A 56,315-nucleotide genomic window follows, 5' to 3' on the forward strand; every position below is an offset into this window, starting at 1 on the left:
AATGGAATAAAAAAGCCCCGCCAGGTTTTCACCGAGGCGGGGCTTTTTATTGGCTTTCGGAATCAGACGAGCGGTTTAGGCTCGTGTTCTTTTTCCTGGGCCTCTTGGTGATGCTCGACCGCGTCCTGAACGGAGCGTGGTGCTTCGGCGATCACCGACTCAACCACTGCTTCTTCAGTCACCGAAGCAGCAACCTCTACGGCTTCAGCAGCTGGAGCAGCAGCGGCAGCCAGTTCGGCTTCCTTCTGCAGACGCTCGGCTTCACGCTTGCGGCGACGCACTTCACGTGGGTCGTTTGGCGCACGGCCGTTTGGTGTCAGGGCGCTGACCGGAGCGGCTTCAACCACTGGAGCAGGGGCTTCAGCAACCACAGGCGCTTCGACGACCGGTGCTTCAACCACTGGCGCTGGAGCAGGTTCGGCCACGTCAACCACTGGCGCGGCGGCCTTGGCTTCTTCAACCACCGGGGCTTCTGCTACTGGCGCTGGCGTTTCAGCGACGGCAGGCTCGGCAACCCAGTTGAAGGCGGTCTGTTCTTCGCGAACTTCACGCACGGTTTCGGTCACGGTTTCAGCGACGGTTTCAGCAACCGGCTCTGCGGCCACGACTGGCGTTTCGACAACCGGAGCAGGCTCGGCAGCGATTTCAGCCTGAGGCTGAGCTTCGCGAACCGGTGCCACTTCGACTTCCGGAGCAGCAACCACTTCCACTGGGGTAGTGGCTTCAACGACCGGCGCTTCCACTGGAGCAGTTTCCAGAGTGGCGGCGGTGGCGCGTTCAGCTTGCTCGTGTGCCTGTGCTTCGGCTGGAGCGCTGATCACGCTGCTGGCAACAGCGGCGGTCACGGCCAGGCCGGCAGCCAGATCGGCAGCGCTTGGTGCTGTTTCAGCGTTTTCGCCGGACTCGGACTCTTCCGAACCTTCGATCACGTTGCCGTTGGCATCACGCTGACGCTCGCGACGGTTGCTGCGACGACGCTGACCACGGGAACGACGACGTGGACGATCGCCTTCGGCGTTGTCCTGACCGTCTTCCGACAGTTGCTCTTCGCCGGTGATGACTTCTTCTTCGGCTACCGCAGCAGCCTGTTCGGCACGCGGTTGACGCTCCTCACGCGGCGGACGCGGTACGCGTTCTTCGCGTGGCTGACGGGCCGGACGCTCTTCTGCGACAACAGCGGCAGCGGCAGCAGCTACGGGTGCGGCCGGAGCGGCGTCCAATGGCTCGCGCAGTTCACGGACACGCTCTTCACGCTCGCCACGTGGCTTGCGGTCTTCACGTGGCGCACGTGGTGCACGTTCTTCACGCGGAGCGCGTGGTGCGCGTTCTTCGCGAGCGGCTGGCGCTTCGGTGCGGGCTTCACGCGGCTCACGGGTTTCACGAGGCTGACGCTCTTCGCGCGGCTCACGTGGTGCGCGTTCTTCACGCGGTGCGCGTTCTTCACGCGGTGCACGTTCTTCGCGCGGCTTGCGCTCTTCATCGCGGCGACCGTTACGGTTGCGGCTCTGCTGACGACCGTTGCGACGCTCTTCGTTGCGGGCTGGACGCTCGGTGGCCGGTTTTTCAACGACGACCGGAGCGGCTGGCTCTTCTTTGGTCGCGAACAGGCTGACCAGCGATTTCACCAGGCCTTTGAACAGGCTTGGCTCTGGCGCGGCAACCGGAGCGGGTGCAGCGGCGGCAGGCGCGGCGACTTCGGTCGGCACCGGAGCGTTGGCGCGGGCCGGAGCAGTCTTGACCGCGGCTTCCTGGCGAACCAGGGTGCGGGTCGCAGCGGCTGGCTGGACTTCTTCGACTTCAGCAGCGGCAGCAGCGATTTCGTAGCTGGACTGGTTGGTCGCAGCTTCCGGGCTGTCGTCACGCAGACGCTGAACTTCGAAGTGCGGGGTTTCGAGGTGATCGTTCGGCAGAATGACGATACGGGCACGGGTGCGCAGTTCGATCTTGGTGATCGAGTTGCGTTTTTCGTTGAGCAGGAACGCGGCGACCGGGATCGGCACCTGCGCGCGCACTTCGGCAGTGCGGTCTTTCAGGGCTTCTTCTTCGATCAGGCGCAGGATTGCCAGCGACAGCGATTCGACGTCACGGATGATGCCGGTGCCGTTGCAGCGCGGGCAGACGATGCCGCTGCTTTCGCCCAGCGATGGACGCAGGCGCTGACGGGACATTTCCAGCAGGCCGAAGCGCGAGATGCGGCCGATCTGCACGCGAGCGCGGTCGGCTTCCAGGCATTCGCGGACTTTCTCTTCCACGGCGCGCTGGTTCTTGGCAGGGGTCATGTCGATGAAGTCGATGACGATCAGGCCGCCGATGTCGCGCAGGCGCAACTGACGGGCGATTTCTTCGGCGGCTTCAAGGTTGGTCTGCAGCGCGGTTTCTTCGATGTCGCTGCCTTTGGTGGCGCGCGCCGAGTTGATGTCGATGGACACCAGGGCTTCGGTCGGATCGATGACGATGGAGCCGCCGGAAGGCAGTTCGACGACGCGCTGGAAAGCGGTCTCGATCTGGCTTTCGATCTGGAAACGGTTGAACAGCGGCACGCTGTCTTCGTACAGCTTGATCTTGCTGGCGTACTGCGGCATCACCTGGCGGATGAAGGTCAGGGCTTCGTCCTGGGCTTCAACGCTGTCGATCAGCACTTCGCCGATGTCCTGGCGCAGGTAATCGCGGATGGCGCGGATGATCACGTTGCTTTCCTGGTAGATCAGGAACGGCGCGGAGCGATCCAGCGAGGCTTCTTTGATGGCGGTCCACAGTTGCAGCAGGTAGTCGAGGTCCCACTGCATTTCTTCGCTGCTGCGGCCCAGGCCGGCAGTGCGCACGATCAGACCCATGTCGGCTGGAGCAACCAGACCGTTCAGCGCTTCACGCAGTTCGTTGCGCTCTTCGCCTTCGATGCGACGGGAGATACCGCCGGCACGCGGGTTGTTCGGCATCAGCACGAGGTAACGACCGGCCAGGCTGATGAAAGTGGTCAGGGCGGCGCCCTTGTTGCCACGTTCTTCTTTTTCGACCTGAACGATGACTTCCTGGCCTTCGCTCAGGACGTCCTTGATGTTGACGCGGCCTTCAGGGGCTTTCTTGAAGTATTCGCGGGAGATTTCTTTGAGGGGCAGGAAGCCGTGGCGCTCGGAGCCGAAATCGACAAAGGCAGCCTCAAGGCTTGGTTCGATGCGAGTGATACGGCCTTTGTAGATGTTGGCCTTTTTCTGCTCGCGTGCACCGGATTCGATGTCCAGGTCGTAGAGGCGTTGGCCATCTACCAGTGCAACACGCAACTCTTCGGGTTGAGTTGCGTTAATCAGCATTCTTTTCATGTAGTACCGTCGGTTTCCGGGCTGCCGGAAACGGCGTTCGGCACACACGACTTCTCACGGTCGGTGTCAGGTGCGTCGGGAGTGGTTGGCCATTCCCGTGTCCAGCGATGTCAGGCCAATTGGGCCGATATCGCGACGTACGCGTCCTGCTTGCTGTGGCTACTTAAGCACTCAGTCAGGAGGAGGAATCAACCAGCGGCTGTGGACGAGATGAAGCGTCTTGATAAAGCCTATTGCTACACAGTCCGGCGGTTGTGCATCTCCACCCTACACGTATCCCTGATAATTCGGGTGCTGCCGCGCGCAGAATCCGCAGCGGGTTGGCATTTACCGTGAGCTCCGAAAGGGGAGGTCACGCATCATGGCTAATTCAGGCGATGTTTCCGAAGCCTTCGCTCGGGGTCATCTGCAGCTGACTGCACTTTGTGAACTGGCCTCGAATATTTGCCTGTCAGGCGAGTGAAAACTCTGCTCGACGGTGTAATTCAGGCCTCATGTCACCTGCGCTTGTTACAACTGCAAACTCCACCGTTACGTAGCGAAAGCCCCGTAGGACGGCCTCGCGTCCTGGTGAATTGCGTTGGTCAGGGCCGGTTTTTGACCGTGGTTCCGCTGTCCAGGCCGCTTTTGGCGGCGTTCGCGACTATAGCAGCAATGATTAAGTGCTTCAATTCCATAAAAATTGTTATCATCCGCGGCATGACAACTACTGCCCCTTCGACTCCAGGCGTTCAACTGCTTGAAGTCTCGCCGGAGTATGCCGGCCAACGAATCGATAATTTCCTCCTTGCCCGGCTCAAAGGCGTGCCCAAGACCTTGATTTACCGCATTTTGCGTAAAGGCGAAGTGCGTGTGAACAAGGGGCGGATCAAGCCCGAATACAAGCTGCAGGCCGGCGATATCGTGCGCGTGCCACCGGTTCGCGTGCCTGAGCGCGACGAGCCGGTGCCATTGGCCCAAGGTCTGTTGCAGCGCCTGGAAGCCTCGATTGTCTACGAAGACAAAGCCCTGATCGTGATCAACAAGCCCGCCGGCATTGCGGTTCACGGCGGCAGCGGCTTGAATTACGGTGTCATCGAAGCCTTTCGTCAGTTGCGCCCCGATGCCAAGGAGCTGGAACTGGTTCACCGTCTCGACCGTGATACCTCCGGTCTGTTGATGATCGCCAAGAAGCGCAGCATGTTGCGCCACTTGCACGCCGCATTGCGCGGTGACGGCGTCGACAAGCGCTACATGGCACTGGTTCGCGGCAACTGGGCGACTTCGATCAAGCAAGTCCGTGCGGCGCTCGGCAAGAGCAATCTGCGCTCCGGCGAGCGCATGGTCGAGGTCGACGAGGAGGAGGGCAAGGAGTCGGTGACCGTGTTCAAGGTCCTGCGCCGCTTTGGCGACTTTGCCACCCTGATCGAAGCCAAGCCGATCACCGGCCGTACGCACCAGATCCGCGTCCACACGTTGCACGCCGGGCACTGCATTGCCGGTGACACCAAGTACGGCGATGACGGTTTCAGCAAGGAAATCCGTGATCTGGGCGGCAAGCGCCTGTTCCTGCACGCTTATATGCTGACCGTGCCGCTGCCTGATGGCGGTGAGCTCAAGTTGCAGGCACCGGTCGATGAAATGTGGGCCAAGACCGTGGAGCGATTGAGTGCGCCCATCTGATTACAAGCTGCTGATTTTCGATTGGGACGGCACCCTCGCCGATTCCATTGGTCGGATTGTCGAGGCGATGCATTCTGCGTCCGGGCGTTCCGGTTTCGAGTTGCGCGATGATTTTGCCGTCAAGGGCATCATCGGTCTGGGCTTGCCCGAGGCGATCCGCACCTTGTACCCGGACATCAGCGATGCCGAGATGACCTTGTTTCGCGAGTACTACGCCGATCACTACATTGCGGCAGAAGCCGTGCCTTCGCCGCTGTTCGAGGGTGTAGTCGAGTCGATGGTGTCCTTTCGTGAGCAGGGTTTTCACCTGGCGGTAGCGACCGGCAAGAATCGTCGCGGACTGGATCGGGTGCTGAAAGCCAATGGCTGGGAAGATTTTTTCGATATCACCCGCGCCGCCGACGAGACTGCGAGCAAGCCGCATCCGTTGATGCTGGAACAGATTCTCGATCACTGCGGCGTGCATCCCGAGCAGGCGCTGATGGTCGGGGACTCGTCCTTCGATCTGCTGATGGCGCGCAATGCAGGCATGGCCTCTGTGGCGGTCAGCTACGGCGCGCAGTCAATTGACTCGCTGCAGCAGTTCGAGCCGCGCCTGTCGATCGACCATTTTAGTGAGTTGCATGCCTGGCTGGGGCAGCAGGCCAAATAAGTTTTTTCTGGGGTGGACTGGATGACCGACGAATGGAAAGCACCGGCCAAGGCAAGTGCCGACGACGGTGACGCGAAAAGCTGGAAGTTGTTGGAAAAGACCTTGCTCGCCGGTGTGCAGGAGCAGCGGCGCTCGCGGCGCTGGGGGATTTTCTTCAAACTGCTGACTTTTGTTTATCTGTTTATCGCCCTGATTGCGTTCACGCCGCTGATGGACATGGAGAAGAGCGCCACTCGCGGCCCGAACTACACCGCACTGATCGACGTCACTGGTGTGATCGCTGACAAAGAGCCGGCCAGCGCCGACAACATTGTCGGCAGTCTGCGTGCAGCCTTTGAGGACAAGAAGGTCAAGGGTGTAATTCTGCGGATCAACAGTCCTGGCGGCAGCCCGGTGCAGTCGGGTTACGTGTACGACGAAATCAAGCGTCTGCGCGGTCTGCATCCGGACATCAAGGTTTATGCGGTGATTTCCGATCTCGGCGCGTCCGGTGCCTATTACATCGCCAGTGCGGCAGATCAGATCTATGCCGACAAGGCGAGTCTGGTCGGTTCGATTGGTGTGACGGCGGCCGGTTACGGTTTCGTCGGTACCATGGACAAGCTCGGCGTTGAACGTCGCACTTACACGTCTGGCGAGCACAAGTCGTTCCTCGACCCGTTCCAGCCGCAGAAGCCGGATGAAACGGCGTTCTGGCAGACGGTGCTGGATACCACGCACAACCAGTTCATCAATAGCGTCAAGCAGGGGCGTGGCGAGCGTCTGAAGGACAAGGAGCATCCGGAATTGTTTTCCGGTCTTGTCTGGTCAGGTGAGCAGGCACTGCCGCTGGGTTTGATCGATGGTCTGGGCAATACCAGTTCGGTGGCGCGGGATGTGATTGGCGAGAAGGAGTTGGTGGATTTCACCGTGCAGGAATCGCCGTTCGATCGCTTCTCGAAGAAGCTCGGTGCCAGCGTGGCTGAGCAGTTGGCGATGTGGGTGGGTTTCCACGGGCCTTCGTTGCGCTGACAGTTCGTCTGATAAACAAACCGGCCTTGATGGCCGGTTTTTTGTGCGTCACGGAATTTGCACGCCCTCGGCCAGTAGCATGTCAATCAGGCGGATGAGTGGCAGGCCGATCAGGCTGGTGGCGTCAGGCCCTTCGGTGGACTGAAACAGGCTCACACCCAGGCCTTCGGCCTTGAAGCTGCCGGCGCAGTCGTAGGGCTGCTCGAGGCGCAGGTAGCGTTCGATGCGTGCTTCGTCGAGTTGGCGCATGTGTACGGTAAATGGCACGCAGTCGACCTGGCAGAGGCCGGTCTGGCTGTTGAGCAGGGCCAGGCCGGTGAGGAAGGTCACACTGGCGCCGCTGGCCGCCAGCAGTTGCTCGCGAGCCTTGTCGAAGGTGTGTGGCTTGCCGATGATCCGCTCGCCGAGCACGGCAACCTGGTCCGAGCCGATAATGAGGTGGGCAGGGTGGCTGGCAGCCAGTGCCCGGGCTTTCTGTTCGGCGAGGCGCTTGACCAGATCGATGGCGGATTCGCCGTTCTGGTGGCTTTCGTCGATATCTGGCGAGCTGCAGACGAACGGCAGGTGCAGGCGGGCGAGCAATTCCCGGCGATAAGTCGAGCTTGAGGCGAGTAATAAAGGCAGCATTGGCGTCTCCTGAGGCAGGTGTGAATTCTAGCGGAGGCACGCAAGTGACGGACAGGGCACAATTTCCTTTGACATGGGTGGGTGCATCCCTATAATGCTGCGCCTATGTTGAATGACCCGATTCCACCTCACGTTGACCCGCGCAAATTGGCTGACCGTGGCACCACCCTTCAAGGTGAACTGCTGCTGGCCGATTTGAAGAGACTCTGCGACCCGCTTTCCGACGATGTCGGTAAGGTGCAGGCCAAATTCGTTTTTGAACGAGATGAACGTAAATCTGTGGTGATCCACAGCTTTATCGACACCGAAGTCAAAATGGTCTGCCAGCGTTGTCTTGAGCTGGTCACCCTGCCGATCCACAGCGAATGCAGTTACGCTGTAGTGAAGGAGGGTGCGAATACCCAGTCGTTACCGAAAGGTTATGACGTGCTGGAACTGGGCGAAGATCCATTGGATCTGCAGTCACTGATCGAGGAGGAGCTTCTGCTCGCCTTGCCCATTGTGCCTGCTCATCATCCGGAAGAATGCCAGCAGCCGGCGGGAGCAGATGAACCCGAACCGAGCGAGGACGAGGTAACGCGGTCCAACCCGTTCAGTGTATTGGCGCAGTTAAAGCGTGACCCAAACGTTTAGGAGTTAATCAATTATGGCTGTTCAGCAGAACAAAAAATCCCGCTCCGCCCGTGACATGCGCCGTTCGCACGACGCTCTCGAGGCTAGCACCCTGTCTGTAGAAAAAACCACTGGTGAGGTTCACCTGCGTCACCACGTATCGCCAGAAGGCGTATACCGTGGCCGTAAAGTGATCGACAAGGGCGCTGACGAGTAATCACTTGTCCGCTCAAGTCATCGCGATTGACGCAATGGGCGGGGACTTCGGTCCCCGCAGCATTGTTCAGGCCAGCCTTGCTTGCCTTTCTGCTACGCCCTCGCTGCACCTGACCCTCGTCGGTCAATCCTCCCTTCTTGAAGAACTGATCCACGGCCAATCGGCTGCCGATCGCGCACGCCTGACGATTGTCCCGGCGTCTGAAGTCATCACCATGGACGAAAAGCCGACTCAGGCCTTGCGTGGCAAGCCGGATTCGTCGATGCGTGTCGCCCTGGAACTGGTGCGTGACGGCAAGGCTCAGGCCTGTGTCAGCGCCGGTAATACCGGTGCGTTGATGGCGCTGTCGCGTTTCGTGCTCAAGACCTTGCCGGGGATTGATCGGCCGGCGATGGTGGCGGCGATTCCGACGCAGAAGGGCTATTGCCAGTTGCTCGATCTGGGCGCCAACGTCGATTGCAGCGCCGAGCATCTGTTGCAGTTCGCGGTGATGGGCTCGGTGGCGGCGCAGACGCTGGGCATCGCCCGGCCGCGTGTCGCATTACTGAATATCGGCACCGAAGACATCAAGGGCAATCAGCAGGTCAAGCTGGCCGCGACTTTGCTGCAGGCTGCGCGCGGCATCAACTACATCGGTTTTGTCGAGGGCGATGGTCTTTATCGCGGCGAAGCAGATGTGGTGGTCTGTGACGGGTTTGTCGGCAATATCCTGCTCAAGTCCAGCGAGGGCCTGGCGACGATGATCGCTGCGCGCATCGAAGCCTTGTTCAAGAAAAACTTCGCTTCCCGCGTGGTAGGTGCTTTGGCCCTGCCATTGATGAAGCGCTTGCAGGCGGATCTGGCGCCGGCGCGACATAACGGCGCAAGCTTTCTCGGCTTGCAGGGCATTGTGGTGAAAAGTCATGGTTCGGCCGGGGTTCAGGGGTTTCAGAGTGCGATTCAGCGTGCACTGATCGAGATTCAGGAGAATCTGCCCGAACGTCTCCATGGCCGTCTGGAGGATTTGTTGTCTTAGGCGATTTCGTCGGACAATGCTTAAATGTGACCGCCCGGTTCAAAGGGCCATCCAACTGTCAGTTTCTTGCGTCCCTCGGTGGGGCGTCATTTTCCGACGACAAGATCATTAGGGGCTTGTTACATGTCTGCTTCCCTCGCATTCGTCTTTCCAGGACAGGGTTCGCAGTCCCTCGGCATGCTGGCCGAGCTGGGCGCGGAACATCCGCTGATCCTCGAAACCTTCAAAGAAGCATCCGATGCTCTGGGCTATGACCTGTGGGCGCTGACCCAGCAGGGTCCGGAAGAGCTGCTCAATCAAACCGACAAAACCCAACCGGCCATTCTGACTGCTTCGATCGCCCTGTGGCGCCTGTGGCTGGCTCAAGGCGGTGCGCGTCCGGCATTTGTTGCCGGTCACAGCCTGGGTGAATACAGCGCGCTGGTTGCCGCCGGCAGCCTGAGCCTGGCTGACGCGGTGAAGCTCGTTGAGCGTCGCGGTCAGTTGATGCAGGAAGCCGTTCCGGCCGGGCAGGGCGGCATGGCTGCCATCCTCGGTCTGGAAGATGCCGACGTGCTGGCAGCCTGTGCCGAAGCGGCGCAAGGCGAAGTGGTCAGCGCGGTCAACTTCAACTCGCCGGGCCAGGTAGTGATTGCCGGTGCCAAGGCGGCCGTTGAGCGCGCCATCGAGGGCTGCAAGGCCCGTGGCGCCAAGCGCGCCATGCCGTTGCCGGTGAGCGTGCCTTCGCACTGCGAGCTGATGCGTCCGGCGGCCGAGCGTTTTGCCGAATCCATTGCTGCCATTGACTGGCAGGCGCCGCAGATCCCGGTGGTCCAGAACGTCAGCGCGCAAGTGCCGGCCGATCTGGAAACCCTCAAGCGTGATCTGCTCGAACAACTGTACAAACCAGTACGCTGGGTTGAATCGGTCCAGACCCTGGCTGCCAAAGGCGCCACCAGTCTGGTCGAGTGCGGCCCGGGCAAGGTGCTCGCCGGTCTGAACAAACGTTGCGCTGAAGGCGTTTCGACTTCCAACCTCAATACCCCAGACGCTTTCGCTGCCGCCCGTGCAGCGCTGGCCTGAATCAGGAGAAACTTGCATGAGTCTGCAAGGTAAAGTTGCACTGGTCACCGGTGCAAGCCGCGGTATCGGCCAGGCTATCGCACTGGAACTGGGTCGTCAGGGCGCCGTCGTCATCGGCACTGCGACTTCCGCCAAAGGCGCCGAGGCGATTGCTGCCACCCTGAAAGAACACGGCATCCAGGGCACTGGCCTGGAACTCAACGTCACCAGCGATGAATCTGTCAGCAAGGTTCTGGCGAGCATCCAGGAACAGTTCGGTGCGCCGGCGATTCTGGTCAATAATGCCGGCATCACCCGCGATAACCTGATGATGCGCATGAAAGACGATGAGTGGTACGACGTGATCGATACCAACCTGAACAGTCTGTATCGCTTGTCCAAGGGCGTTTTGCGCGGTATGACCAAGGCGCGCTGGGGCCGAATTATCAGTATTGGCTCGGTGGTGGGTGCCATGGGCAACGCAGGCCAAGTAAACTATGCAGCCGCCAAGGCCGGTCTGGAAGGTTTCAGTCGTGCGATGGCGCGTGAAGTCGGTTCGCGTTCGATTACGGTCAACTCGGTAACCCCAGGGTTCATCGACACCGATATGACTCGCGAACTGCCGGAAGCACAGCGTGAAGCCTTGCAGACGCAGATTCCGCTGGGTCGTCTGGGGCAAGCTCAAGAGATCGCCTCGGTGGTCGCTTTTCTTGCATCCGACGGTGCGGCATACGTCACTGGGGCTACAATCCCGGTGAACGGTGGGATGTACATGTAAGTAAAATGTGACGGATTGCTTCAAAAAAATGTCATACGAGCTGTCTAAAATCCGTTATAAAGCTGCAATCTATTTATAGGCAGAGGGCCGCAGGGTTTGAGGAGTGAAGCTTTCAGTTGAAAAGCTGAAAAGCCTTTCTATACACTTACCCACTGGCCAGCTGCCTGAATTTGTCCATTAGGAGTGAAAACAAGGTATGAGCACCATCGAAGAGCGCGTCAAGAAAATCGTTGCCGAGCAACTGGGTGTTAAACAGGAAGAAGTGGTCAACACTGCTTCCTTCGTTGAAGACCTGGGTGCCGACTCCCTTGACACCGTTGAGCTGGTGATGGCTCTGGAAGAGGAATTCGAGACCGAAATCCCTGATGAAGAAGCTGAGAAGATCACTACTGTACAAGCTGCAATCGACTACGTTACTAGCCACCAGGCGTAATAGTTTGTAATCGTTGTCTGCTGTCATGGAAAAACCGCACTGCCATCATGGCGTGCGGTTTTTTCTTTAGGCCTGATGCAAAGTCGTCATTTGAAAAAGGAGAGTGCTGTGTCGCGTAGACGCGTCGTAGTCACCGGTATGGGTATGTTGTCGCCACTGGGCACGGATGTGCCGAGCAGTTGGCAGGGCATTCTGGCTGGCCGCAGTGGCATTGGTCTGATCGAACACACCGACCTTTCTGCCTATTCCACCCGTTTTGGCGGCTCGGTAAAGGGCTTCAATGTCGAGGAATACCTGTCGGTCAAGGAAGCACGCAAGCTCGACCTGTTCATTCAGTACGGTCTGGCCGCGGGTTTTCAGGCTGTTCGCAACGCTGGTCTGGAAGTCACCGACGCCAACCGTGAGCGCATTGGCGTAGCCATGGGTTCGGGCATCGGCGGTCTGACCAACATCGAAGAAACCAGCCGTACCCTGCATGAGACGGGCCCGCGTCGAATCTCGCCATTCTTCGTGCCAGGCTCGATCATCAATATGATTTCCGGTTTTCTGTCCATCCACCTGGGTGCACAGGGGCCGAACTACGCCATTTCCACTGCCTGTACCACCGGTACGCACTGCATTGGCATGGCGGCGCGTAACATCATGTACGACGAGGCCGACGTGATGATCGCTGGCGGTGCCGAGATGGCCGCATGCGGTCTGGGCATGGGCGGCTTCGGCGCGTCCCGTGCGCTGTCGACCCGCAACGACGAGCCGACCCGCGCCAGTCGTCCCTGGGACAAGGGCCGTGATGGCTTCGTGCTGTCTGACGGTGCCGGTGCTCTGGTGCTCGAAGAACTCGAGCACGCCAAGGCTCGTGGCGCCACGATCTACGCCGAGCTGATCGGCTTCGGTACCAGCGGTGATGCGTTCCACATGACCTCGCCACCTGCAGACGGTGCCGGTGCGGCTCGCTGCATCACCAATGCCCTGCGCGATGCGAAGATCAACATCGACCAGGTGCAGTACATCAACGCCCACGGTACCTCGACCCCGGCCGGCGACCTTGCCGAAGCCAACGCGATCAAGACCGTGTTCGGTGATCACGCCTACAACCTGGCGGTCAGCTCCACCAAGTCCATGACCGGTCACCTGTTGGGTGCGGCGGGCGCGGTCGAGGCGATCTTCAGCGTGCTGGCGATCAACAGCCAGGTGGCACCGCCGACCATCAACCTCGACGAGCCGGATGAAGGCTGCGATCTCGATTTCGTGCCGCACACTGCGCGCAACATGGACATCGACGTCGTACTCTCCAACTCCTTCGGGTTTGGCGGCACCAACGGCACGTTGGCGTTCCGCCGGTTCGCAGGCTGATGGACAGCTGGGTCGACGGTCAGCCGGCTGACGCTCTGTCGCTGAAAGATCGCGGCCTGGCTTACGGCGATGGTCTGTTCGAGACCATCGCTGTGCACGGCGGCCAGCCAGTATTGCTGGATCGTCACCTGACGCGTTTGGCCGAGGGTTGCTCGCGTCTGGCCATCGCGGCGGATATCGAGCTGGTTCGCACCGAGCTGCTGGCCTATGCCGTCGCGATGGGCGAGGGCGTCCTCAAGCTGATCCTCACCCGAGGTGACGGCTTGCGTGGCTACGCGCCCGATCCTGCGGCGCAGGGCCGACGCATTCTGCAAGGCAACCCGCCCGCTGCTTATCCTGCCGTGCATGGCGAGCAAGGCGTGCGCCTGTTTCCCTGCGTCACGCGGTTGTCTAACCAGCCCTTGCTGGCTGGTCTCAAGCATCTGAATCGTCTGGAGCAAGTGCTCGCCCGTGCCGAATGGCGCGACAGCGAACACGCCGAAGGCTTGATGCTCGATCAGACCGGGCGCGTCATCGAAGGCGTGTACAGCAACCTGTTTCTGGTGCGCGACGGCGTACTGATCACCCCGGATCTGAAGCGCTGTGGCGTGGCCGGCGTAATGCGTGCGGAAATTTTGTTTCAGGCCGAGTCCCTGGGGATTCACACGCAAATCACCGACATCAGCCTCGAACAGCTGCAATGGGCTGATGAAGTCTTTGTCTGCAACAGTGTGTATGGCGTCTGGCCGGTACGCGCCTACGCTGCACTGAGCTGGCCGGTTGGCAAACTCACCCGTAAACTGCAAACCATTTCCCGCGCCCTACTGGATGCCTGATTCGTGAGACGTAAACTCTTGCTGCTGCTGGAAACCGGACTGGTTCTCGCAGGGCTTTTGCTGGGCGCCAGCGCCTGGAAAATTCATTCCGCGCTGGAACAGCCGCTGAACATCACGCAGGAAGAACTGCTGGATGTGCCAAAAGGCTCGACGCCGACCCGTACCTTTCTTGAACTCGAAACCGATGGCGTCATCAAGGACGCCTTCTGGTTACGCATCTATTGGCGCTTCAACCTGACCGGTACGCCGATCCATAGCGGCGAATACCGTATGCAGCCGGGCATGACCGTCAACGGTCTGATCGACTTGTGGAAGCGTGGTGAAGTGGTGCAATACAGCCTGACGCTGGTCGAGGGCTGGAACTTCCATCAGGTACGCGCCGCGCTGGCAAAAGATGAAAAGATCGAGCAGACCCTCAAGGGCTTGAGCGACAGCGAAGTGATGGAGAAAATCGGCCATCGCGGTCTGTTCCCCGAAGGTCGTTTCTTCCCGGACACCTACCGCTTCGTGCGCGGTGTCTCCGACGTCGAACTGCTGAAGAAGGCCTTTGATCGACTCGACGAGGTATTGGCCAAGGAGTGGGAAAATCGCTCGGCCGACGCTCCGTACAGCGAGCCTTACCAGGCGCTGATCATGGCCTCGCTGGTCGAGAAGGAGACCGGTGTGCCGCAGGAGCGTGGGCAGATTGCCGGCGTGTTCGTGCGCCGCATGGCGCTTGGCATGCAGTTGCAGACCGATCCGACCGTGATCTATGGTCTGGGCGACCGCTACACCGGCAAGCTGACGCGCGCGCATCTCAAAGAGCCGACGCCCTACAACACCTATGTGATTCCGGGGCTGCCGCCGACGCCGATCGCGATGGTCGGACGCGAAGCGATTCATGCTGCGCTGAACCCGGTGCAAGGCAACAGCCTGTACTTTGTCGCCCGTGGCGATGGCAGCCATGTGTTCTCCGATGACCTGGACGCGCACAACAGCGCGGTGCGTGAATTCCAGCTCAAGCGCCGCGCCGATTACCGCTCCAGCCCGGCACCGGCGGGGACACCCGCTGCCGCGCCAGCCGCCGAAGCGACTCCTGCGGCTTCGCCCGATACTGCACCGCAGGCGCTGCCGGAGGTTCCCCCTCAGGAACCCGCACCGACACCGGATGCCGCCGTTCCGCAAAACGCGCAATGACTTTGATTAAGGACTGCCTGTGACTGGCTTGTTTATTACCCTGGAAGGCCCGGAAGGCGCCGGCAAGAGCACCAACCGCGAGTACCTCGCCGAGCGCCTGCGCGCCGAAGGTATCGAAGTGCTGCTGACCCGCGAACCCGGCGGTACGCCACTCGCCGAGCGGATCCGCGATGTGCTGCTGGCCCCGGCCGACGAGGTCATGAACCCCGACACCGAGCTGTTGCTGGTGTTCGCCGCGCGTGCCCAGCATCTGGCTGAAGTGATCCGCCCGGCGCTGGCTCGCGGCGCGGTGGTGCTGTGCGATCGTTTCACCGATTCGACATACGCCTATCAGGGGGGCGGTCGCGGTTTGTCGCTGGAGCGCATCGCCGCGCTGGAGACTTTCGTCCAGGGCGACCTGCGTCCGGATCTGACGCTGATTTTTGATCTGCCGGTGGAAATCGGCCTGGCCCGCGCCAGTGCCCGTGGCCGTCTGGATCGTTTTGAGCTGGAAGGTCGAGCGTTTTTCGAAGCGGTACGCAATGCGTTTCTCGAACGCGCCGAAGCCGACCCGGCGCGCTATGTGCGCATCGATGCCGGTCAGCCATTGGTCAAGGTTCAGCAATCGCTGGATACCTTGATTCCGAACTTGCTGGAGCTGATTCGTGGCTGAGGCCTATCCATGGCAGGACAGCCTCTGGCAGCAACTGGCCGGACGTAGCCAGCACGCCCACGCGTATCTGCTGCACGGGCCGGCCGGGATCGGCAAGCGCGCGCTGGCCGAGCGCCTGATGGCCAGCCTGCTCTGTCAGCGTCCGACGCCCGAGGCGTGCGGCGAATGCAAGTCCTGCCTGTTGCTCAAGGCTGGCAGCCATCCGGACAATTACATCCTCGAGCCGGAGGAGGCCGACAAGGCGATCAAGGTCGATCAGGTGCGCGATCTGGTCAGTTTCGTGGTGCAGACTGCGCAACTGGGCGGGCGCAAAGTGGTGCTGATCGAACCGGTGGAGTCGATGAACATCAACGCCGCCAACGCACTGCTCAAGAGCCTTGAGGAGCCTTCCGGCGATACCGTGCTGTTGCTGGTCAGCCATCAGCCGAGCCGTTTGCTGCCGACGATCAAGAGCCGCTGTGTGCAGCAGGCGTGTCCGCTGCCCGGTGAGGCCATGAGCCTGCAATGGCTGGCGCAGGCGTTGCCGGAGTGCTCTGAAGAGGAGCGCGTCGAATTGCTGACGCTGGCCGCCGGCTCGCCGCTGGCGGCGGTCAGCCTGCAGTCCCAGGGCGTGCGCGAACAGCGGGCGCAGGTGGTCGAAGGGGTGAAGAGGCTGCTCAAGCAACAGCAGTCGCCAACGCAATTGGCCGAAGAGTGGAAAAACATTCCGATGCTGCGCCTGTTCGACTGGTTCTGCGACTGGTCGAGCCTGATCCTGCGCTATCAACTGACCCAGGATGAAGCCGGCCTCGGTCTGACCGACATGCGCAAGGTCGTGCAGTACCTGGCGCAGAAGAGCGCACAGGGCAAAGTCCTCGATATTCAGGACTGGATTCTCGCCCAACGGCAGAAAGTCCTGAGCAAAGCCAACCTCAATCCGGCACTGCTGCTGGAAGCGTTGTTGGTGCAATGGGCGGGATTGCCTGGTCAAAGATAAGAATGTGTACCTAGACTCTGAACATCAGCAGTGGAGGTCAACATGAATGAAGCCATCAGCCCGGGGCCGCGCAACGGCATCCTGTCCCTGACCATCAAGGACAAATCGGTGCTTTACGCCGCTTACATGCCGTTCATCAGGAACGGTGGCCTGTTCATCCCGACCAACAAGAGCTACAAGTTGGGCGACGAGGTGTTCATGCTGCTGAATCTGATGGACGAGGCGGAGAAGATTCCGGTGGCCGGCAAGGTCGCCTGGATCACCCCCAAAGGCGCTCAGGGCAACCGCGCCGCCGGCGTCGGCGTGCAATTCAACGAGGGCGACAACACCGCCCGCAGTCGCATCGAAACCCATCTGGCCGGAGCACTGAAGTCCGACCGTCCCACTCATACGATGTAAGTTGCAGTCTCTTTTATGCTCGTAGATTCCCATTGTCACCTTGATCGCCTCGACCTCGCCGCCCATGACGGTTCGCTGGATGCTGCACTCGATGCTGCGCGCCAGCGCGGGGTAGGGCACTTTCTGTGTATCGGCGTCAGTGCCGACAATGCCGCTGACGTCAAAGCCCTCGCCGATCGTTATGACGACGTCGATTGCTCGGTCGGTGTGCATCCATTGGATGTGCAGCCGGGCGCCGCGCCGGCGCTCGACTGGCTGTTGAACGAACTCAATCACCCGAAAGTGGTGGCGATCGGCGAAACCGGTCTGGATTATCACTACGAACCGGAAGCCGCCGAGCTGCAGCAGGAATCCTTCCGCCTGCACCTGCAAGCCGCGCAGCAGACCGGTAAGCCGGTGATCATCCACACCCGAGGCGCCCGCGCCGATACCCTCGAACTGCTACGCGAAGCGGCGTTGCCCCAGGCCGGTGTGTTGCATTGTTTCACCGAAGACTGGGACATGGCCAAAGCCGCGCTGGACATGGGTTATTACATTTCCCTGTCCGGCATCGTCACTTTCCGCAATGCCGACGCCCTGCGCGATGTGGCCAGCAAGGTGCCGGCCGATCGCCTGCTGGTCGAGACCGATTCGCCGTATCTGGCGCCGATCCCTTATCGCGGCAAGCCGAACCTGCCGCAGTATGTGCGCGAAGTGGCAGAGTTTCTGGCGATGCTGCGCGGAGAAAGCTATGAGCGGTTTGCCGAGCAGACCACCGAGAACTTCAAGCGGCTGTTCCCGTTGGCTCATGTAAAAGCCTGAATCGCAGGCAAAAAAAACCCGGGTTCTGGGGGGTGAATCCGGGTTAAGACCATTAGGAGTAAAACAAAGGCACGCGGTCCCTTGGTACCTTTATCGGCACGGCACTTGGGGGAGATGCCGTCCGACAGTTCAAGTATTGATCAGTCTGGCGTGCAGTCCAGTTGGCCGGTCGGGGTTTTTAAACAAATTTGGAATACATGCGCTTCAGATGAGTTCTCATTGCGCCACAAACGTTCCCGAAATGAACAACAAACACAGATATGGTCGGATGATCCGTGCATTTTTGCGCAAGTTAGGCATAATACGCGGCTTCGAATTTTGACCCCTACAGACCTTTTCTTATGCACAAAGAACCTCGTAAGGTCCGTGAGTTTCGTCGCCGCGAGCAAGAAATTCTCGATACCGCGCTCAAGCTGTTCCTCGATCAAGGTGAAGACAGTGTCACCGTCGAGATGATTGCTGATGCCGTGGGTATCGGCAAAGGCACGATCTACAAGCACTTCAAGTCCAAGGCCGAGATCTACCTGCGCCTGATGCTCGATTACGAGCGCGATTTGAACGAGCTGCTGCATTCGGCCGATGTCGACAAGGACAAGGAAGCGCTGTCCCGTGCCTACTTCGAATTCCGCATGCGTGACCCGCAGCGCTATCGCCTGTTCGACCGCCTCGAAGAGAAGGTCGTAAAAGGCAATCAGGTGCCGGAAATGGTCGAGGAGCTGCACAAGATCCGTGCCTCGAATTTCGAACGCCTGACCCTGTTGATCAAGGGCCGGATCAGCGAAGGCAAGCTCGAAGACGTGCCGCCGTACTTCCACTACTGCGCATCCTGGGCGCTGGTGCACGGCGCGGTGGCGCTGTATCACTCGCCGTTCTGGAGCAATGTGCTGGAAGATCAGGAAGGTTTCTTCCAGTTCCTGATGGACATCGGCGTGCGCATGGGCAACAAGCGCAAGCGCGATCCGGAAATCCCAAGCAGCTGAGCCATTCAGCTGCCTTATTGCGCCATGATTTCGCTACATGGCGCAGTAGCGCAGGAATATACTCAGGCATAGGGCTTGCTAAAACTTGATTTGTGAGTCAAGTTTTAGCCGCTCGATTTTCTATCGCCGGAGTGATCATGATCGTTGACCGTCAAGGCAGGCGTTTTCGCAATTTGCGCATCAGCCTGACCTCAGCCTGCAATTACGCCTGTACCTACTGCGTGCCCAACGGCAAGCGGTTGGTGGCTGCGCAGGATGAACTGTCGGCCGAGGCCATGGCCCGTGGCGTGGCTTATCTGATCGAAGCCGCCGGCATCGAACGCTTGCGCATCACCGGTGGCGAGCCGCTGGTCAGCCCCAAACTCGAATCTTTCATGAGCGCCGTCGGCAAGATGGGTCTGGAAGACATCAGCCTGACCACCAACGGTCAACTCCTCGCGAAAAAACTGCCGCTGCTGGTGGATGCCGGTCTGCGCCGGATCAACGTGTCCCTCGATACCCTGGATGCCGGCGCCTTCCGCAGCATCGCCCGTGGCGGCGATCTGGCGACCGTGCTCGATAGCATGGACCAGGCAAAAGCCGCCGGACTGAAGATCAAGGTCAACATGGTGCCGTTGCGCGGGCAGAATCTGGATCAGGTGATGCCGCTGCTCGATTACTGCCTGGAGCGCGGCTACGAGTTGCGCTTCATCGAGTTGATGCGCATGGGCCACCTCGCCACCGACTCCAACGCATTCCTGCAACAGTTCGTCAGCCTGCAGCAACTGCTGAGCCTGATTGGCGAGCGCTACGAGTACGCCCAGGCCGATGCGCCGGTGGATGCCACGGCTGTGCGCTACGCGATCCCGGGGCTCGGCCATTTCGGTGTGATTGCCAACGAAAGCGTGCCGTTCTGCCGAACCTGTTCGCGTCTGCGTCTGTCCTCGACCGGTTGGCTGCATGGCTGCCTGTCGTCGAGCAACCGCCACTATGTCGGCGATCTGCTCGACAAGCCGCGCCATCAGGCACTGCCGGCATTGCAGCGTCTGCTGGTCAAGGCGTTGGGCGACAAGCAGGAAGTGGCGTTCTCCGGTGGCGCTACGGTCATGAAGATTATCGGCGGCTGAACAACCGCTTTCGCGAGCAAGCTCGCTCCCACATTTCGAGTGCATTCTCCTGTGGGAGCGAGCTTGCTCGCGAATACGATCTTACAATCAACGAATTTCCTGAGCTGGCGCAAAAGCTGCATCCAACGGCCATTCGCCGGTTTTCCGTCACCGGCTTCTGGAGGATGAGGATGCGTAGCCTGGTTTTGCTGCTGGCCGTTTTGGCGCTTGGCGGCTGTATGACTGTCAGCGATATGGCCGAAGGCACTCGCTATCAGATGAGCGACGCGGGGCTGCTGGATCACAGCGACAGCCGGCGGGTGAACAACTTCCGCATTCAGCCGGACTCATTCATCTACATCGCCCAGGGTGCATTCGCGCCGCCGGGTGGTTCCTACCCGCGGCCGAACGTAGTGGCCGAAGAGGCCTTCAAGGGTTTTGTCGAATACTTCCCGATGGTTCGCCGTGCCCGTGCACCGGAAGGCCTCGATCAGGCGTTGGGCGAAGCTCGCGATGCGGGCGCCCACTACCTGCTGTACACCCGTTTCGCCAGGTCTGACGACCGCATCGGCAACTCCGATGAGTGGCTCGATCAGGAAGCCGTGGATCGCCTGGGCATCGACAGCGGCGTGATTCAGATCATGTTGATCGAGACCAGCACCCAGTATTTGATTGATACTGCACGGATCAAGAGTCGTGGCGGTTTACTGACGTTCCACGACAACAAACCGGAAGACCTGATCGGCCCGCCGCTGGCGCAATACGCGCGCAGCCTGCTGGGGATCAGCGACCAATAAAACCAAGGAGTACGCCATGAGTGGCCCGCAAAAAGCCAATGACCTGTTGGGACAGATCCCCAAAACCAAAGGCTTGCCGCCCGTGCACTTGTGGAACCCGGACTTCTGCGGTGACATCGACATGCGCATCGCCCGCGACGGCACCTGGTATTACCTGGGCACGCCGATCGGGCGCAAGCCGATGGTCAAGCTGTTCTCCACCATCATCCGCCGCGACGGCGATGATTACTTCCTGATTACCCCGGTCGAAAAGGTCGGGATCAAGGTCGACGATGCGCCGTTCGTGGCGATTGCCGTGGAAGTCGAAGGCGAGGGTGAAGCGCAGGTACTGCGCTTCACCACCAACGTCGAGGAGACCGCCGTGGCCGGGCCGGAACATCCGATCCGCGTCGAGATCGATCCGGCGACTCAAGAGCCTGCGCCTTATGTGCATGTGCGCAGCAACCTCGAAGCGCTGATTCACCGCAATGTGTTTTACCAACTGGTGGAGCTGGCGGTCAGTCGCGAAATCGACGGGCAACGTTGGCTGGGTGTGTGGAGCGGCGGCGAGTTCTTCCGCATCGGCCTCGAACCCTGACAATGAATCGAATGTGGGAGGGGGCTTGCTCCCGAAGGCGGTGTGACAGTCACCCTATGCAGTGACTGATGCATTGCCTTCGGGAGCAAGCCCCCTCCCACATTGATCTATGTACATCCGCAAAATCTGATTTGACTGTCAATCATATGATCATTAGCGTGGACACCCATCGCCACCCGCTTTGAGGTCTCCATGTCCAGCAGCTTTCATGCATCAACGGTCGATTGGCTGGGCAGCTGGATTGCCGCCGGCCAGGTCAAGCCGGGGCAGGCGATCAAGGTCGAGGCAGATCTGGGCGAGCAGCTCGGTGTCAGCCGCACGGTGATCCGCGAAGCGATCAAGACCCTCGTCGCCAAAGGCATGCTCGAAGTCGGGCCGAAAGTCGGTACCCGCGTGTTGCCGGTGCGGCGCTGGAATCTGTTCGATCCGCAAGTCGTCGGCTGGCTGTCGCGCAACGGTCTGCCGGAAAACTTCGTCGATGACCTGCTCGATCTGCGCCGCACCATCGAACCGATGGCCGTGCGCTGGGCCTGCGAGCGCGCCACGCTTGAGCAGATTCAGGCCGTGCAACTGGCCTACAACGCGCTGGAGCGGGCTGTCGACAGCGGCATCGATTACAACCGCGCCGACCAGTCCTTCCACGAATGCATTCTGGCCGCCAGCCACAACCAGTTCATCGAGCAAATGGTCCCGGCCCTGGGCGCCTTGCTCGCCGTGTCGTTTGAAGTCTCCGCTGCCGACCCCGATGAACTGCGTCGCACATTGCCGATTCACAAGGACATGGCTGACGCCATCGCCGCCCGTGACTCCGCGCGCGGCGTGTGGGCCTGCATGACCCTGATTGACAATGCCGACCTGGCAATCAAACGCTTTTACCCGCAGGTGATGGCCGACAAAAAAGCCAGCTGAGAACACAGATCCCCCTGTAGGAGTGAGGCTGCTCGCGATAGCGGTGGGTCAGTCACAATCGTCGTCACTGACCCACCGCTATCGCGAGCAGGCTCACTCCTACAGTTAAAACAACAACATGAAGGATTCAATATGCCGTTGACCGCCGCAACCCAACACCGCGCCAAGCTCGGCGAAGGGCCATTCTGGGACGCCCCGACCCAGGCACTGTACTGGGTCGATATCGCCGGCAAGCAGGCGCTGCGGCTGATCGGCAACAATGTGCAGATCTGGCAGATGCCCGAGCACGTTTCCGCGTTCATCCCCTGTGCCAGCGGCGATGCGCTGGTGACCCTGAGCAGCGGGGTCTATCGCCTGGATCTTGATTCCCCCGGTCTCGAACCACGCCTGACGCTGTTCTGCATCGCCGACCCGCAACCGGGCAATCGGCCCAACGAGGCACGCTGCGATGGTCAGGGGCGACTGTGGCTCGGCACCATGCAGAACAACATCGGCGACAACGGCGAAGACCTGCCGATTGAGCGTCGTTCCGGTGGCTTGTTTCGCATTGATCCCGACCAGCGTGTCACGCCATTGCTGCTCGGTCTCGGCATTCCCAACACGCTGTTGTGGAGCGACGACGGCACCAGACTGCTGTTCGGCGACAGCCTCGACGGGGCGCTCAATCGCTATTTCATTCACACCGACGGCAATCTGGGCAACGCAGAGATCTGGTACGGCCCCGACCAGAACGGCGGCCCGGATGGTTCGGCAGTCGACGCCGAAGGGTATGTGTGGAACGCGCGTTGGGACAGCAGCTGCCTGTTGCGCCTGACGCCGGACGGCAAGGTCGAGCGCACAATCGATCTGCCCGTCAGCCGACCGACCAGCTGTGTATTCGGCGGCGAAGACCTGAAAACCCTGTACATCACCAGCGCCCAGAGTCCGCACAACCATCCACTGGATGGCGCGGTGCTGGCGATGCGGGTCGACGTGCCGGGCAAACTCTGCACGCGGTTTGCGGGTTAAATCCCATAATGCGGGATGCAAAATTATATATTGAGATTATTCGGCGGTCGGGTTTATAGTCGGTTCCAGCAGTAACACGCACTCACACTTAAAAAGAACAAAACAGGTGAAGTGATGCAGCGAATCTCTATCGCACTCCTCAGCGGAGTCAGCGTCTCGCAACGGCCCAGCGTCGTTCGCCGCGCCTGCCTGTTTTGTTTTCACAATCTTCCAGACCGGACATCGGCAGATGCCCGGTTTTTTTGTGCTGACGAACAGGAGTCATGATCCATGGCTGAACCTCTTTCCTTGCCGCCGGTGCCCGAGCCGCCGAAGGGTGAGCGCCTGAGAAACAAAGTCGTGCTGCTGACCGGCGCCGCTCAAGGCATCGGCGAAGCTATTGTCGCGACCTTCGCCTCGCAGCAGGCCAGACTGGTGATCAGCGATATTCAGGCAGAGAAGGTCGAGAAGGTTGCCGCCCACTGGCGCGACAAGGGCTACGACGTGCAGGCGATCAAGGCCGACGTTTCGCGTCAGCAAGACCTGCATGCCATGGCCAAACTGGCGGTTGAGCTGCACGGACGCATCGACGTGCTGGTCAACTGCGCCGGGGTCAACGTGTTCCGCGATCCGCTGCAAATGACCGAAGAAGACTGGCATCGCTGCTTCGCCATCGACCTGGACGGCGCCTGGTACGGTTGCAAAGCCGTGCTGCCGCAGATGATCGAGCAGGGCGTCGGCAGCATCATCAATATTGCCTCGACCCATTCCAGCCACATCATTCCCGGCTGCTTCCCGTACCCGGTGGCCAAGCACGGCCTGCTCGGACTGACCCGGGCGCTGGGCATCGAATACGCATCGAAGGGGGTTCGGGTCAACGCTATTGCCCCGGGCTACATCGAGACACAGCTCAACGTTGATTACTGGAACGGCTTTGCCGATCCGCAGGCCGAGCGTCAGCGCGCGTTCGATCTGCACCCGCCGAAACGCATCGGCCAGCCAATCGAAGTGGCGATGACCGCCGTGTTTCTGGCCAGTGATGAAGCGCCGTTCATCAACGCCTCGTGCATCACCATCGATGGTGGGCGCTCGGTGATGTACCACGACTGAATGGAACAGGTTTCAGGCGATGAGCTCCGTCTGAAATCCAATCATCATACGATATGACTATTTTCAACAGGCTTTGCAGCAGTACGTGTCACGCCACCACACCTGTGGCGAGGGAGCTCGCTCCCGCTCGGCTGCGCAGCGGTCGTAAATTCGGGCTGCGCGGTGTGTTTGATTGACCGAGGTAACCGGTTTTAGGGCCGCTTCGCAGCCCAGCGGGAGCAAGCTCCCTCGCCACAAACTGTTTAATTTGCTCAAAAAAAATAACAAGGAGTCAGCTTATGAAACGTCGTTTCGGGATTCGTACCCTGTGCAGTGCCGCGCTGGCGGTCACCGCGTTCAGCCTGAGCAGTACGCTGCTGGCTGCCGACACCGTGAAAATCGGTTTCCTGGTCAAACAGGCTGAAGAGCCGTGGTTCCAGACCGAGTGGGCCTTCGCTGAAAAGGCCGCCAAGGACAAGGGCTTCGAACTGATCAAGATCGCCGTGCCGGACGGCGAGAAAACCCTCTCGGCCATCGACAGCCTTGCGGCCAATGGCGCGAAAGGCTTCGTGATCTGCCCGCCGGACGTCTCGCTCGGCCCCGCGATCATGGCCAAAGCCAAACTCAATGACCTCAAAGTGATTGCCGTGGACGACCGCTTCGTCGACGCCAACGGCAAGTTCATGGAAGACGTGCCGTACCTCGGCATGGCGGCGTTCGAAGTCGGCCAGAAGCAGGGCAACGCGATGGTCGCCGAGGCGAAGAAGCGCAACTGGGACTGGAAAGACACCTACGCGGTGGTCAATACCTACAACGAACTCGACACCGGCAAGAAGCGCACCGACGGTTCGATGAAGGCGCTTGAAGATGCCGGCCTGCCGAAAGACCACATCCTGACCGCCGCGCTGAAAACCCTCGACGTGCCGGGCAGCATGGACGCCACCAACTCGGCGCTGGTCAAGCTGCCCAGCGCAGCGAAAAACCTGATCATCGGCGGCATGAACGACAACACCGTGCTCGGCGGCGTACGCGCTACCGAAGCCGCCGGGTTCGCTGCGGCCAACGTGATTGGCATCGGCATCAATGGCACCGACGCCATCGGCGAGCTGAAAAAGCCCAACAGCGGTTTCTTCGGTTCGATGCTGCCTAGCCCGCACATCGAAGGCTACAAGACCGCCGAGATGATGTACGAGTGGGTCACTACCGGCAAAGAGCCGCCGAAGTACACGGCGATGGACGACGTCACCCTGATCACCCGCGAGAACTTCAAGCAAGAGCTGGAAAAAATTGGCCTGTGGAATTGATGGCTGCTCGATCGGTGTGAAGAGGTGACTCAGATGCACGCGCAAGTACAGACACATGCAAGCAGCGCCGGCGGCAACCTGCGCTTCAACGGAATCGGCAAGACCTTCCCCGGGGTCAAGGCGCTGGACGCCATCAGCTTCGTCGCTCACCCGGGGCAGGTGCACGCCTTGATGGGCGAGAACGGTGCCGGCAAATCGACTCTGCTGAAGATACTCGGCGGCGCCTACATCCCCAGCAGCGGCGAGTTGCAGATCGGCGAGCAGACCATGGCGTTCAAGTCGACGGCCGACAGCATTGGCAGCGGCGTCGCGGTGATCCACCAGGAGCTGCACCTGGTGCCGGAAATGAGCGTGGCCGAGAACCTGTTTCTTGGCCATCTGCCGGCCAGTTTCGGCCTGATCAATCGTGGCGTCCTGCGCCAGAATGCCCTGGCCTGTCTCAAGGGCCTGGCCGATGAAATCGATCCGCAAACCAAGGTCGGGCGCCTGTCGCTCGGTCAGCGGCAATTGGTGGAAATTGCCAAGGCGCTGTCCCGTGGCGCGCATGTGATCGCCTTCGATGAGCCGACCAGCAGCCTCTCGGCGCGCGAAATCGACCGTTTGATGGCGATCATCAGTCGCCTGCGCGATGAGGGCAAAGTGGTGCTCTACGTCTCCCATCGCATGGAAGAAGTGTTCCGTATTTGCGACGCGGTGACGGTGTTCAAGGATGGTCGTTATGTGCGCACCTTCGATGACATGAGCCAGTTGACCCACGATCAACTGGTGACCTGCATGGTCGGCCGCGACATTCAGGACATCTACGATTACCGCAGCCGTCCACGCGGCGCGGTGGCGTTGAAGGTCGATGGTTTGCTCGGCCCGGGTCTGCGTGAGCCGGTGAGTTTCGAGGCGCACAAGGGCGAGATTCTCGGCCTGTTCGGTCTGGTCGGGGCCGGACGCACCGAGCTGTTTCGCTTGCTCAGCGGGCTTGAGCGCAACACCGCCGGACGCCTCGAATTGCGCGGGCATGAACTGAAATTGCGCTCACCGCGCGATGCGATTGCCGCCGGGATTCTGCTGTGCCCCGAGGACCGCAAAAAGGAGGGGATCATCCCGCTGGCCAGCGTCGCCGAGAACATCAACATCAGCGCGCGCGGCGCCAATGCCAGCCTCGGCTGCCTGCTGCGCGGACTGTGGGAGAAGGGCAACGCCGACAAGCAGATCAAGGCGCTGAAAGTCAAAACCCCGCACGCCGGGCAGCAGATCAAATTCCTGTCCGGCGGCAATCAGCAGAAGGCGATTCTCGGTCGCTGGCTGTCGATGCCGATGAAGGTCCTGCTGCTCGACGAGCCGACTCGCGGCATCGACATCGGGGCCAAGGCCGAGATCTACCAGATCATCCACAACCTGGCCGCCGACGGTATTTCGGTGATCGTGGTGTCCAGCGACCTGATGGAAGTGATGGGCATTTCCGACCGCATTCTGGTGCTCTGCGAAGGCGCGCTGCGCGGCGAAGTCAGCCGCGACCAGGCCAATGAATCCAACCTGCTGCAACTGGCTTTGCCGCGCCATCGCGCTGACGGCGTGGCGAACTGAGAGGTGAACATGATGACCATCCAAAACAAGGCGTTGCCGACCCCCCGCAAACCGCTGGACCTGCGGCGCTTCCTCGATGACTGGGTCATGCTGCTGGCGGCCATCGGCATCTTCCTCGCTTGCACCTTGCTGATCGACAACTTCCTTTCGCCGCTGAACATGCGCGGGCTGGGCCTGGCGATTTCCACCACTGGCATCGCTGCGTGCACCATGCTGTATTGCCTGGCGTCGGGGCATTTCGACCTGTCGGTGGGCTCGGTGATCGCCTGCGCCGGGGTGGTTGCGGCGGTGGTGATGCGCGACACCAACAGCGTGTTCCTCGGCGTCAGTGCGGCGCTGGTGATGGGCCTGATTGTCGGGCTGATCAACGGCATCGTGATTGCCAAGCTGCGGGTCAATGCGCTGATCACCACACTGGCGACGATGCAGATCGTCCGTGGCCTGGCCTACATTTTTGCCAACGGCAAAGCGGTGGGCGTGTCGCAGGAATCGTTCTTCGTGTTCGGCAACGGCCAGTTGTTCGGCGTGCCGGTGCCGATCCTGATCACCATCGTCTGCTTCGTGTTTTTCGGCTGGCTGCTGAACTACACCACCTATGGGCGCAACACCATGGCCATCGGTGGCAACCAGGAAGCGGCGTTGCTCGCCGGGGTGAATGTCGACCGGACCAAAATCATCATCTTCGCCGTGCACGGCGTGATCGGTGCGCTGGCCGGGGTGATTCTGGCGTCGCGCATGACCTCCGGGCAGCCGATGATTGGCCAGGGTTTCGAGCTGACGGTGATCTCGGCGTGTGTGCTCGGCGGCGTGTCGCTGAGCGGCGGTATCGGCATGATCCGCCACGTGATTGCCGGGGTGCTGATTCTGGCGATCATCGAGAATGCGATGAACCTGAAGAACATCGATACGTTTTATCAGTATGTGATTCGCGGTTCGATTCTGCTGTTGGCGGTGGTCATCGACCGCCTCAAACAACGCTGATTCTATCTGTCGAAACATAATTTTGTGGCGAGGGAGCTTGCTCCCGCTCGGCTGCGCAGCAGTCGCAAATCCGGACAGTGCGGTGTGTCAGACTCACCCTTGTCACCGGTTTTGGGGCCGCTCCGCAGCCCAGCGGGAGCAAGCTCCCTCGCCACAGTTACGCATTCCTTCTGTCCGAACCCCTAAAAACCCCTTGCTCGTGTGCGCCCGTTTCGGGTATCACTTTGTACATGATTAGACAGGTACGATTTGACAAGAAACAACGGGTGGTCGACGAACTCGTCCGGCGCATCGAAAGCGGCCTCATGGAGGACGGCTTCCTGTTGCCCGGCGAGCATCAGTTGGCTCAGGAATTCAATGTCAGCCGTGGCACGTTGCGCGAAGCGCTGGCCGAGCTGAAGCGGCGCAATTACATCGCCACGCAAAGCGGGGTCGGCTCGATCGTCACGTTTGACGGTGTGGTGCTCGATCAGCGCAGCGGCTGGGCGCAGGCGCTGGCCGACAGCGGGGCGCTGATCAACACCGAAGTGCTGCGTCTGGAAGCCGTGACCCGGCCCGATCTGCTCTCGCGCTTCGGCACCGAGCAATTCATCACCCTCGACCGGCGCCGTCGTTCCAACGATGGCACCCTGGTGTCCCTCGAACGCTCTTTGATGCCGGCGACCGGAGGCCTGGAAAGCCTGCCGCGGGTTGGTTTGATCGACAACTCCCTGACCATCACCCTTGCTGCGTACGGCTACATCGGCGAGCGCGGTGATCAGTGGATCGGCGCCGAACCGCTGAATGCCGAAGACGCCGAACTGCTCGGGCGCCCGGTCGGCACCGTTTTCCTCAAGGCCCTGCGCACCACCTACGACCGGCAGAACCGTTTCATGGAGCAGGTCGAAAGCCTGCTCGACCCGGTGCATTTCCGCCTGCACCTGCAATTTGGAGAATCGAAATGACCGCGCTCAACCGTGCCCTCGGTGCGTTTTATGGCCTGGCCCTCGGTGATGCGCTGGGCATGCCGACGCAGTCGCTGAACCGCGAAACGATCAGGACCCGCTTCGGCAAAATCACTGATCTGCAGGACGCTGGTCCCCTGCAACCGATCGCCGCCAACATGCCCAAAGGCTCGATCACCGACGACACCGAACAGGCGATTCTGGTCGGCGAGTTGCTGATTGAAGGCAAGGGCCGGATCGAACCGGCAGTCCTCGCTCAACGGCTGATCGAATGGGAAGCCGAGATGCAGGCCAAGGGTTCGCAGGACCTGCTCGGGCCATCGACCAAACGCGCCATTGAAATGATCCTCGCCGGTCACTCGCCGGAGGAGGCCGGGCGTTACGGCACCACCAACGGCGCGGCCATGCGCATTACTCCGGTGGGCATCGCGGCAGACGTCGCCGATCCCGAGCGTTTCATCGCAGCCGTGGTCCAGGCCTGTCAGGTCACGCACAACACCACGCTGGGGATTTCCAGCGCGGCGGCGGTCGCGGCAGTGGTCTCGGCCGGGATCAACGGCATGGATCTGGGTGAGGCGCTGAACCTCGGCCAGCAGATTGCGCAACAGGCGGAAGCGCACGGGCACTGGGTCGCTGGTGGGCGTATTGCTTCGCGCATCAGTTGGGCGCGAACCATCAGCGTCGACAGTGACAAGGCACTGCTGGCGGATCTGCTGTACGACGTGATCGGCACTTCGGTGGCATCGCAGGAATCGGTGGTGGTGTCGTTCGCCCTGGCGCAGCAAGTGGCGGTCGGCGAGATGAGCGCATTCGATGCGTTGTGCATGGCCGCCAGCCTTGGCGGCGACACCGACACCATCGCAGCGATTCTTGGCGCCATGCTCGGGGCCTGCCTGGGTCTCGAGAGCTGGCCGGCGCCGATGATTGCCACGGTCAAAGCGGTCAATCATCTGGAGCTTGAACCGTTGGTGCAGGGGCTGTTGGCCTTGCGTTGATCGGGCGGACGCCTTCGCGAGCAAGCCCGCTCCCACAGGGGATTTGAGCCGTTCAAAAATCTCCTGTGGGAGCGGGCTTGCTCGCGAATGGCGCTCCGCAAATTCTGAGTATTCAACCGCAATGGATCGCACAGACAGGCCCGGGAAGGCCACAGATGTCTTGTCGTTTTGCGTCATTGCCACAACCACAATAAAGGCAAACAGGAGCACTGTTCATGAGTTCATCAAACGCCGGGCCAAGCGCCGGGCAGCTGGAAACACGCGGTATCGAGCCGGTACCGGAAGCCGAGTGCAACGGTCATCCGCTGCAACTGTTCTGGGTCTGGTTCGCCGCCAACATTTCCATTCTCGGTCTGCCGCTGGGTGCCACGCTGGTGGCGTTTCGCGGGCTGGCGATCTGGCAGGCGATCATCGTCGCGATCGTCGGCGCCGCCGGTTCATTCGCGGTGGTCGGGATCATCTCGATTGCCGGCCGCCGAGGCCGTGCGCCGAGCCTGACCCTGTCACGGGCGATCTTCGGCGTGCGTGGCAATATCGGCCCGACGCTGGTCTCGCTGATGTCGCGTCTGGGTTGGGAAACCGTCAACACCACCACCGCGGCATTCGTGTTGCTGTCGCTGTGTTCGATCCTGTTCGGCTCGCCGGTTGAAGCGAAGAGTGCGCCAGTGCTGACGCTGATCTTCATCGCGATTTTCGTCCTGCTGACCCTGTCGGTTTCCGGCCTCGGTCACGCCACCTTGCTGGTGATCCAGAAGTGGGCGACCTACGTGTTCGGCGCGCTGAACATTCTGGTCGGCGGCTTCCTCTGCGCCACCATCGACTGGAGCGCCGTATTCAACGCCACCCCTGCGCCGCTGAGCGCGATGATCATCGGCATCGGCACCATGGCTGCCGGCACCGGGATCGGCTGGGCCAACGCCGGCGCCGACATGTCGCGCTATCAGCACCGCAGCGTCAAGGCTGTGCGACTGGTCGCTTCGGCGGCGTTCGGCGCGGGGATTCCGCTGGTGTTGCTGATCACCCTCGGCGGCCTGCTGTCGGTGGGCAACAACGATCTCGCCTCGGCGACTGATCCGATCGTGGCCATCCGCGACATGCTGCCGACGTGGATGGCCGTGCCGTACCTGATCACCGCATTCGGCGGCCTGCTGCTGTCGAACAACCTCTCGGTGTACTCCGCCGGTTTGACCACGCTGACCCTCGGCCTGAAGGTCAAACGTGTCTACGCGGTGGTGGTCGACATCGTGGCGATCTTCGCCGGTTCGATCTACTTCATGCTGATTGCCGACAGCTTCTACGGCCCGTTCATCACCTTCATTTCGCTGCTGGCGGTGCCGATCACCGCGTGGGTCGGAATCTTCGTCGTTGACCTGCTTCACCGCCACTACTACAGCCCCAAAGACCTGCTCGACGTCAGCCCGAGCAGCGCCTACTGGTATCGCGGCGGCATCGAGTGGCGCGCGTTCGGCGCGTGGGCGATTGCCATCGTGCTCGGCTTCAGCTTTACCACCATCGGCACCACGGCCGAGAACGTCTGGTTCAAGGGCTTTTTGTCTGACTCGTGGCTGGGCCACAACGGTCTGGGCTGGATCGTGACCTTCGTGGTGGCCGGTGGCATTTACTGGGTTCTTGGTGGGGCGAAAGATCGCCGCGCCGCGCAAGTCGAGAATGCTCATGCCTAAGATGCTGCACACCGGCCAAGTCATTATCGACCTGGTCATGGCCGTGGATCAGCTGCCGCAAATCGGTGGTGATGTGCTGGCGCAATCTGCCGCGTTCGAGGCTGGCGGCGGTTTCAACGTGATGGCGGCTGCCGTGCGTAATGGTTTGCCGGTGGTCTATCTCGGTCGCCACGGTACCGGGCGTTTTGGTGATCTGGCGCGCCAGGCGATGGCCGCTGAAGGCATCCACATCGGCATCGAACAAGCGGCGCAGCGCGACACCGGTTTGTGTGTGGCGCTGACCGACTCATCGGCCGAACGCAGTTTCATTTCCTACATCGGCGCCGAAGGCGAGGTGACGCAAGACGACCTGAACAGCGTGGCCGCCGAGGCGGGCGATTATGTCTACGTCAGCGGTTACAGCCTGCTGCATGCAGGCAAGGCGCAAGCTCTGCTGGACTGGACGCTGGCGCTGCCGCAGGCGATCAACGTGGTGTTCGATCCGGGGCCGTTGGTCGAGTCGCCGGACTCGCCGTTGATCCAGGCGCTGCTGCCGCGCATCGATGTGTGGACCAGCAACAGCGTCGAGGCGCTGCGCTTTACCGAGGCGACTGACATTGCTCAAGCGCTGGATCGGTTGGCGGATTATCTGCCGAAGGATGTGCTGATGGTGGTGCGCGACGGGCCGCAGGGCTGCTGGATTCAGCAGCGTGGCGAGCGTCGGCATGTGCCGGGATTTGCCGTGAAAGCGCTGGACAGCAACGGGGCGGGTGATGCCCATGCCGGGGTGTTTGTCGCCGGATTGGCGCAGGGTTTGAACGCGCATGAGGCGGCGCGGCGGGCCAATGCGGCGGCGGCTTTGGCGGTGACCCGTTGGGGGCCGGCGACAGCGCCGGGGGCTGCCGAGGTGGACGCGTTTATCAGTGAGTCCTGCGGCGATTGATCGACCGCCTTCGCGAGCAAGCCCCCTCCCACATGGGATTCGCGTCGCTCACAAAACCCACTGTAGAAGCTGCCGCCGGCTGCGATCTTTTGCTCTTGAAAGATCACATCCTGCAGCAGCTCCTAGAGGACTCAAATGCTTGCGGATCTACCGTCAGCTTTCGAGCTTTCTGGCTGCCTCGACGCCAGCCGCACTGAGCTTGATCGGCAGATTCAACGAGTGTTCGCCGGCCTCGTTGCAGGTCACATGACCATGGTGGATCAGTCCGCGATCCTGCAAGGAGGCGAGGGCGCTGGCCACGACTTTCTCACCGCGATAGTTGTCGAGCACCTCTTTGCCCAATCCGCTCGGATGGGCGTGCAGCAGGCGGGTGAGGACTTCTTTTTCCAGGTTTTTATCGACGTTCATGGTTACCTCTTCATGGATGTGAATAGGACGCTCGCGTCGGCGAACTACTGGCCGGACCCTTCGGAGCCCGACCCACCAGTGGTGGTTTTGGAACCGATTCCAACGCCCGAGTTGTCAGGCGTAGCAGGGGAATCTGGCGTATTCATGCCGCCCTGGCGACCGGGATCACTGCCTTGAGTGCGCGGATCGGTGCCGGTGGCGGGTGGCTGGTTGATCAACGGCACGCCGGAGCCATCGGTGTTCATGCCGGGGGCACTGTTGATGGCGGGCGCGCGTGGCGGTGGAACCGGGTCGGTGGGGCCTGTGCCCGCTGCGGTGGTGGACGCGGCGAACACCGCTGGGCAGAGCAGGGCGCTGAATACGAGGGCAGTCAACCTTGACGAGATCATAGGGCTTCTCCAGTGATTGGAATCCTTACCTGTTGTTGGTCTGCCCTTGAATCGGATTGGTGCCTGATGAACGACGAACGGTCGACACACAGGACTGTCAGTCGAGGCCGATTTCTTCCTTGAACTGCTCCATGAAACCCTTCAGGCGCTGATGCCGGACCTGTGCCAGACGCTGACCGGCAGCGGTCTGGAAACCGTCGGCCAGGTGCAGCAGTTTGGTCTGGAAGTGGTCGAGACAAAAGCGTGTGTCGTCGTAGTCGCGTGCTTTGGCTTCGGGGTCGACAGGGTCATACAACGCACTGCCCATGCGCCCGGCGACGTAGAAGGTGCGGGCAACGCCGAGCATGCCCAGCGAGTCGAGACGGTCGGCGTCCTGGACCAGTTTCGCTTCGAGGGTCAGCGGGGTGATGTTGGCGGAAAAACTGTGGGCTTCGATGGCGTGGGTGACGGCGCTGATTTTGCCTTCGGGCCAATCCAGATCGGCCAGCACGTTGGCGGCTTTTTCTGCGGCGAGACGCGAAGCCTGCGAGCGCAGCGGCGAGTTTTTTTCCACGGACACGCAGTCGTGCAGCAGCACGGCGGCGAGCAACACTTCCAGGTCGCCACCTTCCTCAGCCTGCAAGGTGCGCGCGTTGTGCCAGACCCGTTGCAGGTGGGCGAGGTCGTGGGCGCCGTCGTCGCCGGGTTCGAGGGCGTGGGGCAGCAGTGCTGCTGCGAGCGCCTCCACGGGCATAAAAATCTCAGTGTTCATGAGCATCCTTTCAGATTGTCGAAGTTCCCTGTGGGAGCGGGCTTGCTCGCGAAGGCATCAATCCAGTCACCATCATTGTTGTCTGTCAGACCGCTTTCGCGAGCAAGCCTGCTCCCACATTGCACTATCGGAGCAGGATATTCTCTGTGTTGCCATGTGACGAGCGCCGTCCACGGCCTTAGTATGGCGTTTTCCTTTTCCGACAAGGCCCGTCCATGACGATCGAAATCCGCCCGGCGACCCCTAGCGATGCACCGCAAATCCTCGCCTTCATCACCGAACTGGCAGATTTCGAAAAGGCCCGCCACGAAGTCATTGCGAGTGTCACCGACATCGAGCGCAGCCTGTTCAGCGAGGGCGCCACCGCCCACGGCCTGATCTGCCTGCGTGACGGTGTGCCGATCGGTTTTGCGGTGTTCTTCTTCAGCTATTCGACGTGGCTCGGCAGCAACTGCCTGTACCTCGAAGACCTCTACATCACCCCCGAACAACGCGGCGGCGGCGCCGGCAAAACCCTGCTGCGGCATCTGGCGAAAATCGCCTGTGCCAATGACTGCGGACGCTTCGAATGGAGCGTGCTGGATTGGAACACCCCGGCCATCGAGTTCTACAAATCCCTCGGCGCGCAACCGCAGGAAGAGTGGGTGCGCTATCGCATGGATGGCAAGGTGTTGCGCGAATTTGCCGAAGGCTGAGGAGATGATGGCAATCCGATGCTGAAGTGATTGCCGCCACCGCTCTAGTCCGGCATTCTACGCGCCATTTTTGCGCGCTCACGGACGACACCTGCAATGCTTCTGGCAAAACTTCTCCACGCCCGTGGAGCCTTCGCTGCGTCTCTGAGTGAGCGGCGATGAGCGGACTGCGGGCGTCAATGCGCCTGTATGGCCTGGTGAAAAACTCAGGCTGCTCTGACAACCCTCAGCGTCAACCGGTAGACATCCTGTGCATCGTCAATCGCACGGGCGGCAAAGCCATTCGTGCGTTTGTGTCGCGGCTCGACGCCGAACTCATGACACGCAGCGCCGGCCTGGGTGACTACCGTGTGATCGCGTTACGCCACTTCGAGCCGAATGCGTTTATCGACGCGCATCAGGGCTGGCTGACGCTGCACATCTGTTGCGGTTTCGTCGCCCCCGCCAGCCATTCGTTGCTCAAGGACGGCGCGTTGATGCCGATGGGCTGGTACGTCTATTCCGAGATCGGCCAGTGGACCGCCGAACATCATCTGGACCTCGGCGTGCAAATGGCCGATCTGCTGCAAACGGCTTACGAGCGTAATCAACTGCGCAATTACAACGCCTGGCTCAACGAGCTCGACGACGCCGCGCCGGCCGAACTGGCCTGACAAACCGACCAAGCCTGGCGACATCTGCAAACTGCCACATCCCCCGACAGCCGTGAGCACTGCCACGCACTGTTCGACCCTGTCGACAACCGCTGGCGCTTCGCCGCGACCGACATCGACATCCATCAGCCGCACCCGGAACCTCTGAAGCAAGGAGCTTTGAATTGAGTGGTAAACCCGCCGCCCGCGTCACCGACCCGACCGCCTGCCCATTGCCAGGCCATGGCACCAACCCGATCGTTTCCGGCTCGCCCGACGTCTTCTTCGACGGCCTCGCCGCCGCGCGCATGACCGACAAATCAGCCTGTGGCAGCCCGATCACCGGCGCTGTTTCCGGCACCGTATTTATCAACGGCCTGAACGCCGCAACCCTCGACAGCACCGGTGGCCACGGCAATGTCGTGGTCGGTGGTTCGGGCACGGTGATTATTGGACAAAGTGGCGGAGGGGCAGCGTTTAGTGGGTTGTTGCCGATGCCGGTGCATTTCAATGATCGGATGCAGGTCGTTAATGAAGCCACGGGCGAACCTATTCCCGACCACCCTTATGCGATTCAGCGAGGCGATGGGCGTGTTGAGCATGGCATCACCGATGAACAGGGCTTTACCCATATGGTCAGTTCGCATTTGGCCGAAACTATTAAACTGTTCGTAGAGTGATCGAAATGGAAGTCGAAAATCCCGCACTCAACGATTGTAAAACTGAAGTGGCTGGTCATGAGTTGACCTGCAAGACTGATCAGAGCGTAAAACAGGCTGCGGTTAAAGTAAAAAAGGTTGCAGTGTTTTTTATTGGCGGTGCTGGGGATAAGGAAGAGTACTATCAAAATGAGCCGCCGCATCATAATGTGATGAATGCATGGAAGCAGTTAGAGAAGCGTCTTACTAATGAGCAGAAAGTTGAGGTGAATCTGCCATACATAAGTTACAAAGACGTTCGCGGTGAAAAAGATATTAAAAAGTACGTCGAGCGTCCTTTGAAAGGTGATAAGTCGGTCTATATTGTCGTTGTAGGTCATAGTTTGGGTGGTTGGAATGGTGCACATCTGACTTCGATTTTGAAAGAGCGCGGTTACACCGTAAAGGTATTGGTAACGCTTGATCCTGTTGGCGGTGGCACAGGTGTCTGGATGGTGTCTGATATATATTTCACGACACCGAAGCCCTCGGCAGATTATTGGGTCAATGTATTGGCTTCGCCCAAGGTGACGGATTCATCTGATAACGTTGCAAGCATGGGCGAGCGTTGGGTTATGACATCTGGGCCAGCTATCAACGAAGCGGTAGACGCCAACCATCGTCAGGCAGGTGTCATGTTTGGCGCTACGCTACAGGGTGGTAAATCGGCATGCGATATTGTGTATGAACGTTTGAGTCAATATTTGGAATCTTCGAAATGAAGTCGTTGTTTGTTTTTCTGACACTGCTGCTGTGCAGTTCTTGCACTAAGCAATCGGTTCTTCCGGTCATTGATATTGACTTGATTTCTGTCAGTGGTGGAGATGATCACTCATCTTTAGGTATTAAGTTTGGTTCGAAAACCGATCTGTTGAATTTTTTTCAGGATGTGACCGGGGAAAGTCAGTTGGGCGAGTCTTTGTTCTGCTCGCTGGATAAGGATGTCGAGTTTAAGGATTTTGACAAGTTGACTCAGTATTTGGTGGGGGATTTTGTTGAGCTTGATAGTTCTGGATCTAAAGCGGAGCATATTTATATGGCCAAATTGTCCTCGTTTAAAAAAGAGGATGAGGGCGTATCAAATATTTTTATGCCTGCCAGTGAATTATTGCAGGTATTAGGTCAGCGTAATGTCATCTCTTGTAAGGTGTTCACTTCTGCTTATTCATTCGGTGGATATTATTCGAAGTCAATGCTCATCCCAGCAACTGACATCGTGCGTGCGATTCAAGAGAAGCGCGATTGATGGGGCTGAGAGGATTCCGGCTGCTACTGATTGCTGGTTTTTTAACGTGTCGTCCTGCCTGCACCTAAACGGACGTCGTTCAGCGTTGGACAAAATGGACTTATTTAGTCCCAAAATATGGGATGCAAAATTACATATTGAGATTTCGCGCTTGAAAGGTCTATAGTCCGTCGCACTCACTGCCAAAAACAAAACAGGTGAAGCGATGCAGGCGCAATTGATCGCGCTCGACTGGGGGACGACCTCATTACGTGCTTATAAACTCGCGGCGGGCGGGGTGGTGCTGGAGCAGCGTGCGCTGTCGTCCGGGATCATGCAGTTACCGAAGACGCCGCGAGTCATCCACGGTGGTGAATGCGCCGACGGCTTTGAACTGGCCTTCGAAGAGGCGTGCGGCGACTGGCTCGATGCGCAGCCGGATCTGCCAGTGATCGCCTGCGGGATGGTCGGCAGCGCCCAGGGCTGGCGCGAAGCGGCCTACTGCGAGACGCCGGCGAACGTCGCCAATCTCGGAAATTCCTTACAAACACTGGTCAGTCTGCGCGGCACGCGGGTACATATCGTGCCGGGGGTGATCCAGCGTTCGCGTCTGCCCAATGTGATGCGCGGCGAAGAAACTCAGGTCCTCGGCGTACTGCAGAACCTGCCGGCCGAGGCGGGCGGCGATCTGTTGATCGGTCTGCCGGGCAGCCATTCCAAGTGGGTGGAAGTGGTCGATGGCTGCATCACTCATTTCGACACCTTCATGACCGGCGAAGTGTTCGCCGTACTCAGTCATCACAGCATTCTGGGTCGTACCCAACAGCACGGCGCGGCTTTCGATGGCCTGGCGTTTGATCGTGGCGTGCAAGTGGCGCTGTCGGCGGACGGCGAGCTTGGCGTGCTCTCGACGCTGTTCAGTGCCCGCACGCTGGGCCTGACCGGCGAACTCGACGCCAGTGCACAACCTGACTATTTGTCCGGCCTGTTGATCGGCCATGAACTCGCGGCACTCGCCACGGCTCAGCGCCGCCGACGCAACAGCGTGCATCTGCCTTCGATCGTCCTCATCGGCAACGCGCAACTCTGCGCCCGCTACGGCCGGGCCCTCGATGCCTGCGGTTTCGCCCGGGTCACGCTCGCCGAGCAGGCCACCGAGCGCGGTCTGTGGCAACTGGCGCTGGCCGCCGGACTGCTCGATTCTTCATCCCGTTAACCCTGACTGGAGGCCTGACATGCTCAAGCAAGCACTGGCACAAAACGGTCTGATCGCGATCCTGCGTGGCCTGCATCCGCAGGAAGCCGCTGCGGTCGGAGAAGTTCTGTATGCAGCCGGATTTCGTGTCATCGAAGTACCGCTCAATTCCCCGTCGCCGTACGAAAGTATCCGCATCCTGCGTCAGACCTTGCCCGCCGATTGCCTGATCGGTGCCGGCACGGTGCTGACCCCGGAGCAGGTCGAGTTGGTGAAAGAGGCCGGCGGCCAGGTGATCGTCATGCCACACAGCGATGCCAAGGTGCTGCGCGCAGCGAAAGCGGCGGGGCTGTACCTGTCGCCGGGTGTCGCGACACCGACCGAAGCGTTCGCGGCGCTGGAGGAGGGCGCGGACATTCTCAAGCTGTTCCCGGCCGAGCAGATGAGCCCGGCGGTGGTCAAGGCGTGGCTCGCGGTATTGCCGTCCGGGACGGTGCTGGCGCCGGTCGGCGGGATCACCCCGGACAACATGCAAGCGTTCATCGACGCTGGCGTGAAAGGTTTCGGCCTCGGTTCCGGACTGTTCAAACCGGGCATGAGCGTTGAGCAAGTTGCCGTCAATGCCAAGGCTTACGTCGCCGCCTGGAAAGCCCTTCGCTAACCTTTCTGGCGCATCTATAAGAGAGACAAGAAGATGAAAATCACCAAACTCACCACCTTCATCGTTCCGCCGCGCTGGTGCTTCCTCAAGGTCGAAACCGATGAGGGTGTGACCGGTTGGGGCGAGCCTGTGGTCGAAGGCCGCGCGCACACCGTCGCCGCTGCCGTTGAAGAATTGTCCGACTACCTGATCGGCAAAGACCCACGCAACATCGAGGACATCTGGACCGTGCTGTACCGCGGCGGCTTCTACCGCGGCGGCGCGATCCACATGAGTGCGCTGGCCGGTATCGATCAGGCGCTGTGGGACATCAAGGGCAAGGCACTCGGCGTGTCGGTCAGCGATCTGCTCGGCGGTCAGGTGCGCGACAAGATTCGTGTGTATTCGTGGATCGGTGGCGACCGTCCGGCCGACACCGCACGCGCCGCGAAAGAGGCGGTGAGCCGGGGTTTTACCGCCGTGAAAATGAACGGCACCGAAGAGCTGCAGTTCCTCGACTCCTTCGAGAAAGTCGATCTGGCCCTGGCCAACGTTGCCGCCGTGCGCGATGCGGTCGGGCCGAACGTCGGTATCGGCGTCGACTTCCATGGCCGGGTGCACAAACCCATGGCCAAGGTGCTGATGAAGGAACTCGATCCGTACAAACTGATGTTCATCGAAGAGCCGGTGCTCAGCGAAAACTACGAAGCGCTGAAAGAGCTGGCACCGTTGACCAGCACGCCGATTGCCCTGGGCGAGCGGCTGTTCTCGCGCTGGGATTTCAAGCGGGTGCTGAGCGAAGGCTACGTCGACATCATCCAGCCGGATGCCTCGCATGCCGGCGGTATCACCGAGACCCGCAAGATCGCCAACATGGCCGAAGCCTACGACGTGGCGCTGGCGCTGCATTGCCCGCTGGGGCCAATCGCGCTGGCGGCGTGCCTGCAACTGGATGCGGTTTGCTACAACGCGTTCATTCAGGAGCAGAGCCTGGGCATCCATTACAACGAGAGCAACGACTTGCTCGACTATGTGAAGGATCCACGGGTGTTCGACTATGACCAGGGCTTCGTGAAGATTCCGAACGGGCCGGGGCTGGGCATCGAGATCAATGAGGAATACGTGATCGAACGCGCGGCGGTCGGCCACCGCTGGCGCAACCCGATCTGGCGCCATGCCGATGGCAGTTTTGCCGAGTGGTGAGTCCCTTCTGACCCACCACAAATCCTTGTGGGAGGGGGCTTGCTCCCGAATGCGGCATGTCAGCTAAAGAGATGTCGACTGACACTCCGCATTCGGGAGCAAGCCCCCTCCCACAGTGTTTGATCTCCATGGATGGGAGATTTGCGTCAATGACCTCAAATAATCATAAGAAGAGGCACCCCCCATGCCAACGCAAACCCTCACCGGGCAGGCGTCTTTAGTCACGCCCAGCCGCAAGCGGTTTTTCATCATGGTGTTGCTGTTCATCACCGTGGTCATCAACTACCTCGACCGCAGCAACCTGTCGATTGCCGCGCCCGCGCTGACCAGTGAGCTGGGAATCGACCCGGTTCACGTCGGGCTGATTTTCTCCGCATTCGGCTGGACCTACGCCGCGATGCAGATTCCCGGCGGCTGGCTGGTGGATCGGGTGCCGCCGCGCATCCTCTACAGTGTCGCGCTGCTGCTGTGGTCGCTGGCCACGGTGCTGCTCGGTTTCGCTGCGAGTTTCATTGCGCTGTTTGTGCTGCGCATGGCGGTCGGTGCGCTGGAAGCACCGGCCTATCCGATCAACAGCCGCGTGGTGACCACCTGGTTTCCCGAGCGTGAGCGGGCCACGGCGATTGGCTTCTACACCTCCGGGCAGTTTGTCGGCCTGGCGTTTCTGACTCCGGTGCTGGCCTGGCTGCAACATGAATTCGGCTGGCACATGGTGTTTGTCGCGACCGGTGTGGCGGGCATTATCTGGGCGGCCATCTGGTACGCGGTGTATCGCGAACCGCGTGATTTCAAAGGTGCCAACGACGCGGAAATCGATCTGATCCGCGAGGGCGGCGGACTGGTGGATATTCAAGCGCAAACCGCCAAGGCCTCGTTCAGTTGGACCGATCTCGGCATAGTCCTGAGCAAGCGCAAGTTGTGGGGCATCTACCTCGGCCAGTTTTGCCTGAACTCGACGCTGTGGTTCTTCCTGACGTGGTTCCCGACTTACCTGGTGAAATATCGCGGCATGGACTTCATCAAGTCCGGCCTGTTGGCCTCGCTGCCGTTTCTCGCGGCGTTCGTGGGTGTGCTGTGTTCGGGGTTCTTTTCCGATCTGTTGATCCGCCGTGGCTGCAGCGTGGGCTTCGCGCGCAAGTTGCCGATCATTGGCGGACTGTTGATTTCCACCTCGATCATCGGCGCCAATTTCGTTGAATCGACACCGCTGGTGATTGCTTTCCTCGCGCTGGCGTTTTTCGGCAATGGCCTGGCCTCGATCACCTGGTCGCTGGTCTCGACCCTGGCTCCGGCGCGTTTGCTCGGCTTGACCGGTGGGGTGTTCAACTTCATCGGCAACCTGTCGGCGATTGCCACGCCGATTGTCATCGGTTTCCTCGCCAGCGGTGATTCGTTCGCCCCGGCGATCACCTACATCGCGGTGCTGGCGCTGATCGGTGCATTGTCCTACGTGCTGCTGGTGGGCAAGGTCGAACGTATCGAGTTGTAGTCGTCTGCGTCGGGCGACCATAATGCCGCCCGTTCCCTCGCTCAACGGTAAAGGCTGGATATGCAGGAAGACGCCCCGGAAAAAACCAAGGACGCCGCGCCCACCGGCACCCAGACCCTGCTTCGCGGCCTGGGTGTGGTGCAGGCGGTGGCCAGTGGCGCCCGCGATCTGAAAGAGATCGCCCGGCTGATCGGCACCACGCGCAGCACCACCCATCGTCTGGCCAGTTGCCTGGTCGACGAGCGCTACCTGCGCGTGGTGCCACAAATCGGCTATCTGCTGGGGCCGAAGCTGATCGAGTTGGGGTTTCAGGCGCGCGAAGAGTTGCCGCTGGTGAGTCTGGCCGGGCCGTATCTGGACGAGTTGTCGGCGTTGACTGGCGACACCGTGCACCTGGGCATTCGTGAGGGCGACGAGGTGTTGTACCTGCTGAAGAATCCGGGGCGTAACGGCCCGGAAATGCGTTCGCGGGTCGGCCACCGGATGCCGCTGGCGCGCACCGGCATCGGCAAGGCGTTGATGCTCGATGATGCGCCGCAGGATTGGCAGCGCCTGTACGACATCAGCCTGCCGGCGGGTGGGAAAAGTCAGTTCTGGCCGCAGCATCCGCAGCAGTCGTGGGAACAGCTCGAACAGCGCATGACCGAGTACGTGGCCGGTGGCTACGCCTTCGATCTGGAGGACAACGAACCGTCGATCCGCTGTGTGGCGGCGCCGATTCGCGATGCGAGCAAGCGGATTGTGGCGGCGATCAGTATCGCCAGCACCGTGCCGTACATGCCGCTGGAAAAAATGGCCGAGCTGATCCCCCTGATCAAAGGGGTCACAGCCCGGCTCTCGGCAGAACTCGGTCTGAAGGTTTAAAGCTTCAGCGTCGCCATGTCGATCACGAAGCGATACTTCACGTCACCGGCGATCATCCGCGCGTAAGCCTCGTTGATCTGGCGGATGTCGAGCATTTCGATGTCGCAGGTGATGTTGTGTTCGGCGCAGAAATCCAGCACTTCCTGGGTTTCAGCGATGCCGCCGATCAGCGAACCAGCCAGCACGCGGCGGCCCAGCACCAGGTTGGCAGCGTGCACCGGCGGGTCGATCGGTTCGATCAGGCCGACCAGAATGTGCACACCATCAAAGCGCAGCGTTTGCAGGTACGGGTTGAGGTCGTGCTGCACCGGAATGGTGTCCAGCAGGAAGTCGAACCGGCCTGCGGCGGCGGCCATCTGTTCGGCATCGGTGGAGACGATCACATGATCGGCGCCCTGCCGACGACCTTCCTCGGCCTTGCTCGCCGAACGGGTGAACAGCGTCACTTCCGCGCCCAGCGCCTTGGCGAACTTGATGCCCATGTGGCCGAGGCCGCCCATGCCGAGAATCCCGACCTTGTCACCGGCCTTGACGCCGTAGTGCTTGAGCGGCGAGTAGGTGGTGATGCCGGCACAGAGAATCGGCGCAGCGCTGGCCAGATCCAGCTTTTCCGGGATGCGCACGACGAAGTGCTCGCTGACGACGATGCTGTCCGAATAACCGCCCATGGTGTTGCTGCCATCGACCCGGTCCGGGGTGGCGTAGGTCATGGTCGGGCCTTCGAGGCAGTATTGCTCGAGGTTCTGCTGGCAGGCGGCGCAGGTGCGGCAAGAGTCGACCATGCAGCCGACACCGACCAGATCACCGACTTTATGTTGGGTGACATTCGCACCGATGGCGGTGACTTTGCCGACGATCTCATGGCCGGGCATCAACGGATAAACGGCGATGCCCCATTCGTTGCGTGCCTGGTGGATATCGGAGTGGCAGACGCCGCAGTAGAGGATCTCGATCGCCACGTCGTCAGCGCGTGGGCTGCGGCGTTCGAATTTCATCGGGGCGAGGGGAGTGGTGGCCGATTGGGCGGCATAACCGATAGCGGTGTACATGAGGAACCTCGCAGAAGCAGTGACAGGTGAGGTGGCGCATTTTGGGCGCCGTCTGCTGCTGCGGCCATGACGATTCCTCCGGGTCTCATGCCTAATCCTCCGGCATGCAGGTCTGGGCAAGCGCATTGGCAAAAGGATCTGCGATGATGCTTGCATGCCTTTTTCCGTGACTTTTTTGAAGACCCCTCCGATGCAGTTGACCCGTCACCTTGATGCCAATGCCACCCTGGTTTCGCTGATCGAGCCGCTGGCGCTCCGCGATGGTTACAGCCAGACCGGGCTGCCCGGCGTGCAGGTATTGCGTGCCAGTTGCGACGTGGCGCGTGGCCCACACATTTATGAGCCGAGCCTGATGATCATCGCTCAGGGCAGCAAACTGGCGTTTCTCGGCCCGCGCACCATGGAGTATGGCGCCGGGCATTACCTGATTCAGGCGCTGCCGGTGCCGTTCGAGTGCGAAACCTTTGCCTTGCCGGATGCGCCGTTGCTCGGAGTGTCGGTGGCCATCGACCGGGTGTTGCTCGGCGAGCTGGTGCTGGCCATGGGGCTGGCGCCGGGGCGGCACATTCCGGCGCAGACCCCGGAGTCGATGACCTCGGTGGTGCTCGACGATGACATGCGTGGTTGTGTCGAACGCTTGCTGCGTTGCCTGCATGATCCGCTGGAGCGGCAGATTCTCGGGCCGGCGCGGGTGCGTGAATTGTTGTTCACCGCGCTGCGCGGACCGCAGGCCGATGTGTTGCGCGCGCTGGTGGAACAGCAGGGGCAGTTTGCCCGGGTGGCGGCGTCGATCAGTCATCTGCATGCGCATTACACCGAGCCGCTGAATGTCGAGACATTGGCCGGTTGCGCCAACATGAGTGTTTCGTCGTTCCATGAGCACTTCAAGCGCAGCACGCTGTTGTCGCCAGTGCAGTATCTGAAACGCTTGCGGTTGCTCAAGGCGCAGACGTTGCTGGTGGCCGAAGGGCTGGGCGTGGCGCAGGTGGCGCATCGGGTGGGGTATCAGAGTACGTCGCAGTTCAGTCGTGAGTACAAGCGCTATTTCGAGCGTAGCCCGGGGGACGAGCGCGTAGCCTGAGTCTGCGCAAATCCCTTGTAGGAGTGAGCCTGCTCGCGATAGCGGTGTGTCAGTCAGCATCATCGTTGACTGACACACCGCTATCGCGAGCAGGCTCACTCCTACAGTGATTTTGTGGTGCAACAAGAAATGGTGGGCAACAAAAAGGCCCCCATTTCGGGAGCCTTGATGTTCAGCGATACGGCTTACATGTTCGGGTAAGTCGGGCCGCCAGCGCCTTCCGGCGTGACCCAGGTGATGTTCTGCGAAGGGTCCTTGATGTCACAGGTCTTGCAGTGCACGCAGTTCTGGGCGTTGATCTGGAAGCGTTTTTCGCCGTCTTCCTTGGTGATCACTTCGTAGACGCCGGCCGGGCAGTAGCGCTGCGCCGGTTCATCGTACAGCGGCAGGTTCTTGCTGATCGGGATGCTCGGGTCGGTGAGCTTCAGGTGGCACGGCTGTTCTTCTTCATGGTTGGTACCGGAGATGAACACCGAGCTCAGTTTGTCGAAGCTGAGTTTGCCGTCCGGCTTCGGATAGTCGATCTTCTTGCAGTCGGCCGCGAGCTTCAGGCAGGCGTAATCCGGCTTGGTGTCATGCAGGGTGAACGGCAGTTTGCCGCCGAAGATGTTCTGGTCCAGCCAGTTGAAACCGCCGCCGACGATCGCGCCGAACTTGTGGATCGCCGGGCCGAAGTTGCGGCTGGCGAACAATTCGTCGTAGAGCCAGCTCTTCTTGAACGCGTCGACGTAGGAGGTCAGCTCTTCAGTGCCATCCTTCTCGGCGAACAGTGCGTCGGCCACCGATTCAGCGGCGAGCATACCGGACTTCATCGCAGTGTGGCTGCCCTTGATCTTGGCGAAGTTCAAGGTGCCGAGGTCGCAACCGATCAGCGCGCCGCCCTTGAAGACCATTTTCGGCAGCGAGTTCAGGCCACCCTTGCAGATCGCGCGGGCGCCGTAGCTGACGCGCTTGCCGCCTTCCAGGTACTGAGCCAGCACCGGGTGATGCTTGAGGCGCTGGAACTCGTCGAACGGCGACAGGTAGGTGTTGCTGTAGGACAGGTCAACGATCAGGCCGACGACCACCTGGTTGTTTTCCAGGTGATAGAGGAACGAGCCACCGGTGTTTTCGGTGCCCATGATGTCCAGCGGCCAACCGGCGGTGTGCACCACCAGGCCTGGCTGGTGTTTGGCCGGGTCGATTTCCCAGATTTCTTTGAGGCCGATGCCGTAGTGCTGGGCGTCGGCATCGCTGTCGAGGTTGTAGCGTTTGATCAGTTGCTTGCCGATGTGACCACGGCAGCCTTCGGCGAACAGCGTGTACTTGCCACGCAGTTCCATGCCCGGGGTGTACAGGCCTTCTTTCGGGTTGCCTTCGCGGTCGACGCCCAGATCACCGGTGATGATCCCGCGCACGATGCCGTTTTCGTCGATCAGCGCTTCCTGAGCGGCGAAGCCCGGGTAGATTTCCACGCCGAGGTTCTCGGCCTGCTGGGCCAGCCAACGGCACAGGTTGCCGAGGGAAATAATGTAGTTGCCTTCGTTGTGCATGGTCTTGGGCACAAAGAAATCAGGAATTTTCTGCGCGCTTTCGGCGTTTTTCAGCACGAAAATGTCATCGCGGGTGACCGGGGTGTTCAGCGGGGCGCCGAGTTCTTTCCAGTCCGGGAACAGTTCGTTCAGAGCGCGTGGTTCGAACACGGCACCGGAAAGGATGTGTGCGCCGACTTCGGAGCCTTTTTCGACCACGCAGACGCTGATTTCCTTACCGGCTTCGGCGGCCTTCTGCTTCAGACGGCAGGCGGCGGACAGGCCAGCGGGGCCGGCACCGACGATGACCACGTCGAATTCCATGTATTCGCGTTCCACAGGCTATCTCCTACTCAAGGCTCAACAGTTTTTTTTCTAATTTGGAGGTTCGGTGTCGCATCCGTTATTGCCTTTACGTTAACGTCAAGGGTAATAATGGGAAACCACCTTTCTCTCTAGGCGGCGCATTATATCTACACCACTCTGAGCGTCCAATACAAACGTTTGTTTGAATCGGCTCCAGCCCAGAGAAATCAAAGAAGCGCGGCTTATGAACGACCATTTTGCCGTATTGACCGGAATAGGCGTTCCGGTCAAGATACGGGCGGTTTTGCGCTCGCCGTAGGCAGACTGGCGGTTTCAAGAGCACCTCTAAAGACAGGGCACAGGCAGTACAAGGTGATGCGCAGCGCAAGTCCGGCGCGCAGTTTACACACCGTGCAGATCAATGACTTGTTGGTCACCACTGACGAACGGTCATCGCCCCCAGCCGGCGTTTTTAGAGGTGCCCTTGTGCCCGATGAGCATCAACCGCCAGGTTCGCCTAGGCGACTTTCTTTTCACCGGAGAGTAACGAGGAATCCATGAAGGTTCTTGTAGCTGTCAAACGCGTTGTGGATTACAACGTCAAGGTCCGCGTCAAGGCGGACAATTCCGGCGTAGACCTCGCCAACGTCAAGATGTCGATGAACCCGTTCTGCGAAATCGCAGTGGAAGAAGCCGTACGCCTGAAAGAGAAAGGTGTTGCGACTGAAATCGTCGTCGTCTCCATCGGCCCGTCCACCGCTCAGGAACAGCTGCGTACCGCACTGGCTCTGGGTGCCGACCGCGCCATCCTCGTCGAATCCGCTGAAGACCTGACTTCGCTGGCCGTGGCCAAGCTGCTCAAGGCAGTGGTCGACAAGGAACAGCCTCAGCTGGTGATCCTGGGCAAACAGGCGATCGACAGCGACAACAACCAGACCGGCCAGATGCTCGCTGCACTGAGCGGCTACGGTCAGGGCACTTTCGCCTCGAAAGTCGAAGTCTCCGGCGACAGCGTTGCCGTGACCCGCGAAATCGACGGCGGCGCGCAGACCGTTTCCCTGAAACTGCCAGCGATCGTCACCACCGACCTGCGTTTGAACGAGCCGCGTTATGCGTCCCTGCCAAACATCATGAAAGCCAAGAAGAAGCCTCTCGAAGTGCTGACTCCGGACGCTTTGGGCGTTTCCACCGCCTCCACCAACAAGACCCTGAAAGTCGAAGCGCCGGCTGCACGCAGCGCGGGCATCAAGGTCAAGTCGGTGGCTGAACTGGTCGAGAAACTGAAAAACGAAGCGAAGGTAATCTAAATGACTATCTTGGTTATTGCTGAACACGACAACAAAGTGCTGGCCCCGGCCACACTGAACACCGTGGCTGCTGCAGCCAAAATCGGCGGCGACATCCATGTGCTGGTTGCAGGTCAGGGCGCTGGCGCCGTGGCTGAAGCCGCTGCGAAAATCGCTGGCGTGAGCAAAGTCCTGAACGCTGACAATGCCGCTTACGCGCATCAGCTGCCGGAAAACGTCGCTCCTCTGGTTGCAGAGCTGGGCAAGGGCTACAGCCACATCCTGGCTGCCGCCACGTCCAACGGCAAAAACATCCTGCCGCGCGTTGCCGCTGCGCTGGACGTTGACCAGATCTCCGAGATCATCTCGGTAGAAAGCGCCGACACCTTCAAGCGTCCGATCTACGCCGGTAACGCCATCGCTACCGTGCAATCGACCGCAGCGATCAAAGTGATCACCGTGCGTGCCACCGGTTTCGACCCGGTTGCCGCTGAAGGTGGTTCGGCGGCTGTTGAAGCCGTAGCGGCTGCGCACGACGCCGGCACTTCCAGCTTCGTCAGCGAAGAACTGGCCAAGTCCGATCGTCCTGAGCTGACCGCTGCCAAGATCGTCGTTTCCGGCGGCCGCGGCATGCAGAACGGTGACAACTTCAAACACCTGTACGCCCTAGCCGACAAGCTGGGCGCTGCCGTCGGTGCTTCGCGCGCTGCGGTCGACGCAGGTTTCGTACCGAACGACATGCAGGTCGGTCAGACCGGCAAGATCGTTGCGCCACAGCTGTACATCGCCGTCGGTATCTCCGGCGCGATCCAGCACCTGGCCGGCATGAAAGACTCCAAAGTGATCGTTGCGATCAACAAGGACGAAGAAGCGCCAATCTTCCAGGTGGCCGATTACGGTCTGGTGGCGGATCTGTTCGAAGCGGTACCTGAGCTGGAGAAGCTGGTCTAATCCGGCGGCTTCACTTATAAAGAGCCCGACCTTCTGGTCGGGCTTTTTTTTGTCTGGGATTTGAGTGGGAGCGTTTTGCCATGGATCTGCGCCGCAGGTTGTTATTGGGATTGATCCTGTTGCCGGGGATGGCTGCGGCTGCCGGCAAATGCGAGCGTCTGGTCGTCACCGGCAGCCCGGATGCGCCGCCGTACCTGTGGCAGGACCCGCAGAATCCCAGGCACTTGATCGGCGCCAGTGCCGACCTGTTGCAGCAAGTGGCCAAGGATCTGGGGATCAAGGTCGAACTGCTCTACGCCGGCAAACGCTCGCAGGCCCTCGATGAGGTGCGCAGCGGGCGCATGGACATGCTGGCCGACACGCCGCTGATGTTCAACGAGCTGGAAAACCTCGACTACATCTATCCGCCGTTGCTGGAAAACGACTATCTGGTGTGGACACGCAAAGGCTCGACGCTGGTCTACAGCGAAGCCAAGGATCTGCACGGGCACACCGGCGGGCTGTCGGAAAAGTCTCGTATGACCCAGGCATTCGGCACTTTCGCCGAGCAGAATCTGACCCTGACCCGGACGGCAAACATCACCCAGGCCTTTCAGAAACTTCTGCTGGGTGAAGTCGAATATGTACTCGCCGGGCGCTACTCGGGCATGGCCGCCGCGCAGGCATTGGGCATGGCCAATGATCTGCTGGCGTTCGAGCAACCGATCGACCGACCGGGGCTGTTCCTCGCGGTTTCGCACAACTCGGCCTGCAACGATCCGTGGTTGCGCGGACAGCTCGCTAAAAAGATGACAGAATTGCCCGCGTCCGGACTGACCGAAGCCGCGCTGCAACGCAACATCGAGCGCTGGAAGGCTCAGCAGCAACAGCCGCAGCCATCTGTCAGTGCCCCAAAACAGTAGGGATTCTTAGTGAGTATTCGACCTCTTTTCGCGGCCATGGCCGTTCTGGCCCTGGCCGGCTGCGCCAACGATCCGGCACCCAATGAGCAAATGCGCCTGACCGAGCAGGCCATCACCCAGGCCAAGGCTGTCGGTGCGACCGCCGATGAAATGCCGGAAATGAAACTGGCTGAAGACAAGTTCAACCGGGCCAAGGGCAACATGGCCGACGAGTCTTACAAGAACGCCCGCATGCGTTCCGAACAGGCCGAGCTGGACGCACGTCTGGCAGAAGCCAAGGTGCTGACGCAAAAGAGCGAAGAGCAACTGAACGTGCTGAATACCCGCATCATCCGTCTGCGCAAGCAACTGGGAGATGCCCAATGAGCCTCAAGTCCAAAGCCCTTGGCGGGTTGGTTCTGGCTGGCTGCGTGAGCCTTTTCGGGTGTGCCGGTCAGCACAGTGAAAGCGCATTGCAACAAGCCAGCAGCGACTTCCAGAAGGTCAAGGAAGACTCCAATGTGCTGCGCATCGCTCCCAAGGACGTGATCCGTGCCGGTGAGTCCCTGGCCCGTGCCGATCGCCTGTCGACCTATTGGGGCAGTGGCTCCGACGTTGTGCATTACGCCTACCTGAGTCAGCGTTACAGCGAAATCGCTCGCGAACACACCAATCTGGTGCTCAACGAAGAGCGCGCGGCCAAGCTCGAGCTGGAACGCCAGCGCCTGCAACTGGCTCTGCGTGAGTCCAAACTGCTGAGCGTGCAGCAGCAGGGCAAGTGGCTCGAAGAGCAGATCGTCGCGCTGGCCACTACGCAAACCGATCGCGGGCTGGTGATGACCCTCGGTGACGTGCTGTTCGACACTGGCGAGGCGGAGCTGAAGAACTCGGCCAATCGCGTGGTGTTGAAGATTGTGCAGTTCCTGCAGCTCAACCCGAAACGCGTGGTGCGTATCGAGGGCTACACCGACAGCACCGGTGGCAAACAGGAAAACCTCAAGCTGTCGCGTGATCGCGCGCAAGCCGTGGCCGATGTGTTGATGGACCTCGGAATTGAGGACAAGCGCATTCAGGTCGAAGGTTACGGCGACGAGTACCCGGTGGACGCCAACGCTTCCGAGCGCGGGCGGGCACAGAATCGTCGGGTGGAAATTGTGTTTTCCGACGAAAAAGGCCAGCTCGGCGCCGCCCGCTGAGGGCTGCGTCTCTGGAAAGCCCGGCCTGTCATGCAGCGCCGGGCTTTTTTACGTCTGTCGAATAGCGCGCAAATCCGTACAGTTGTAGCTGACACTGCACTGTACGGTCGACTATGGTGGCAACTGTCCCAGTACACTTCTAAACTGTTCCGGTATTGTTTCACACAAGAATAAAATGCCCGTGAAATCGAGTGCTGCGTCATGACCAACCTCTTGCTCTACCAACGTATTGCTCAACAACTGGCGGAAGATATCCGGCGCGGCGTCTATCAGCCCGGCGAACGCGTGCCGTCGGTGCGCAAGATGAGTTCGCAGCTCAATGTCAGTCATGCAACGGTGTTGCAGGCTTACGCCAATCTCGAGGATCAGGGCCTGATCCGCGCACGGCCGCAGTCCGGTTACTACGTGCACCAGACCCCGGCCCTGACGGCGCCGACACCGGATATCGCCCGGGTCGAACGCCCAGGCCTGGTCACCCGCGCCAGCATCATTCAGCAAGTGTTGGTCGAATCGCGGCGCGAGGGGGTTTTCCCGTTGGGCGCGGCGGTGCCGAGTGTCGATTACCTCCCGGTGCGCGCATTGCATCAGCAGTTGGCCAAGGTCACCCGATTCCATAGCCCTCGGGCTTTCAGCTACATGTTCAGCCCCGGTTTCGAACCGCTGCGCCGGCAAGTGGCGATCCGCATGCGCGATGCTGGCGTGGTGGTCGATCCGTCGGAAGTGGTGATCACCCACGGTTGCGTCGATGCTTTGCAGATGTCGCTGCGGGTGCTGACTCGTCCGGGTGATCTGATCGCCGCCGAGTCGCCAACCTATTACGGCCTGCTGCAACTGGCCGACCTGCTGGGCCTGAAAGTGATCGAGATTCCCAGCGACCCGGCCACCGGCATGAGCCTGGAAGCCTTGCAACTGGCCGCCAACCAATGGTCGATCAAGGCGCTGGTGCTGACCACCCGGCTGAGCAATCCGCTGGGTGGCACCATGCCGGAAGAACGGCAGAAACAACTGCTGCGTCTGGCCTCGGACTTCGATATCCAGATTGTCGAAGACGACATCTATGGCGAGTTGATGTTCGAACAGGGCCGCACCAAAGCCCTCAAGGCCTACGATCGACTGGATCGGGTGATCTACTGCTCGAGTTTTTCCAAGACCTTGTCGCCGGGCGTGCGGGTCGGCTGGATGATCGCCGGCAAGTATCAGCAGGAAATCCAGCGTCTGCAGACGTTCACCACGCATTCGGCGTGTAGCGTCACGCAGATGGCGATTGCCGCTTATCTGGAAAATGGCGGTTATGACCGGCATTTACGGTACATCCGCCAGGAATACCGGAAAAACCTCAGCGCGTTCCAGCTGGCGGTGCAGCAGTACTTCCCGGAAGGCACGCAAATGACCCGGCCCACGGGCGGTTTCATCCTCTGGGTGAGTCTGCCGGGCAGGGTCAATACCCAGGAATTGCACGTCCGCGCCTTGCAGCAGGGCATCAGCATTGCACCGGGGCTGATCTTCAGTAATACCGAGCAGTTCAACCACTGCATCCGCCTGAACTGCGGCACGCCGTGGAATCGCGAAGCGGAAAGGGCGCTGATGACCCTCGGCCTGCTGGCGACTCAACTGTGTCAGGAAACGGCCGGCGGATTCTGAACGAGCGGCGCGTCATGCTTGTCTTGTGACGCTCAACAGGCGAGCATATGGCCCTCTGCCGTTAGTGTTGTAGGGCTCATGAAAGCGATTTTGCCTGCTGCCTGGATTTTGTTTGGTGTGTTGACGATGGGCCATGCGCCCGGTGTCATGGCAGCCGCCGTTCAGGAAAAGCTTGCGGCGTCAGCACCGGCGAGCAAAACGGCCAGCAACAAAGCCGTTGCGGATAAGAAAGCTCAGGTTAAAAAAGCCCCGCAAAAGAAGGCCGCCCCGGTGAAGAAACGGCCCCCGGTCGCTTCCAAGTCGAAACCGGCCAGTGAGGTGGCGAAAACCCGATTGCCGCCGGCCAAGCTCGATCTGAGCCTGCCCAAGGACATGGTGCAGCAGCTCAAACCGGCCGGTACCGTCACGCTGCCTAAACACGACGCTATCCTGCCGCAGATGTTCGGCGAGAAGAACAGCGGCTTCCAGCTCAACGGCCGTCTGCTCAGCAACGAAATGCAGCTGCAACTGCGCAACGAAGAGCGTCGTGAAGTCGAAGGCGCGGCGCTGGATTTCGAATTCAAGCAGTAAATCAAATCGATCCGTGACCCGCAGACCAGACGCTTTGTCGGAGACTGGTCAGTCACTTTCGTTTCTGCGTAAAAACCCCGGTTCAGGGAATTTGAAACAACCGTTTTAGCGGTTACTCTGTGGCCGTCCCTTTAACACATTGCCCGTCGCGAGGACTCGTCGTCATGAAATGCCGTGAAGGCTGTGGCGCTTGCTGTATTGCCCCCTCCATCAGTTCTGCCATCCCAGGCATGCCCAATGGCAAACCTGCCGGCGAACGTTGCGTGCAACTCTCGGTCGAAAACCTGTGCAACATTTTCGGTCAGCCGGAACGCCCGGCGGTCTGCTCGGGATTTGCCGCCGATGTCGAAGTCTGTGGCAGCAGCCGGGAAGAGGCGATCAGGTTGATCGGCTGGTGGGAGCAGATGACGGCGGCGTGATGTGTCAAACGAACGGAACTTCAACAATAAGGAATAAGACTATGGGTTCGCTGCATCGTATCGCTGTGTTGTGTGGTTTGACGGCTGTGCTGGCCACTTCGGTTGCTCAGGCTGAGGACTGGAAAGTCGCCAAGGAGCAGGACGGGATCAAGGTCTCGCTGGCCGAAGTGCCGGGTTCGGATTACAAGTCCTATCAGGGTGTTGCCCTGATGAAGACCACCGTTGCCAAACTGCGTGCCTTGCAGGAAGACGTGTCCGGAGCCTGCGCCTGGATTCACGAGTGCAAAACCCAGAAGCTGCTCAAGCACGAGGGCGATCAGAGCTGGACCTACACCCAGTTCAATACGCCGTGGCCAGTGACGCCGCGTGATTCCGTGCTGCACATCACCACCGTTGAAGGTGCCGATGGCAGCCTGACCCGCAACCTTGAAGGCGTGCCGAAGTACATTCCCGAAGAGAAAGGTTTTGTCCGTGTCGCCCAGGTCAAAGGCTTCTGGAAGTTCGTGCCCAAAGGTGATCAGGTCGAAGTGACCTATCAAGTGCACACCGAGCCAGGCGGCAGTGTGCCGAGCATGATTGCCAACAAGTTTGTGGTCGACGCGCCATTCAACACCCTGAAAGCCCTGAAAGAACGCGCCGAGAAGTAATTCGCGCGCTGAAAGCAAAACGCCCCGACTGATTCGGGGCGTTTTGTTTTGTCGTTATATTGTGTTTCCAGATATGCGCTGCACGAAATTTTCACAAAGCGTTCCAGACAATTCGCCCGCGCTCTCTGCAGTTGTCCCCGTATCCCCGCGCCTTGAATGAAAGAGTCCGGCGGTGGGACAGTAATCAATGGCAATGCTGCCGTTGATCGTGCAACATTTGCGCACCGCGCACGCCCCGGGGCCTGGAATGGCCAATAGAGGGCATGGCGCCGCCGTATTTTGCAACTTCAACTTCCAATGGGTCCTAAAACGACATGGCAAACCCGGACGCCCTGAATCAGCAGCGATCTTCCACTCGCCTGCTGCAACCGACCGTCAAATCGCATCTGGCCTACACACTGCTGTGTGCCCTGGTCATGATGGTGATGTTTTCCGTGCTGCGCCTCGCGCTGCTGGTCTACAACCGCGAGATGATCCTCGATACCCCGGCTTCGACCTTCCTCGAAGCTTTCGCCAACGGCCTGCGTTTCGACCTGCGCCTGGTGGTCTACATCTGCGTTCCGCTGGTGCTGGCACTGTTCAGTGCCCGGGCGATGGCCGCGCGCGGCTTTTTCCGTCTGTGGCTGACCGTCGCCTCGAGCATCGCGCTGTTCCTCGGCCTGATGGAGATGGACTTCTACCGTGAGTTCCACCAGCGCCTCAACGGCCTGGTGTTCCAGTACGTGAAAGAAGACCCGAAAACCGTGATGAGCATGCTCTGGTACGGTTTCCCGGTGGTGCGTTACCTGCTGGCGTGGGTCGTCGGCACCGTGATCCTGACCCTGGCCTTCAAGGGCGCCGACCGTGCAACCCGTCCACGTGGCCCGTTCAGCGGCGGCAACGTCGGTACGCGTCAGGTGGCGCCGTGGTACACGCGTCTCGCGGTATTCGTGGTCTGCCTGCTGATCTGCGTGGTGGCTGCCCGTGGCACCCTGCGTCAGGGCCCGCCGCTGCGCTGGGGTGACGTCTACACCACCGAATCGAACTTCGCCAACCAGTTGGGTCTCAACGGCACGCTGTCGCTGATCGCCGCTGCCAAGGACCGCATGGGCGAGGATCGCGACAACATCTGGAAAGCCACACTGCCGCAGGAACAGGCGCAGAAAGTGGTTCGCGAGATGCTGGTGATGCCGGACGACAAACTGGTCGATGCCGACATCGCTGCCGTGCGTCGTGACTACACGCCACCGGCCGACAAGACCCTGCCGATCAAGAACGTGGTCGTGATCCTCATGGAAAGCATGGCCGGTCACTCGGTCGGCGCCCTGGGCGCACCGGGCAACATCACGCCGTACCTCGACAAACTGTCGAAGGAAGGCCTGCTGTTCGACCGTTTCTTCTCCAACGGCACCCACACCCACCAGGGCATGTTCGCCACGATGGCGTGCTTCCCGAACCTGCCGGGCTTCGAATACCTGATGCAGACACCGGAAGGCAGCCACAAGCTGTCCGGCCTGCCGCAGTTGCTCAGTGCGCGCAAGTATGACGACGTGTATGTCTATAACGGCGACTTCGCCTGGGACAACCAGTCGGGCTTCTTCAGCAACCAGGGCATGACCAACTTCGTTGGCCGTAACGACTTCGTCAATCCGGTGTTCTCCGATCCGACCTGGGGCGTGTCCGACCAGGACATGTTCGACCGTGGTCTGCAGGAGTTGAAGGCACGGGAAAACGGCAAGCCGTTCTACGCGCTGCTGCAAACCCTGTCCAACCACACGCCGTACGCCTTGCCGACGCCATTGCCGGTGGAGCGCGTGACCGATCGTGGCAGCCTCAACGAACACCTGACCGCCATGCGTTACGCCGACTGGGCACTGGGTCAGTTCTTCGAGAAGGCGCGTAAAGAGCCGTACTTCAAGGAAACCCTGTTCGTGATCGTCGGCGACCACGGTTTCGGCAACGAGCGCCAGATCACCGAAATGGACCTGGGCCGCTTCAACGTGCCGATGCTGATGATCGCGCCGGGCATCCAGGAGAAGTTCGGCACCCGCGACCACACCGTGGGCACCCAGATCGACATCGTGCCGACCATCATGGGCCGTCTGGGTGGCGAAGTGCGTCATCAGTGCTGGGGCCGTGACCTGCTGAACCTGCCGGCCGGCGACACCGGTTTCGGTGTGATCAAGCCGTCGGGCAGCGAGCAGACCACGGCCATCGTCACCGCCGACCAGATCCTGGTGCT

Annotated in this window: 57 protein-coding genes and 1 pseudogene (1 of these 58 running past the window's edge); 51 read left to right on the forward strand and 7 right to left on the reverse strand. The window is 60.4% G+C overall.

The window, feature by feature from the left end:
* Window positions 1-62: 62 nt before the first annotated feature.
* Window positions 63-3,317 (reverse strand): ribonuclease E, encoded by a 3,255-nt coding sequence (gene rne, locus AC27VU_RS13455; protein ID WP_488724254.1) that lies wholly within the window; start codon window positions 3,315-3,317, stop codon window positions 63-65.
* Between the two features lie 699 nt (window positions 3,318-4,016).
* Between rne and rluC the strand changes: the two genes are divergently transcribed.
* The 3 genes from rluC to sppA are packed head-to-tail and all read left to right on the forward strand — an operon-like array spanning window position 4,017 to window position 6,642.
* The gene (gene rluC, locus AC27VU_RS13460) at window positions 4,017-4,979 is read left to right on the forward strand and encodes a 23S rRNA pseudouridine(955/2504/2580) synthase RluC (RefSeq protein WP_007950779.1); all 963 of its coding nucleotides are present in this window, start codon (window positions 4,017-4,019) and stop codon (window positions 4,977-4,979) included.
* Window positions 4,966-5,631, forward strand: coding sequence for an HAD-IA family hydrolase (locus tag AC27VU_RS13465; protein WP_226499654.1), 666 nt, complete (start codon window positions 4,966-4,968; stop codon window positions 5,629-5,631). The genes rluC and AC27VU_RS13465 overlap by 14 nt, the downstream gene beginning before the upstream one ends.
* Before the next feature lie 21 nt (window positions 5,632-5,652).
* Window positions 5,653-6,642, forward strand: coding sequence for a signal peptide peptidase SppA (gene sppA, locus AC27VU_RS13470; RefSeq protein ID WP_488724255.1), 990 nt, complete (start codon window positions 5,653-5,655; stop codon window positions 6,640-6,642).
* A gap of 48 nt (window positions 6,643-6,690) precedes the next feature.
* Here sppA and AC27VU_RS13475 read toward each other — a convergent pair whose 3' ends face one another.
* Window positions 6,691-7,269 (reverse strand): Maf family protein, encoded by a 579-nt coding sequence (locus AC27VU_RS13475; protein WP_226499655.1) that lies wholly within the window; start codon window positions 7,267-7,269, stop codon window positions 6,691-6,693.
* A gap of 105 nt (window positions 7,270-7,374) precedes the next feature.
* Between AC27VU_RS13475 and AC27VU_RS13480 the strand changes: the two genes are divergently transcribed.
* The 27 genes from AC27VU_RS13480 (at window position 7,375) to AC27VU_RS13610 (ending at window position 32,367) form a co-directional block, all read left to right on the forward strand.
* A complete protein-coding gene (locus AC27VU_RS13480) occupies window positions 7,375-7,902 on the forward strand; it encodes a YceD family protein (RefSeq protein WP_003227058.1) in 528 nt (175 codons plus the stop codon).
* A 13-nt stretch (window positions 7,903-7,915) separates the two neighbouring features.
* Window positions 7,916-8,098 carry a 50S ribosomal protein L32 gene (gene rpmF, locus AC27VU_RS13485; protein WP_003179396.1) on the forward strand — a complete coding sequence of 61 codons (183 nt, stop codon included), beginning with the start codon at window positions 7,916-7,918 and terminating at the stop codon, window positions 8,096-8,098.
* Between the two features lie 4 nt (window positions 8,099-8,102).
* Window positions 8,103-9,113 (forward strand): phosphate acyltransferase PlsX, encoded by a 1,011-nt coding sequence (plsX, locus tag AC27VU_RS13490; RefSeq protein WP_080593259.1) that lies wholly within the window; start codon window positions 8,103-8,105, stop codon window positions 9,111-9,113.
* Between the two features lie 123 nt (window positions 9,114-9,236).
* Window positions 9,237-10,175: an ACP S-malonyltransferase gene (fabD, locus tag AC27VU_RS13495; protein WP_003227054.1), complete on the forward strand. Its 939-nt coding sequence runs from the start codon at window positions 9,237-9,239 to the stop codon at window positions 10,173-10,175.
* 16 nt (window positions 10,176-10,191) lie between these two features.
* Complete coding sequence (gene fabG / locus AC27VU_RS13500) at window positions 10,192-10,932, forward strand: 3-oxoacyl-ACP reductase FabG (protein WP_003227053.1); 741 nt, start codon at window positions 10,192-10,194, stop codon at window positions 10,930-10,932.
* Between the two features lie 196 nt (window positions 10,933-11,128).
* Window positions 11,129-11,365 (forward strand): acyl carrier protein, encoded by a 237-nt coding sequence (gene acpP / locus AC27VU_RS13505; protein ID WP_003227051.1) that lies wholly within the window; start codon window positions 11,129-11,131, stop codon window positions 11,363-11,365.
* A gap of 108 nt (window positions 11,366-11,473) precedes the next feature.
* Window positions 11,474-12,718, forward strand: a complete 1,245-nt coding sequence (gene fabF, locus AC27VU_RS13510) for a beta-ketoacyl-ACP synthase II (protein WP_003227039.1) — start codon at window positions 11,474-11,476, stop codon at window positions 12,716-12,718.
* Window positions 12,718-13,533, forward strand: coding sequence for an aminodeoxychorismate lyase (gene pabC / locus AC27VU_RS13515; RefSeq protein WP_488724256.1), 816 nt, complete (start codon window positions 12,718-12,720; stop codon window positions 13,531-13,533). The genes fabF and pabC overlap by 1 nt, the downstream gene beginning before the upstream one ends.
* A gap of 3 nt (window positions 13,534-13,536) precedes the next feature.
* A complete protein-coding gene (gene mltG, locus AC27VU_RS13520) occupies window positions 13,537-14,709 on the forward strand; it encodes an endolytic transglycosylase MltG (protein WP_488724257.1) in 1,173 nt (390 codons plus the stop codon).
* Window positions 14,710-14,728: 19 nt separating this feature from the next.
* Entirely contained in the window at window positions 14,729-15,361 is a 633-nt protein-coding gene (gene tmk / locus AC27VU_RS13525) for a dTMP kinase (protein ID WP_201136878.1), read from the forward strand.
* Window positions 15,354-16,337 (forward strand): DNA polymerase III subunit delta', encoded by a 984-nt coding sequence (locus AC27VU_RS13530; RefSeq protein ID WP_488724258.1) that lies wholly within the window; start codon window positions 15,354-15,356, stop codon window positions 16,335-16,337. The genes tmk and AC27VU_RS13530 overlap by 8 nt, the downstream gene beginning before the upstream one ends.
* A gap of 42 nt (window positions 16,338-16,379) precedes the next feature.
* Entirely contained in the window at window positions 16,380-16,736 is a 357-nt protein-coding gene (locus tag AC27VU_RS13535; protein WP_003227030.1) for a PilZ domain-containing protein, read from the forward strand.
* Between the two features lie 15 nt (window positions 16,737-16,751).
* Complete coding sequence (locus tag AC27VU_RS13540; protein ID WP_103520739.1) at window positions 16,752-17,537, forward strand: TatD family hydrolase; 786 nt, start codon at window positions 16,752-16,754, stop codon at window positions 17,535-17,537.
* 341 nt (window positions 17,538-17,878) lie between these two features.
* Entirely contained in the window at window positions 17,879-18,517 is a 639-nt protein-coding gene (locus AC27VU_RS13545) for a TetR/AcrR family transcriptional regulator (RefSeq protein WP_045122584.1), read from the forward strand.
* Between the two features lie 137 nt (window positions 18,518-18,654).
* Window positions 18,655-19,623: a GTP 3',8-cyclase MoaA gene (locus AC27VU_RS13550; RefSeq protein WP_488724259.1), complete on the forward strand. Its 969-nt coding sequence runs from the start codon at window positions 18,655-18,657 to the stop codon at window positions 19,621-19,623.
* A gap of 170 nt (window positions 19,624-19,793) precedes the next feature.
* Window positions 19,794-20,399: a DUF4823 domain-containing protein gene (locus AC27VU_RS13555; protein WP_003227024.1), complete on the forward strand. Its 606-nt coding sequence runs from the start codon at window positions 19,794-19,796 to the stop codon at window positions 20,397-20,399.
* 16 nt (window positions 20,400-20,415) lie between these two features.
* Window positions 20,416-20,976 carry a DUF1285 domain-containing protein gene (locus AC27VU_RS13560; protein ID WP_488724260.1) on the forward strand — a complete coding sequence of 187 codons (561 nt, stop codon included), beginning with the start codon at window positions 20,416-20,418 and terminating at the stop codon, window positions 20,974-20,976.
* Window positions 20,977-21,168: 192 nt separating this feature from the next.
* Entirely contained in the window at window positions 21,169-21,885 is a 717-nt protein-coding gene (locus AC27VU_RS13565; RefSeq protein WP_338802687.1) for a FadR/GntR family transcriptional regulator, read from the forward strand.
* A gap of 132 nt (window positions 21,886-22,017) precedes the next feature.
* Complete coding sequence (locus tag AC27VU_RS13570) at window positions 22,018-22,893, forward strand: SMP-30/gluconolactonase/LRE family protein (RefSeq protein WP_488724261.1); 876 nt, start codon at window positions 22,018-22,020, stop codon at window positions 22,891-22,893.
* A 270-nt stretch (window positions 22,894-23,163) separates the two neighbouring features.
* A complete protein-coding gene (locus tag AC27VU_RS13575; protein WP_488724262.1) occupies window positions 23,164-23,982 on the forward strand; it encodes an SDR family oxidoreductase in 819 nt (272 codons plus the stop codon).
* 278 nt (window positions 23,983-24,260) lie between these two features.
* On the forward strand, window positions 24,261-25,265 hold the full coding sequence (locus tag AC27VU_RS13580; RefSeq protein ID WP_488724263.1) for a substrate-binding domain-containing protein: 1,005 nt from the start codon (window positions 24,261-24,263) through the stop codon (window positions 25,263-25,265).
* Window positions 25,266-25,298: 33 nt separating this feature from the next.
* Window positions 25,299-26,843, forward strand: coding sequence for an L-arabinose ABC transporter ATP-binding protein AraG (gene araG, locus AC27VU_RS13585; protein ID WP_488724264.1), 1,545 nt, complete (start codon window positions 25,299-25,301; stop codon window positions 26,841-26,843).
* A gap of 12 nt (window positions 26,844-26,855) precedes the next feature.
* Entirely contained in the window at window positions 26,856-27,824 is a 969-nt protein-coding gene (gene araH / locus AC27VU_RS13590; RefSeq protein ID WP_103484755.1) for an L-arabinose ABC transporter permease AraH, read from the forward strand.
* 230 nt (window positions 27,825-28,054) lie between these two features.
* A complete protein-coding gene (locus tag AC27VU_RS13595) occupies window positions 28,055-28,768 on the forward strand; it encodes a GntR family transcriptional regulator (RefSeq protein ID WP_045122582.1) in 714 nt (237 codons plus the stop codon).
* Entirely contained in the window at window positions 28,765-29,763 is a 999-nt protein-coding gene (locus tag AC27VU_RS13600) for an ADP-ribosylglycohydrolase family protein (RefSeq protein WP_226499662.1), read from the forward strand. Before AC27VU_RS13595 ends, AC27VU_RS13600 begins: the two co-directional genes overlap by 4 nt.
* 215 nt (window positions 29,764-29,978) lie before the next feature.
* Window positions 29,979-31,445 carry a purine-cytosine permease family protein gene (locus AC27VU_RS13605; protein WP_488724265.1) on the forward strand — a complete coding sequence of 489 codons (1,467 nt, stop codon included), beginning with the start codon at window positions 29,979-29,981 and terminating at the stop codon, window positions 31,443-31,445.
* Entirely contained in the window at window positions 31,438-32,367 is a 930-nt protein-coding gene (locus AC27VU_RS13610; RefSeq protein WP_488724266.1) for a PfkB family carbohydrate kinase, read from the forward strand. The genes AC27VU_RS13605 and AC27VU_RS13610 overlap by 8 nt, the downstream gene beginning before the upstream one ends.
* A 153-nt stretch (window positions 32,368-32,520) precedes the next feature.
* On the opposite strand, the gene AC27VU_RS13615 is transcribed toward AC27VU_RS13610, so the two are convergent.
* From AC27VU_RS13615 to AC27VU_RS13625, 3 genes are all read right to left on the reverse strand, one after another.
* Entirely contained in the window at window positions 32,521-32,775 is a 255-nt protein-coding gene (locus AC27VU_RS13615) for a hypothetical protein (RefSeq protein WP_103484720.1), read from the reverse strand.
* 44 nt (window positions 32,776-32,819) lie between these two features.
* The gene (locus AC27VU_RS13620) at window positions 32,820-33,164 is read right to left on the reverse strand and encodes a hypothetical protein (protein WP_226499665.1); all 345 of its coding nucleotides are present in this window, start codon (window positions 33,162-33,164) and stop codon (window positions 32,820-32,822) included.
* Window positions 33,165-33,261: 97 nt separating this feature from the next.
* Complete coding sequence (locus AC27VU_RS13625; RefSeq protein WP_488724267.1) at window positions 33,262-33,915, reverse strand: HD domain-containing protein; 654 nt, start codon at window positions 33,913-33,915, stop codon at window positions 33,262-33,264.
* A 215-nt stretch (window positions 33,916-34,130) separates the two neighbouring features.
* On the opposite strand from AC27VU_RS13625, the gene AC27VU_RS13630 reads away from it, so the two are divergent.
* The 10 genes and pseudogenes from AC27VU_RS13630 (at window position 34,131) to AC27VU_RS13675 (ending at window position 42,556) form a co-directional block, all read left to right on the forward strand.
* Window positions 34,131-34,610: a GNAT family N-acetyltransferase gene (locus tag AC27VU_RS13630; RefSeq protein WP_003226995.1), complete on the forward strand. Its 480-nt coding sequence runs from the start codon at window positions 34,131-34,133 to the stop codon at window positions 34,608-34,610.
* A gap of 158 nt (window positions 34,611-34,768) precedes the next feature.
* Window positions 34,769-35,431, forward strand: a pseudogene (locus AC27VU_RS13635) (hypothetical protein).
* A complete protein-coding gene (locus tag AC27VU_RS13640) occupies window positions 35,428-35,922 on the forward strand; it encodes a PAAR domain-containing protein (protein WP_103484718.1) in 495 nt (164 codons plus the stop codon). Before AC27VU_RS13635 ends, AC27VU_RS13640 begins: the two are co-directional and overlap by 4 nt.
* Window positions 35,923-35,927: 5 nt before the next feature.
* The gene (locus AC27VU_RS13645; RefSeq protein ID WP_098965002.1) at window positions 35,928-36,662 is read left to right on the forward strand and encodes an alpha/beta hydrolase family protein; all 735 of its coding nucleotides are present in this window, start codon (window positions 35,928-35,930) and stop codon (window positions 36,660-36,662) included.
* Entirely contained in the window at window positions 36,659-37,186 is a 528-nt protein-coding gene (locus AC27VU_RS13650; RefSeq protein ID WP_488724268.1) for a hypothetical protein, read from the forward strand. The genes AC27VU_RS13645 and AC27VU_RS13650 overlap by 4 nt, the downstream gene beginning before the upstream one ends.
* A gap of 205 nt (window positions 37,187-37,391) precedes the next feature.
* Complete coding sequence (locus tag AC27VU_RS13655) at window positions 37,392-38,381, forward strand: 2-dehydro-3-deoxygalactonokinase (RefSeq protein ID WP_488724269.1); 990 nt, start codon at window positions 37,392-37,394, stop codon at window positions 38,379-38,381.
* A 19-nt stretch (window positions 38,382-38,400) separates the two neighbouring features.
* Complete coding sequence (locus tag AC27VU_RS13660) at window positions 38,401-39,021, forward strand: 2-dehydro-3-deoxy-6-phosphogalactonate aldolase (RefSeq protein ID WP_003226992.1); 621 nt, start codon at window positions 38,401-38,403, stop codon at window positions 39,019-39,021.
* Window positions 39,022-39,054: 33 nt separating this feature from the next.
* Window positions 39,055-40,203 carry a galactonate dehydratase gene (dgoD, locus tag AC27VU_RS13665; RefSeq protein WP_003226991.1) on the forward strand — a complete coding sequence of 383 codons (1,149 nt, stop codon included), beginning with the start codon at window positions 39,055-39,057 and terminating at the stop codon, window positions 40,201-40,203.
* Window positions 40,204-40,387: 184 nt separating this feature from the next.
* Window positions 40,388-41,692 (forward strand): MFS transporter, encoded by a 1,305-nt coding sequence (locus AC27VU_RS13670; RefSeq protein ID WP_258675611.1) that lies wholly within the window; start codon window positions 40,388-40,390, stop codon window positions 41,690-41,692.
* Window positions 41,693-41,752: 60 nt separating this feature from the next.
* On the forward strand, window positions 41,753-42,556 hold the full coding sequence (locus tag AC27VU_RS13675) for an IclR family transcriptional regulator (protein ID WP_096794901.1): 804 nt from the start codon (window positions 41,753-41,755) through the stop codon (window positions 42,554-42,556).
* On the opposite strand, the gene AC27VU_RS13680 is transcribed toward AC27VU_RS13675, so the two are convergent.
* Window positions 42,553-43,605: an NAD(P)-dependent alcohol dehydrogenase gene (locus AC27VU_RS13680; protein WP_095668610.1), complete on the reverse strand. Its 1,053-nt coding sequence runs from the start codon at window positions 43,603-43,605 to the stop codon at window positions 42,553-42,555. The two genes, AC27VU_RS13675 and AC27VU_RS13680, sit on opposite strands and share 4 nt — an antisense overlap.
* 190 nt (window positions 43,606-43,795) lie before the next feature.
* Between AC27VU_RS13680 and AC27VU_RS13685 the strand changes: the two genes are divergently transcribed.
* On the forward strand, window positions 43,796-44,686 hold the full coding sequence (locus AC27VU_RS13685) for an AraC family transcriptional regulator (RefSeq protein ID WP_003226986.1): 891 nt from the start codon (window positions 43,796-43,798) through the stop codon (window positions 44,684-44,686).
* Between the two features lie 185 nt (window positions 44,687-44,871).
* Here the strand turns inward: AC27VU_RS13685 and AC27VU_RS13690 are convergent, their stop codons facing one another.
* A complete protein-coding gene (locus tag AC27VU_RS13690; RefSeq protein ID WP_003226984.1) occupies window positions 44,872-46,536 on the reverse strand; it encodes an electron transfer flavoprotein-ubiquinone oxidoreductase in 1,665 nt (554 codons plus the stop codon).
* 524 nt (window positions 46,537-47,060) lie between these two features.
* On the opposite strand from AC27VU_RS13690, the gene AC27VU_RS13695 reads away from it, so the two are divergent.
* The 10 genes from AC27VU_RS13695 to AC27VU_RS13740 all read left to right on the forward strand — a co-directional run.
* Complete coding sequence (locus tag AC27VU_RS13695) at window positions 47,061-47,810, forward strand: electron transfer flavoprotein subunit beta/FixA family protein (protein ID WP_003226982.1); 750 nt, start codon at window positions 47,061-47,063, stop codon at window positions 47,808-47,810.
* Window positions 47,811-48,740 carry an electron transfer flavoprotein subunit alpha/FixB family protein gene (locus AC27VU_RS13700; RefSeq protein WP_007961977.1) on the forward strand — a complete coding sequence of 310 codons (930 nt, stop codon included), beginning with the start codon at window positions 47,811-47,813 and terminating at the stop codon, window positions 48,738-48,740.
* A gap of 80 nt (window positions 48,741-48,820) precedes the next feature.
* Window positions 48,821-49,642: a substrate-binding periplasmic protein gene (locus AC27VU_RS13705; RefSeq protein WP_103521832.1), complete on the forward strand. Its 822-nt coding sequence runs from the start codon at window positions 48,821-48,823 to the stop codon at window positions 49,640-49,642.
* A gap of 9 nt (window positions 49,643-49,651) precedes the next feature.
* Complete coding sequence (locus AC27VU_RS13710; RefSeq protein WP_177434686.1) at window positions 49,652-50,008, forward strand: DUF4398 domain-containing protein; 357 nt, start codon at window positions 49,652-49,654, stop codon at window positions 50,006-50,008.
* A complete protein-coding gene (locus tag AC27VU_RS13715) occupies window positions 50,005-50,817 on the forward strand; it encodes an OmpA family protein (protein WP_103484710.1) in 813 nt (270 codons plus the stop codon). Before AC27VU_RS13710 ends, AC27VU_RS13715 begins: the two co-directional genes overlap by 4 nt.
* 201 nt (window positions 50,818-51,018) lie before the next feature.
* Window positions 51,019-52,458 carry an aminotransferase-like domain-containing protein gene (locus tag AC27VU_RS13720; protein WP_003226969.1) on the forward strand — a complete coding sequence of 480 codons (1,440 nt, stop codon included), beginning with the start codon at window positions 51,019-51,021 and terminating at the stop codon, window positions 52,456-52,458.
* Between the two features lie 78 nt (window positions 52,459-52,536).
* Window positions 52,537-53,028, forward strand: coding sequence for a translation initiation factor 2 (locus tag AC27VU_RS13725; protein ID WP_488724270.1), 492 nt, complete (start codon window positions 52,537-52,539; stop codon window positions 53,026-53,028).
* A 164-nt stretch (window positions 53,029-53,192) separates the two neighbouring features.
* Window positions 53,193-53,447: a YkgJ family cysteine cluster protein gene (locus AC27VU_RS13730; RefSeq protein ID WP_045122579.1), complete on the forward strand. Its 255-nt coding sequence runs from the start codon at window positions 53,193-53,195 to the stop codon at window positions 53,445-53,447.
* A 41-nt stretch (window positions 53,448-53,488) separates the two neighbouring features.
* Complete coding sequence (locus tag AC27VU_RS13735) at window positions 53,489-54,094, forward strand: START domain-containing protein (RefSeq protein WP_003226964.1); 606 nt, start codon at window positions 53,489-53,491, stop codon at window positions 54,092-54,094.
* A gap of 314 nt (window positions 54,095-54,408) precedes the next feature.
* Window positions 54,409-56,315 carry the 5' portion of an LTA synthase family protein gene (locus AC27VU_RS13740; protein WP_103521835.1) on the forward strand. The gene runs 187 nt beyond the window's last position, so only the first 1,907 of its 2,094 coding nucleotides appear in the window; it begins with the start codon at window positions 54,409-54,411; its stop codon lies beyond the right edge, outside the window.

The sequence above is a fragment of the Pseudomonas sp. 14P5.3.2 genome (assembly GCF_057799175.1).

Excerpts from the sequence above, each read along its gene's own strand:
- AC27VU_RS13705 (WP_103521832.1), top strand. The coding sequence starts at position 48,821 with ATGGATCTGCGCCGCAGGTTGTTATTGGGATTGATCCTGTTGCCGGGG.
- AC27VU_RS13555 (WP_003227024.1), top strand. The coding sequence starts at position 19,794 with ATGCGTAGCCTGGTTTTGCTGCTGGCCGTTTTGGCGCTTGGCGGCTGT.
- rluC (WP_007950779.1), top strand. The coding sequence starts at position 4,017 with ATGACAACTACTGCCCCTTCGACTCCAGGCGTTCAACTGCTTGAAGTC.
- AC27VU_RS13695 (WP_003226982.1), top strand. The coding sequence starts at position 47,061 with ATGAAGGTTCTTGTAGCTGTCAAACGCGTTGTGGATTACAACGTCAAG.
- AC27VU_RS13630 (WP_003226995.1), top strand. The coding sequence starts at position 34,131 with ATGACGATCGAAATCCGCCCGGCGACCCCTAGCGATGCACCGCAAATC.
- AC27VU_RS13620 (WP_226499665.1), bottom strand. The coding sequence starts at position 33,164 with ATGATCTCGTCAAGGTTGACTGCCCTCGTATTCAGCGCCCTGCTCTGC.
- AC27VU_RS13655 (WP_488724269.1), top strand. The coding sequence starts at position 37,392 with ATGCAGGCGCAATTGATCGCGCTCGACTGGGGGACGACCTCATTACGT.
- sppA (WP_488724255.1), top strand. The coding sequence starts at position 5,653 with ATGACCGACGAATGGAAAGCACCGGCCAAGGCAAGTGCCGACGACGGT.
- AC27VU_RS13645 (WP_098965002.1), top strand. The coding sequence starts at position 35,928 with ATGGAAGTCGAAAATCCCGCACTCAACGATTGTAAAACTGAAGTGGCT.
- fabG (WP_003227053.1), top strand. The coding sequence starts at position 10,192 with ATGAGTCTGCAAGGTAAAGTTGCACTGGTCACCGGTGCAAGCCGCGGT.
- AC27VU_RS13725 (WP_488724270.1), top strand. The coding sequence starts at position 52,537 with ATGAAAGCGATTTTGCCTGCTGCCTGGATTTTGTTTGGTGTGTTGACG.
- AC27VU_RS13480 (WP_003227058.1), top strand. The coding sequence starts at position 7,375 with ATGTTGAATGACCCGATTCCACCTCACGTTGACCCGCGCAAATTGGCT.
- AC27VU_RS13615 (WP_103484720.1), bottom strand. The coding sequence starts at position 32,775 with ATGAACGTCGATAAAAACCTGGAAAAAGAAGTCCTCACCCGCCTGCTG.
- fabD (WP_003227054.1), top strand. The coding sequence starts at position 9,237 with ATGTCTGCTTCCCTCGCATTCGTCTTTCCAGGACAGGGTTCGCAGTCC.
- AC27VU_RS13625 (WP_488724267.1), bottom strand. The coding sequence starts at position 33,915 with ATGAACACTGAGATTTTTATGCCCGTGGAGGCGCTCGCAGCAGCACTG.
- AC27VU_RS13685 (WP_003226986.1), top strand. The coding sequence starts at position 43,796 with ATGCAGTTGACCCGTCACCTTGATGCCAATGCCACCCTGGTTTCGCTG.
- AC27VU_RS13580 (WP_488724263.1), top strand. The coding sequence starts at position 24,261 with ATGAAACGTCGTTTCGGGATTCGTACCCTGTGCAGTGCCGCGCTGGCG.
- AC27VU_RS13700 (WP_007961977.1), top strand. The coding sequence starts at position 47,811 with ATGACTATCTTGGTTATTGCTGAACACGACAACAAAGTGCTGGCCCCG.
- AC27VU_RS13715 (WP_103484710.1), top strand. The coding sequence starts at position 50,005 with ATGAGCCTCAAGTCCAAAGCCCTTGGCGGGTTGGTTCTGGCTGGCTGC.
- AC27VU_RS13570 (WP_488724261.1), top strand. The coding sequence starts at position 22,018 with ATGCCGTTGACCGCCGCAACCCAACACCGCGCCAAGCTCGGCGAAGGG.
- AC27VU_RS13650 (WP_488724268.1), top strand. The coding sequence starts at position 36,659 with ATGAAGTCGTTGTTTGTTTTTCTGACACTGCTGCTGTGCAGTTCTTGC.
- AC27VU_RS13730 (WP_045122579.1), top strand. The coding sequence starts at position 53,193 with ATGAAATGCCGTGAAGGCTGTGGCGCTTGCTGTATTGCCCCCTCCATC.
- rpmF (WP_003179396.1), top strand. The coding sequence starts at position 7,916 with ATGGCTGTTCAGCAGAACAAAAAATCCCGCTCCGCCCGTGACATGCGC.
- acpP (WP_003227051.1), top strand. The coding sequence starts at position 11,129 with ATGAGCACCATCGAAGAGCGCGTCAAGAAAATCGTTGCCGAGCAACTG.
- AC27VU_RS13675 (WP_096794901.1), top strand. The coding sequence starts at position 41,753 with ATGCAGGAAGACGCCCCGGAAAAAACCAAGGACGCCGCGCCCACCGGC.
- rne (WP_488724254.1), bottom strand. The coding sequence starts at position 3,317 with ATGAAAAGAATGCTGATTAACGCAACTCAACCCGAAGAGTTGCGTGTT.
- AC27VU_RS13545 (WP_045122584.1), top strand. The coding sequence starts at position 17,879 with ATGCACAAAGAACCTCGTAAGGTCCGTGAGTTTCGTCGCCGCGAGCAA.
- araH (WP_103484755.1), top strand. The coding sequence starts at position 26,856 with ATGACCATCCAAAACAAGGCGTTGCCGACCCCCCGCAAACCGCTGGAC.
- AC27VU_RS13605 (WP_488724265.1), top strand. The coding sequence starts at position 29,979 with ATGAGTTCATCAAACGCCGGGCCAAGCGCCGGGCAGCTGGAAACACGC.
- AC27VU_RS13560 (WP_488724260.1), top strand. The coding sequence starts at position 20,416 with ATGAGTGGCCCGCAAAAAGCCAATGACCTGTTGGGACAGATCCCCAAA.
- AC27VU_RS13475 (WP_226499655.1), bottom strand. The coding sequence starts at position 7,269 with ATGCTGCCTTTATTACTCGCCTCAAGCTCGACTTATCGCCGGGAATTG.
- pabC (WP_488724256.1), top strand. The coding sequence starts at position 12,718 with ATGGACAGCTGGGTCGACGGTCAGCCGGCTGACGCTCTGTCGCTGAAA.
- AC27VU_RS13540 (WP_103520739.1), top strand. The coding sequence starts at position 16,752 with ATGCTCGTAGATTCCCATTGTCACCTTGATCGCCTCGACCTCGCCGCC.
- AC27VU_RS13720 (WP_003226969.1), top strand. The coding sequence starts at position 51,019 with ATGACCAACCTCTTGCTCTACCAACGTATTGCTCAACAACTGGCGGAA.
- AC27VU_RS13735 (WP_003226964.1), top strand. The coding sequence starts at position 53,489 with ATGGGTTCGCTGCATCGTATCGCTGTGTTGTGTGGTTTGACGGCTGTG.
- AC27VU_RS13610 (WP_488724266.1), top strand. The coding sequence starts at position 31,438 with ATGCCTAAGATGCTGCACACCGGCCAAGTCATTATCGACCTGGTCATG.
- AC27VU_RS13535 (WP_003227030.1), top strand. The coding sequence starts at position 16,380 with ATGAATGAAGCCATCAGCCCGGGGCCGCGCAACGGCATCCTGTCCCTG.
- AC27VU_RS13595 (WP_045122582.1), top strand. The coding sequence starts at position 28,055 with ATGATTAGACAGGTACGATTTGACAAGAAACAACGGGTGGTCGACGAA.
- AC27VU_RS13660 (WP_003226992.1), top strand. The coding sequence starts at position 38,401 with ATGCTCAAGCAAGCACTGGCACAAAACGGTCTGATCGCGATCCTGCGT.
- AC27VU_RS13575 (WP_488724262.1), top strand. The coding sequence starts at position 23,164 with ATGGCTGAACCTCTTTCCTTGCCGCCGGTGCCCGAGCCGCCGAAGGGT.
- AC27VU_RS13550 (WP_488724259.1), top strand. The coding sequence starts at position 18,655 with ATGATCGTTGACCGTCAAGGCAGGCGTTTTCGCAATTTGCGCATCAGC.
- AC27VU_RS13680 (WP_095668610.1), bottom strand. The coding sequence starts at position 43,605 with ATGTACACCGCTATCGGTTATGCCGCCCAATCGGCCACCACTCCCCTC.
- AC27VU_RS13600 (WP_226499662.1), top strand. The coding sequence starts at position 28,765 with ATGACCGCGCTCAACCGTGCCCTCGGTGCGTTTTATGGCCTGGCCCTC.
- dgoD (WP_003226991.1), top strand. The coding sequence starts at position 39,055 with ATGAAAATCACCAAACTCACCACCTTCATCGTTCCGCCGCGCTGGTGC.
- araG (WP_488724264.1), top strand. The coding sequence starts at position 25,299 with ATGCACGCGCAAGTACAGACACATGCAAGCAGCGCCGGCGGCAACCTG.
- AC27VU_RS13565 (WP_338802687.1), top strand. The coding sequence starts at position 21,169 with ATGTCCAGCAGCTTTCATGCATCAACGGTCGATTGGCTGGGCAGCTGG.
- AC27VU_RS13670 (WP_258675611.1), top strand. The coding sequence starts at position 40,388 with ATGCCAACGCAAACCCTCACCGGGCAGGCGTCTTTAGTCACGCCCAGC.